The 43,560-nt window shown below is 67.5% G+C and carries 36 protein-coding genes and 2 pseudogenes; 12 read left to right on the top strand and 26 right to left on the bottom strand.

Features of this window, described 5'->3' with window-relative positions; genetic code table 11:
* Positions 1–398: 398 nt before the first annotated feature.
* Positions 399–4,022, bottom strand: a complete 3,624-nt coding sequence (locus tag ACFU8W_RS44500; protein ID WP_384050648.1) for a family 78 glycoside hydrolase catalytic domain — start codon at positions 4,020–4,022, stop codon at positions 399–401.
* A gap of 749 nt (positions 4,023–4,771) precedes the next feature.
* Here ACFU8W_RS44500 and ACFU8W_RS44495 point away from each other — a divergent pair.
* Together ACFU8W_RS44495 and ACFU8W_RS44490 are read left to right on the top strand one after the other, a co-directional pair.
* Positions 4,772–5,233, top strand: a pseudogene (locus ACFU8W_RS44495) (hypothetical protein); the annotation flags it as partial.
* Positions 5,234–6,414: 1,181 nt separating this feature from the next.
* Positions 6,415–6,894, top strand: coding sequence for an HIT family protein (locus ACFU8W_RS44490; RefSeq protein ID WP_384050645.1), 480 nt, complete (start codon positions 6,415–6,417; stop codon positions 6,892–6,894).
* 876 nt (positions 6,895–7,770) lie between these two features.
* Here the strand turns inward: ACFU8W_RS44490 and ACFU8W_RS44485 are convergent.
* From ACFU8W_RS44485 to ACFU8W_RS44425, 13 genes and pseudogenes are all read right to left on the bottom strand, one after another.
* Positions 7,771–8,319 carry a GNAT family N-acetyltransferase gene (locus ACFU8W_RS44485; protein ID WP_384050642.1) on the bottom strand — a complete coding sequence of 183 codons (549 nt, stop codon included), beginning with the start codon at positions 8,317–8,319 and terminating at the stop codon, positions 7,771–7,773.
* A gap of 319 nt (positions 8,320–8,638) precedes the next feature.
* Positions 8,639–8,857, bottom strand: coding sequence for a hypothetical protein (locus tag ACFU8W_RS44480; protein WP_384050639.1), 219 nt, complete (start codon positions 8,855–8,857; stop codon positions 8,639–8,641).
* Between the two features lie 213 nt (positions 8,858–9,070).
* Positions 9,071–9,559 (bottom strand): hypothetical protein, encoded by a 489-nt coding sequence (locus tag ACFU8W_RS44475; protein ID WP_384050636.1) that lies wholly within the window; start codon positions 9,557–9,559, stop codon positions 9,071–9,073.
* Positions 9,560–9,585: 26 nt separating this feature from the next.
* Positions 9,586–9,951: a hypothetical protein gene (locus ACFU8W_RS44470; RefSeq protein WP_384050633.1), complete on the bottom strand. Its 366-nt coding sequence runs from the start codon at positions 9,949–9,951 to the stop codon at positions 9,586–9,588.
* A gap of 69 nt (positions 9,952–10,020) precedes the next feature.
* Positions 10,021–10,704, bottom strand: coding sequence for a maleylpyruvate isomerase family mycothiol-dependent enzyme (locus ACFU8W_RS44465; RefSeq protein WP_384050631.1), 684 nt, complete (start codon positions 10,702–10,704; stop codon positions 10,021–10,023).
* A 176-nt stretch (positions 10,705–10,880) separates the two neighbouring features.
* A complete protein-coding gene (locus ACFU8W_RS44460) occupies positions 10,881–11,414 on the bottom strand; it encodes a GNAT family protein (protein WP_345516207.1) in 534 nt (177 codons plus the stop codon).
* 132 nt (positions 11,415–11,546) lie between these two features.
* Positions 11,547–12,228 (bottom strand): annotated as a pseudogene (locus ACFU8W_RS44455) (M15 family metallopeptidase).
* Between the two features lie 736 nt (positions 12,229–12,964).
* A complete protein-coding gene (locus ACFU8W_RS44450) occupies positions 12,965–13,795 on the bottom strand; it encodes a M55 family metallopeptidase (protein ID WP_384050627.1) in 831 nt (276 codons plus the stop codon).
* A 775-nt stretch (positions 13,796–14,570) separates the two neighbouring features.
* The gene (locus tag ACFU8W_RS44445; protein ID WP_384050654.1) at positions 14,571–14,663 is read right to left on the bottom strand and encodes a hypothetical protein; all 93 of its coding nucleotides are present in this window, start codon (positions 14,661–14,663) and stop codon (positions 14,571–14,573) included.
* A gap of 147 nt (positions 14,664–14,810) precedes the next feature.
* Positions 14,811–15,464, bottom strand: coding sequence for a hypothetical protein (locus tag ACFU8W_RS44440; RefSeq protein WP_384050625.1), 654 nt, complete (start codon positions 15,462–15,464; stop codon positions 14,811–14,813).
* A gap of 499 nt (positions 15,465–15,963) precedes the next feature.
* Entirely contained in the window at positions 15,964–16,362 is a 399-nt protein-coding gene (locus ACFU8W_RS44435; protein ID WP_384050622.1) for a hypothetical protein, read from the bottom strand.
* A gap of 371 nt (positions 16,363–16,733) precedes the next feature.
* Positions 16,734–18,002, bottom strand: coding sequence for an ROK family protein (locus ACFU8W_RS44430; protein ID WP_384050621.1), 1,269 nt, complete (start codon positions 18,000–18,002; stop codon positions 16,734–16,736).
* 69 nt (positions 18,003–18,071) lie between these two features.
* Positions 18,072–18,284 carry a hypothetical protein gene (locus ACFU8W_RS44425; protein WP_384050618.1) on the bottom strand — a complete coding sequence of 71 codons (213 nt, stop codon included), beginning with the start codon at positions 18,282–18,284 and terminating at the stop codon, positions 18,072–18,074.
* A gap of 143 nt (positions 18,285–18,427) precedes the next feature.
* Here ACFU8W_RS44425 and ACFU8W_RS44420 point away from each other — a divergent pair, with 143 nt between their 5' ends.
* Positions 18,428–19,444, top strand: coding sequence for a sugar phosphate isomerase/epimerase family protein (locus tag ACFU8W_RS44420; protein WP_384050616.1), 1,017 nt, complete (start codon positions 18,428–18,430; stop codon positions 19,442–19,444).
* A gap of 595 nt (positions 19,445–20,039) precedes the next feature.
* Here ACFU8W_RS44420 and ACFU8W_RS44415 read toward each other — a convergent pair.
* Positions 20,040–20,483, bottom strand: coding sequence for a hypothetical protein (locus ACFU8W_RS44415; RefSeq protein ID WP_384050613.1), 444 nt, complete (start codon positions 20,481–20,483; stop codon positions 20,040–20,042).
* Between the two features lie 196 nt (positions 20,484–20,679).
* Positions 20,680–20,910 carry a hypothetical protein gene (locus tag ACFU8W_RS44410; RefSeq protein WP_384050610.1) on the bottom strand — a complete coding sequence of 77 codons (231 nt, stop codon included), beginning with the start codon at positions 20,908–20,910 and terminating at the stop codon, positions 20,680–20,682.
* A 125-nt stretch (positions 20,911–21,035) separates the two neighbouring features.
* Between ACFU8W_RS44410 and ACFU8W_RS44405 the strand changes: the two genes are divergently transcribed.
* The gene (locus ACFU8W_RS44405; RefSeq protein WP_384050607.1) at positions 21,036–22,376 is read left to right on the top strand and encodes a hypothetical protein; all 1,341 of its coding nucleotides are present in this window, start codon (positions 21,036–21,038) and stop codon (positions 22,374–22,376) included.
* Here ACFU8W_RS44405 and ACFU8W_RS44400 read toward each other — a convergent pair.
* The 8 genes from ACFU8W_RS44400 to ACFU8W_RS44365 form a co-directional block, all read right to left on the bottom strand.
* Positions 22,354–22,887 carry an NUDIX hydrolase gene (locus ACFU8W_RS44400; RefSeq protein ID WP_384050605.1) on the bottom strand — a complete coding sequence of 178 codons (534 nt, stop codon included), beginning with the start codon at positions 22,885–22,887 and terminating at the stop codon, positions 22,354–22,356. The two genes, ACFU8W_RS44405 and ACFU8W_RS44400, sit on opposite strands and share 23 nt — an antisense overlap.
* 188 nt (positions 22,888–23,075) lie before the next feature.
* Positions 23,076–23,948, bottom strand: coding sequence for an SMP-30/gluconolactonase/LRE family protein (locus tag ACFU8W_RS44395; protein ID WP_384050602.1), 873 nt, complete (start codon positions 23,946–23,948; stop codon positions 23,076–23,078).
* Between the two features lie 24 nt (positions 23,949–23,972).
* Complete coding sequence (locus ACFU8W_RS44390; RefSeq protein WP_384050599.1) at positions 23,973–24,938, bottom strand: sugar kinase; 966 nt, start codon at positions 24,936–24,938, stop codon at positions 23,973–23,975.
* On the bottom strand, positions 24,935–25,561 hold the full coding sequence (locus tag ACFU8W_RS44385) for a bifunctional 4-hydroxy-2-oxoglutarate aldolase/2-dehydro-3-deoxy-phosphogluconate aldolase (protein ID WP_384050597.1): 627 nt from the start codon (positions 25,559–25,561) through the stop codon (positions 24,935–24,937). The genes ACFU8W_RS44390 and ACFU8W_RS44385 overlap by 4 nt, the downstream gene beginning before the upstream one ends.
* Positions 25,561–26,454, bottom strand: a complete 894-nt coding sequence (locus ACFU8W_RS44380; protein WP_384050594.1) for a hypothetical protein — start codon at positions 26,452–26,454, stop codon at positions 25,561–25,563. Before ACFU8W_RS44380 ends, ACFU8W_RS44385 begins: the two co-directional genes overlap by 1 nt.
* Positions 26,448–27,593, bottom strand: a complete 1,146-nt coding sequence (gene dgoD / locus ACFU8W_RS44375) for a galactonate dehydratase (protein WP_384050591.1) — start codon at positions 27,591–27,593, stop codon at positions 26,448–26,450. Before dgoD ends, ACFU8W_RS44380 begins: the two co-directional genes overlap by 7 nt.
* Complete coding sequence (locus ACFU8W_RS44370) at positions 27,590–28,306, bottom strand: FadR/GntR family transcriptional regulator (RefSeq protein WP_384050588.1); 717 nt, start codon at positions 28,304–28,306, stop codon at positions 27,590–27,592. Before ACFU8W_RS44370 ends, dgoD begins: the two co-directional genes overlap by 4 nt.
* A gap of 66 nt (positions 28,307–28,372) precedes the next feature.
* Positions 28,373–29,140: an SDR family NAD(P)-dependent oxidoreductase gene (locus ACFU8W_RS44365; RefSeq protein WP_384050585.1), complete on the bottom strand. Its 768-nt coding sequence runs from the start codon at positions 29,138–29,140 to the stop codon at positions 28,373–28,375.
* 397 nt (positions 29,141–29,537) lie between these two features.
* Between ACFU8W_RS44365 and ACFU8W_RS44360 the strand changes: the two genes are divergently transcribed.
* The 5 genes from ACFU8W_RS44360 to ACFU8W_RS44340 all read left to right on the top strand — a co-directional run bounded on the left by ACFU8W_RS44360 (position 29,538) and on the right by ACFU8W_RS44340 (position 37,216).
* Positions 29,538–30,581 (top strand): substrate-binding domain-containing protein, encoded by a 1,044-nt coding sequence (locus tag ACFU8W_RS44360; protein WP_384050582.1) that lies wholly within the window; start codon positions 29,538–29,540, stop codon positions 30,579–30,581.
* Between the two features lie 104 nt (positions 30,582–30,685).
* Positions 30,686–32,281, top strand: coding sequence for a sugar ABC transporter ATP-binding protein (locus ACFU8W_RS44355; protein ID WP_384050579.1), 1,596 nt, complete (start codon positions 30,686–30,688; stop codon positions 32,279–32,281).
* Complete coding sequence (locus ACFU8W_RS44350; protein WP_384050576.1) at positions 32,278–33,309, top strand: ABC transporter permease; 1,032 nt, start codon at positions 32,278–32,280, stop codon at positions 33,307–33,309. The genes ACFU8W_RS44355 and ACFU8W_RS44350 overlap by 4 nt, the downstream gene beginning before the upstream one ends.
* Before the next feature lie 68 nt (positions 33,310–33,377).
* Complete coding sequence (locus ACFU8W_RS44345; protein ID WP_384050573.1) at positions 33,378–36,206, top strand: DUF1349 domain-containing protein; 2,829 nt, start codon at positions 33,378–33,380, stop codon at positions 36,204–36,206.
* A 488-nt stretch (positions 36,207–36,694) separates the two neighbouring features.
* Positions 36,695–37,216: an integrase core domain-containing protein gene (locus ACFU8W_RS44340; RefSeq protein ID WP_384050570.1), complete on the top strand. Its 522-nt coding sequence runs from the start codon at positions 36,695–36,697 to the stop codon at positions 37,214–37,216.
* A gap of 46 nt (positions 37,217–37,262) precedes the next feature.
* Here ACFU8W_RS44340 and ACFU8W_RS44335 read toward each other — a convergent pair whose 3' ends face one another.
* Together ACFU8W_RS44335 and ACFU8W_RS44330 are read right to left on the bottom strand one after the other, a co-directional pair.
* Positions 37,263–39,416: an alpha-galactosidase gene (locus ACFU8W_RS44335; RefSeq protein ID WP_384050567.1), complete on the bottom strand. Its 2,154-nt coding sequence runs from the start codon at positions 39,414–39,416 to the stop codon at positions 37,263–37,265.
* Between the two features lie 33 nt (positions 39,417–39,449).
* A complete protein-coding gene (locus ACFU8W_RS44330; RefSeq protein ID WP_384050564.1) occupies positions 39,450–40,673 on the bottom strand; it encodes an ROK family protein in 1,224 nt (407 codons plus the stop codon).
* Between the two features lie 228 nt (positions 40,674–40,901).
* Here ACFU8W_RS44330 and ACFU8W_RS44325 point away from each other — a divergent pair, with 228 nt between their 5' ends.
* The 3 genes from ACFU8W_RS44325 to ACFU8W_RS44315 form a co-directional block, all read left to right on the top strand.
* A complete protein-coding gene (locus ACFU8W_RS44325) occupies positions 40,902–42,074 on the top strand; it encodes an ABC transporter substrate-binding protein (protein WP_384050561.1) in 1,173 nt (390 codons plus the stop codon).
* Positions 42,075–42,259: 185 nt separating this feature from the next.
* Positions 42,260–43,069 (top strand): carbohydrate ABC transporter permease, encoded by an 810-nt coding sequence (locus ACFU8W_RS44320; RefSeq protein ID WP_384050651.1) that lies wholly within the window; start codon positions 42,260–42,262, stop codon positions 43,067–43,069.
* Positions 43,066–43,560: carbohydrate ABC transporter permease (locus ACFU8W_RS44315; RefSeq protein ID WP_384050557.1), on the top strand; the 495-nt coding region annotated here is incomplete at its 3' end. The genes ACFU8W_RS44320 and ACFU8W_RS44315, both read left to right, overlap by 4 nt.

Below are 43,560 nucleotides of genomic sequence, written 5' to 3'. Positions count from 1 at the left end.
CCTTCGGCTACCTCACCCCAGCCGAGACCAGGCAGCGGCATCAACACGCCCTCGCGGCATAACCGACGAGTGTCCAAGATCACGGGGAAACTTCAGTCGGGCCGTTCGCCCGCGTTCCCGAACCGGTGAGCGAGACAGTCACACCGACGGGTAGCCCGGCTGGACTCCCCGACCACCACCACGCAACACTTCGACACCAGGGCCTCTTGTCACTCGCTGGAGCAACAACCGCGAGCTACCAAGAGGCCCTTCCATCATGCCTCCCCACCCGACAACTCACCCGATCCAGGGCCCTGTTCGAAGCGGACCGACCACGCGAGCGGATAGAGAACAGCCAGTTAGCCGTAGTCCTACGGGATGAAAACCGGGCGCGTGATGCGGCCCGGGCCCGATGAGACCTAGGCGTTGAACGTGTATGTGCCCGCAGTCGCGGTGTAGACCTGGTAGGAGGCTCCACCAGCGGTCTCGGTGCGAAGGAACTTGACTCTCTGGGGCGCCTCGACGGACTTGCCCTGAGTTGGCACCCACAGCTCGGCATTGGTGTTCGCGGGGATGGTCACCTTCAGCGTGACCCGGCCGTCTGTGCGACGCGACCAATTCGATGTGACCTTACCGCGGACCGTATTGATCGATGCCGCGACGTGATCCAGTGACGCGGGGTTCAGGTCCGTGTCGGAGGTAGAGGTGGGAACCTTGCTGTTGACGGAGACCGACGGGATGTAGGGCCGGATTCGCAGGGTCTCGTAGGCGATGCTCGTCGGCCGGATACCAGCCAGGCTCTGGTAGAACCAGGTAGAGACCAGACTGCGGTAGTGGTGGTTGAGCGAGCCGCTGGACCAGCTCTCCCACAGGGAGGTGGCCCCCTGGGCGATCTGGTTGGCGTACGACGGCGACGTGGCGGCCGTCACCGCCTTGAGCAGGATGTCGGTATAGCCGTAGTCCGACAGGATGTTGAACTCGTAGCGCGACCCGTACATGTCGCTCTGGATGTGGTAATTCGCGTTGACTATGCGGTCCGCGCAGAACTTGGCGAGGGCTGCCTTGTTCTCGGCGACGGTCTTGCCGCCGGCGAGGTACCGGGGGTCGTCGGAGGGCAGGTCGGAGCCGGGAACGAGGTCGAAGGCGACGGCCATGGCATTCTCGCTGGAGAGACTGCCCTGGTCGAAGGAACCGCTGGCGATGTTCCAGTAGTTGATGATGAACGCCTTGCGCAGGGTCTTGGCGAGGCCCTTGTAGTAGGAAGCCCGCTTGTTCCGGCCCAGAAGGGTGCCGACTTCGACCATGTAGTCGCAGAAGTGGATGTAGAAGGCCAAGCTGATGACGGCATTGCTGCCGCCGCTCTCGGCTCCGGAGTACGCGCCCAGCGCCGCGTTGAACTTGTAGCTGTTGTCCGCGGTGAAGAGCTTCTCGTAGGTGGCCAGAAGCGAGTCCTGGTGGTCGTAGAGCTCCTCGAACAGGACGCTGTTGCCGTAGTACTTCTGCAGCTCCCAGGGGATGACGAAGTACGCCGAGTCCCAGGCCGGGACGGCCTTCCAGGTCGCGTTCCAGCCGGGCGTCTGGTCGTAGCCGTAGCCGCCCTTGGCCGCCGGCAGGATCATGGGGAGCTGCCCGGTGGAGATCTGACCGTCGGGGAAGCTGCGCAAATACTTGGTGAAGGCCGCGTTGACGTCCCAGGTGAGCGACTGCGACTCCGAGCTGGCCATGGTGTCGCCGGTCCAGCCGTTCTTCTCCCGTGAGGGGGTGTCGGTCGGCTTCTGGACGAGGTTGTTCTGCTCAGCCCACTCCAGGTTGCTCTGGATCCGGTTGATCAGCGCATTGCCGGTCGTGAACGTGCCGGTGCGGGTGAATCCGGAGCGGGCCACATTGACGGTGAACAGCGCCTTGTCACGCGGGAGGCTCAGGCCGCGACCGAGGACCGCCTCGATGTTGCGGACTTCGAGGTAACGGAATCCGAAGTGCCCGAACTGCGGTTCCCAGCGTTGCTTCGAGGCGCTGCTGAAGGTGTAGTAGTTCGTCTGCAGGTTGGCGTCGTGGAAGTAGTTCTCCTCAGCGACCACGTAGGGCGAGGCCGCGGTGCCGGAGCCGGTGACGCTGTTTGCGCCACGCATGCGGATGGTGATTCCCTCGACGGAGCGGGACAGGGCAGCGAAGTCGGCGACAACGAAGCCGGTCACGATCTGACCGAAGTCCACGACCCACACACCGGAACCAGACGAGGTCTCGTTGATCGCCTTGGCCTGCAGGGTCTGGTTCACAAGGACGGGCTCCGCCTCATGGGCCCGGACGGTGGCCGCCGTGAACCCGTCGGGAACCTTGGTGGCGGGAAGCATGCCGTGGTACTTGGGAGAGGGGCCCGAGCAGCTCCCCGGAGGGATCATCACGGTGGCTGTCTCCCAGCCGTTGCGCTGCCGGTAGCCGACCGAGCGCCAGTCACCGAGTTCGGCCGCCCGCCGAGCGTCATACTTCTCACCGCTGTAGACCGAATCGAACAGCGTTGGGCCGTCTGCCGCTTGCCAGGACGACCCGGTGGTCACGGTCACGGGTGAGCGGTCCTCGTAGGTCACGACCAGCTTGGCCCGCAGCCGAGGCGCGCCGACGTAGGGGGCGAGGTTCCAGAACCACTCGCACGGAGTGGTCACGCCGTACCATCCGCGTCCGAGCTCGGCGGCGAGGACGTTCTCCCTCCCGGCGCGCAGGGCGTTCGTGACGTCGAACGTGTCGTAGAGGACGGTGCGGTCGTAGGTGCTGTGGTCGCTCAACAGGCGGGGGATGTTGCTCCCGTTCTCGGTCGGCTTCTTCCCATCAACTGTCAGGGACTGGTCGTTCACGGTGAAGGTGAAGCACCCCGCGCCGCTGATATAGAGGCGGGCCGAAGAGATACGGCCTCCAGGAAGAACGACCGACTTGCGCAGGAGCGCCGAGGGATTGGCGATCGGCAGCATCGCGTTCTTGCTGACGAACGTCAGGCCATCGACGGTGCCGATGCCGCTCTCGAAGGGGTTGGCTCCCTCCCGCAGATCGGCCGAGAAGTCGCGAGCTCCGCTCCCCTTGACCTTCACGCTGCGCACGGTGGCCGAGGTGTTCGCCCCGAAGCCGATGGTTCCGTGCCGCCGGATTTGGTCGCCCTCAAGGGTCCGGGTGTCGACCTCGACACCATTGATGGTGGTGGTCACGGTCAGGCCGTTGACGGAGATGACCACTGTGTGGTCCTGGGAGTCCCAGGTCGACGAGGTCAGGCCAACGCTGTCGGGCAACGTGACGGTCGCGATGCTCACGCTCCTGGTGCCCGTGGCGGTGGGGTTGGTCTCGCTCTGGGGGTCGTAGTGGTTGACGCCCCAGTCGGGCTCGGTCGTCCCGTCGTCGATCCAGGTGTTGCCGGCGTAGTGCTTGGCGGCCATGACGAGTTCGAAGGCGGTGTCGTTCTTGCGTATGGTCCAAGACAGAGCCTCGCCCCAGGTCTTGCCGATGGGCTCGGCCCGGAAGAGCAGGATCAGGCCCGTTGCCGGGGCGGACCCGCCGCGGAAGACCACCGTCTCGGTGAAGTCCGTCCAGTCATGGTCCTGCTCCGCGCGGCCGCCGATCCACTTGGCTTCGCTCCAGTCCTTCTCGGTGAACAGCCCGGTCTCCCAGAGTGTCGTCTCACTCCAGGGAGACGCCTTCCCGTTCTCGTCCCAGGTGCGTACGCGCCAGTAGTAGTCACTCTGCGATGTCAGTGCCTTGCCGTTGTAGACGACCTCGGTACTGTTGGAGTTCTTGACCTTCCCCGACGACCACAAGTCGCTCCGGCCGGCGCTGGTTCCTACCTGCACCTGGTAGGCCGTCTGCAGGGCTGCGGCAGGCTGCCAACTGAACCGCGGCGATGTCTGGGTGCCCAGCGGCTCGGTCATCGAGTTCACCTGGAGCACCTGCGGCTTCGACGAGGCTACGGAGCCGTCGGCGCCGTCCTTCCCCTGGCCCTTGGCTGAAGCGGGCTGCGGGGTCGCCAGGGGCAGGACCATTCCGGCGGCCAGTGCCCCTCCCACACCCACAATCTGCCTGCGGCTGAGTGGACTTCCAGTCGTCACGTGAAATCCCTTCGTAAGGCGTACGGAAAGCACGAAATGGCGTCAGGGGCGAGGCACGTCAACAGCTGCCCCTCCGCGTGAAAATCTGCACGCAGAAAGGCGCATGAACGTCGTCCACGACCTCACTCGACGAGCACGCGGAGCACGGCTCCTCATCGCCTGAGACGTTTCAATGCAGGCCTGACCGTAACCATGGGAATGCGTTCAATCAAGCGTTCAATCAGAGAAAACCGGGTCGGTTCTGACGGGTGGAGACGCCTCATTTGGCCAGTAGAGTGTGTGCGTGGCGATCCTTGGGTGCCTGGTCCCCGACCGCCTGTGGGGCGCGTTCCAGGCAGTGGTTCCGGGCGCACCCGCGCGGACAGGGGGGCGGGCGTCAGCGTTTCGGGGACCATGAGGTGCTCGAGGCAATCGTGTTCATCGCAACGTCGGGCAGCAGCTGACGCCGGCTTCCCCCATGCTTTGGTCCATCGGCCCCCATAGTGCATCGGCGCTTCACGGAGTGGAGCAGGGCCGTGTGGACTGAGCTGATCCGCCGTCTCGGCAAGGAGCACGTCGGCTCCGGTGAGGCGGACTGGGTTCGGTATGCGAGTGAGACGCTGTTGTCTTTCTGTGTTTGAGGGCCGCGTTTCTGCTGGTCAGGGGTAGGGAGTGCGGTTCCGTGGGAGTGGTGGACTGTCGTGTCACCGCTTCTGTGGGGGTCGTGGATGCCGTCGGTCGTGGGGCTGCTGGAACAGCGTGAACTTGCTGCTCGCCGTCGTGTGGATGAGTTGCGGGAGGAGGCCGACCGTATTCAGGCCGAGTTGATCGTGGCCGAGCAGGAATGGAAGGAGTGGACGGTGGCCCGCTCACGGGTCGGCGAGGTCATGGCTCCCACGGTCGAGACCGGGCAAGGCCATGCTCCGGCCGTGCCGGCGCCTTCCGGAGCAACGGCCGCGAAGGCGAAGTCGCGGGTGCCTATGTGGAGCGAGGGGCTGACCTTCTCGGTGCTGTCGCTGGACTACCAGCGCATCCTCACCGCTCTCGCGGACCGGCACCGTCTCGGCCAAGGCCCCTTGAGCTGCCGGGAGATGGCCGGCTTGTTCGGCATGGACGCAGTGCCGTCGAAGGTGGAGGCACTGCGGTCCACGGCGAAGCGTTTGGTTGTGCGCGGCTGCCCGCCTCGGCCCCGCAGCCAGCCAGCCAGCCACCGGCAGCAGCGGCCGGGCCTGATCCCACTCCGTATCCGTCATGTCCGACGGATACCGCCCAACACGCTCCGGGTGATCGGCCGCGTTTCCGAACCGGTGGGCGACACAATCGCACGACGGGGCAACGCAGTTGAACTCCATCAGTGCGAACGCGTACAACTGCGGCAACAGGGTCTCCTGGGTCTCGTTGGCTTCGCAACCCCGAGCTACCAAGAGGCCCTGTTCTCATGCCCACAGCTGACGGCGATCACCCGATCGAGACGCCCGTTCGACGCACACAACTCAAGATCGGAACGACAGCAGCGTCTGAGGCCATAGTCTGACGCGCTTCTCAACAGGGGAAATGAACCCAACACTGGGACATGCCAAATGAGACACCCGTACAGCTTGGACGAGAACTCGCGCGAGGCGAATGAATCGTTCAATTCCATGTGCGATCCCGGAACACGGATAGCGCTTAAAAATGTTGGGGGCGTCTCCTCGGCGAAGGTAGTGTCACAGATGAAGTGGGGCCGGTTTGTAATGATCTATTGCGACCTGGCGACGTAGGCGATTCGCTGGGGTGAGGCCTGTGCCGAGGTCAGGTTGGTGATCACGTAGACGGTCTCGCGGGTGCACTTCCCGCCAGCGGCATCGGCACGGCGCTGGAGGATGCGGGCGGCCTGCACGACGTGGGGAAAGTCCAGGCCCAAACCGGTGACAGTCAGAACCCGGGCCTTCTTCCGGCCGTGTCCGGTCGCGGTCGTAGCGGCGGGCCGCGTACCTGACCGGCAGCCCGCAGTGTGCCGCACGCTCGCTCACGGCCGCCGCCATCGAGCACGCGTCCAGCCGCGCGAACAATGCGACCGCACTGGTAGCCGACCTCGTCTGACACCCCATCAATCCACGGTCGGAGCAGCCCGGCTGCTCCGACCCCCCGGCGGCGGGGGAGTGGCACCCCCGTTATGTCGAGAACATTCACCCCGAGAGAGGGCCCCGTGATGAGCGTCCGTACCCGTACCGCTGAGAGCGTCAGCCAGTCCGTCAGTGTCCTGATGATGGGGATCTTTGAATTGAAAACGCCGGGGCCGCTCCTCGCCCCACTTGCTTGGCCCTTGAGCTATGTGAGGAGGATGAGGAGCGAAGAGCGGTCCTTGATCACCGGCATGTAGGTTCTGGCCATGACTAGTGATTGGCGGATGGACCGGATCGGGACTGCTCTGCGGGGTGAGAACCCCACCGTCTTGCGGCGGTTGACGTCGGGGTTCGCAGTGATCGGGGACGTTCAGTTCCTGCCGGGGTACTCGGTTCTTCTCGTGGATGAACCGGATGTGCAGCGGCTGTCCGACCTGCCGAAGGCGAAGCGGCTGTCGTTCCTGTCCGACATGGACCAGCTCGGTGAAGCGGTTGAGCGGGCCTGTCGGCGGCTGGACCCGGCTTTCCGACGGGTGAATCTGGAGATCCTGGGGAACACGGACCCGTTCCTGCATGCGCATGTGTGGCCGCGGTTCGAGTGGGAGCCGGCCGATGTGGTGGGTGCTCCGGTGTGGCTCTATCCGCGTGAACGGTGGAGCGACGAGCAGTTCAGGCTCGGTCCGCAGCATGATGTGCTGCGGGAAGCGATCGGCAGCGAACTGGACCAGTTGCGCTCGCTGGCCTGACGGTCGGCGGGCCCGGTCAGCAGAATCTCATTGAAGTCGCCATAGCGGGGCGACCTCGGAGACACGGTTGGTGATGGTGGGGCGGGCGGCTTCCGGCGTCGCGAGCAGGGCGACGATCGTGACGGGCTGATCGCAGTGCGGGCAGTTCCGAACAGCCGTCGGCGCCAGGGGATCGACGGTTCCGGGGGTCGGCTGCGGCCTGTTCGAGACGGAGCACCAACGCTGCAATTTCACGACCTTGCGGTCCCAGGGCCCACCATGCCAGCACCCGGAACCATACTATCTGGCTCCAGGTACGACCCGCGTGATCTTCGTCGTCACCGGCACGAGATTGAAGATCCACAATCCGAAGGGGGTCTCCGCCGTGAACGGCAGGTAGGACGCCCTGAAGCGTAGGGTGCTGCTCGGTGCCACGGCCGCTTACGGCGGCGTAGCGCGACCCCCGGCGACTCCTCCACGACAACCGTATGCCCATCGCGCAGGACGGCAGCGTAATCGACGGCATCGTCCCCGAACCCGCGGCCCGAAGGCCGAGTCAGCTTCCACCCCCAGTCATCGGGTAGCTCAGCAGGAGCGATCCCCAGTGCAGCCCACTGCTCCCATCCCAGACCGTCCATCCCGCCCCCTCCTCAAGCTGCGATGCAGCGCAACCGTGCGGTGGCAGGCTGCGGCTACTGCAGAGCCCGCGGTTATCTTCCACGTCAGTCGCGCGATGTGGGGCTGCGCGTGCGCGAGAGTTTCAACCTCCCGGCGGATGAGTCTGATCGAGGTGGGTCCCAGGGCAGGTCGAGCTCGTCGTTAAGAGGTCGGGCGCACCGCGATGAGGTCGACGAACCGCGACGGGCGTTCTACGCCGCCACCCTGTCGAGCACGAGCTCAACCGGACGACGTGACCGAGGACCACACGCCGAACCACTGCTCGGCGCCGTACTCCTCGAACCGCTCCACCTCGGTGAACCCCAGCTTCGCCGCGAGGCGCATCGCGCGGTCGTTGGCGGTCTGGGTGCTGAGCACCACCGGCTCGCCGGGAAGCGCGTCGGTGAACCAGTCGAGTGCCGCCGCGCATGCCTCGGTGGCGTACCCGCATCCCCACGCCTCCGGCAGGAACATGTAGCCGAGTTCGGCCTCCCCGGCATTCGGACGGACGTGACCCGGACGCTCTGCGTCGCGCCGATCGAGCGTGATCATGCCGATCATCGCTCCGTCGAGATCGATCACGAAAAGGCCGGGGCGCCGCCCTGGCACCTCAGGCACCGCGCGCTCGAGCTCATCACGCGGTCGAGCGCCACCGATGTAGGCGCCCACCTCTGGCGAGGCGAACAGCTCGATGAACGCTGCACGGTCCCGGGCCTCGGACTCGCGGAGCACGAGCCGCTCGGTCCTTATCGGGGCAGGTGGCCAGGCGACGGGTCCAAGCTCAGTCATGGCGGGCAACCTATCGCACGCCCGCCGGGCCGAAGCCTCAGACGACCGACAGCGGCAGCAGCTTCTGACCCGCCGCCCCGATCTGTCCGTGTACAGCACGAAACGCGCACAGCACAACCAGAGTCCCGAAGCGAGCACCAACGCGCGTACGGAGGTGCCGTCCGGGAGCCCTTCCACGTGCCGCCTTCCGACGACGGTCTTTCCCTCCCGCTGGGTGTACTGCTGGAGGGCTGCTACGCCCCGCGTGAAGGCGTCGGAGCCCTTCCCGGCCCCAGTGGGCCTCCAAGTGCAGCCGTCTTCTGGGGCCGTGCAGCCGGTTTCACGCCCACCTCGACCAGCCGCCGCTGTTCTTCCTCTCTTCCTCGTTGGGCTGTGCCCAGTCTCGGATCTGCCGGGTGAGCCAGCGTCCGATGTCGTCTCCGCGCCAGGTGACGCCGGGCATGACCTCGTCCAGGCTCGCCCCGGCGTTCAGGAGTGCACGAAGGCCTGTGTGGTGGCGTTGCCAGTCGACGGTCCAGCCGAGTGTGCAGGGGTTCAAGTCGGGGTCGATGGCGGTGAGCTGTTCGGCCCGCCGTTGCGCCCGTTCCGGGTTTTTGCCGAGCCCGCCGGGCCTCCTGAGGCTGGTCAGCCATTGCCCGACGGGTTTGACGAATAGCTCTGACCGGTGTGGCTGAGCTGGGTTGGAGATCGCTGCCCGTATCGGCGGAGATCATTTCCCGTACAGTGTGCTGAGGGCCGCCGTGTAGTGCAGTTACCCGAGAGACGCGAATGGGTTCGAGAACGAGGTCAGGTCGCTCACGCGGACCAGGCTGAGCTCGCTGGGTTCAATCTCGGAGCCGGACAGGACCACTTCAGTGCCCTCGACGCATCCCCGTGCGACCCAGTAGCGGTTGCTGCTGTTGCGCCAGAGTTCGAACGTCATGGGTTTCCCGTCTGTGGTGATGGTGACGGGTTCGGAGGCCGGCAGGCCGGCCGGGGGTTCCTCGCCGGGGTGGTAGTAGATCTCGAAAGCCCCTTCCAGGGCCTCGCTGGCCTCTGCATTGCCGGAGGAGGCGCTGAAGACCGTGACGTGCTCGACCTGGGGGTCGAAGTACGGAGAGCCGAACCACAGGTACACATGGATGTCGCCGGTGGCTCGGTTGTAGCCGTGACCCGTGACCTGCCGTGATTCCGGCCAGTTGGCGTCGACAGCGAAGACGCTGAAGCCTTCTGCCGAGCCAGGGGTGCCTTGATCGTTCATGGGATCTCCCGCGTGCTCGTCCGTGATCAGGCATTCTGCCACTGCAAGAGAACCGGCTGGCGTTGACGGTGGTGTCGGTTCGGGTGTTGCGGGGGCCGGCGGTGCGGGTGCGTCGCCACTTCGGTGCTCAGCCGGAGCAGTTCTGCCTGGAACCGGCGCACTTGTGCGGCCTGCTCCTGCGTGTAGCCGGGGCTGTCGGCCTTGCCGGAGCGGAAGCTGGTGTACGGCTGCTTCTCGCTGTCCCAGCCGGGCATCGGTTCGGCCGACCAGAGCAGGCCGACGGCGTACTGCTCCGAGCGATCGGGCCTCCGCCCCATCAGCAGACGCCGCTGCCACTCGTCCAGATGCGGAAGGATCGTCCCGAACTTCGCTGCCAGAACGACCCGTTGCACTTCCGGTCTACCCATACCAGACCAACGACCCACCGCACCGGAAGCCACGGGTTAAAGATCTGCACGCCCTCAGCCCAGGGCGAGCCATCGGAGGCCGAGCCGTTCGATCTGCTCGGCCTCCTCCGCGTCCAGCGGCTCCCGGCCGGTGGCCTTGCGCAGGAAGCGCGTCCGGCTCCACCCCAGCTCGTCGGTGGCCGCAGTGTGTTCCGTGCCGAGGAGCAATTCCGTCACGGCGTCGGCGGCGGGCGAGGTCAGCCAGGGCTTGCGACCGAGTGCGTCGGCCAGGTCGAGACCGTGGACGGCGACCTCCACCACGCGGGTGAGGAGGAACTCCGACAGGAGCATGGCGTCGCCATGACGCGTTCGTACGGTCCGGCCGGCCTGCTGGACCCGGCACAACTGGTCGACCCGCTGCCAGGTCGCGGCGAAGTCCCCGGCGAAGGCGGCGCCGTCGGCCGACCGTGCCGCACGGTCCTTGGCCAGTGTGATCCGACTGTCGTTGGTCCGGGGCGAGAAGCGGTCGTCCGGGCGGTAGTACTCCGCTGCCGAGATCTCTGGCTTATCGGGTGCCGGTGCGTTCAGCATGTTCGGTAGCCATTCGATCACGACGCATACGTGCCCGAGCAGGTCGAGCACGCTCCAGGGAGTGCAGCGTGTCGGAAGGTTCCACTCGGCCGGGGACAGTCCTGACACGGCATCGGTCAGGGCCCCGGCTTCCTGGCGGAAGGCTTCGAGCACTCGGTCTTGATTCACGCTGGTGTGGTTCCCAATCATCGTCGGACAAGGTCTTGTCGGTCATGCAATCGCGGCTCGGTGTACGGGTTCTTCACGGAGGGGACCCGTCAGCCCGCATCGGTTGTTCCGCCGCCGCCGGCGCTTCCGTCCTCAGGGGCGGCGCAGGGCCCCGTCGGACGTTCGGCGTTCCGCTCTCAGATCTCCGCATCGCCGGGCCGCTCCGCGCGGAGCATGGAGTAGATCACCGAGTCGTTCCACTGTCCGCCTCGCCATACAGCGGAGCGCAGGACGCCTTCCCTGACGAAGCCGGCCTTCTCAAGGGCCCGCTGCTCCGCGAGGTTGGCCACGTCCGTCCACGCCTGGATCCGATTGGCCCTGGTGTGCTCGAACAGGTAGTCCGTCAGGAGCCGCTGGGCCCGGGTGCCTATGCCCCGGCCGCGGGCGGAGGGCACCAGGCCGATGGCAAGGCTCCAGTTGGTCAGGTCGGCGGGCCCCCAGGTACCGGGAAACCACTTGACCCGGCCCACCGTCACGTCACCCTCGACGACGGAGAACAGCCCGCCGTCGGGGCCGAGGAGGCCGTTCTCCGCGAAGCGGCGGCGCAGGTCGGCCGTCGACTGGTAACCGAACCACTGATGGACGCCCCAGCCCTCCGGCCCGGTGAACTCCTGCTCCCACACGTCGAGGTCGTCGGCGGTGACAGGGCGCAGCGTGATCTTGTCCGACATGGAACGGCTCCTGGTCCTCCCGGGCCGCGCGGTTCGATTTCGCACGGCCACGACGGGCAACGTCTTGTGAACTTCTCCCACTGCCGACGCGCTTCGGCGGGGTGCCGGTTGCGTCAGTTCGAAGAAAGATCGTCAAGACGGCCCTTGGGGCCAACCGTGTGAGCCGATCTCCTTCGGGCCGTAGAGGGCCGCGACTGCTCCCGTGTTCAAGGCCCAGTAGCGGTTCCCGTAGGACCAGTGCCACCATTCCGTGAGGTAGTTCACCAGCCCCGCCGCCGTGAGCACGGAGCCCAGGAGCCCGCGGTTGGCACGGGCCTCCTCGCTGATGCCGGGGGCATCGGTGTAGCAGGCGCCCGCGCTCTCCTCAGGGTCCGCGTTCATCCGCGCGCCCAGGTCCAGCTCGCGCCCGTCGGCGTCGGCCAGCGTGAGGTCGACGGCCACGCCGACGCTGTGCGGGGCGATGTCGGGCGGTGACACGTAGCGGCTCGCCGCCGAGTGGGCCTGCTCGGCGGACCAGTCGGGTTGGGCGGCGCGCAGCTGGCCGGCGTACTCCTCGAAGTACTCCCGCTGGAGGGAGGCAGGCCGGAATCCCTCGACGAACAGCAGCCGCAAACCTTGCGGGAGTAGTTCCTGGGCTTCGACCAGTCGTTCCAGGACGCCTTCCCGCAGGTATGCGAAGGCGTTCGCCGGGTCCTGCTTGCGGGTATCCACCATCAGCGAATCATTGCGACAGACGTCCACGAGGGGGCTCACCGCATTCGGTGACGGGTATGGCGACCACCTGCGGGTCCGACATCAACACGATCTCGGTCATGACCTGATCATGCCGCAGGACCCGTCCCGACCGGACTGCCAGGATCTTGTTCATGAACCGGCGAGCGATCGATACCTATGGGTCCGGGCTGTCGAGTGCAGGCTCAACTGGCAGACGTACCGGGGGACAGCCTGGCCGCAAGCCGCATCGCATCGCGTGGCGGTCGCTGACGGTCCGGGTGCTGATCACCACCGGATCGGCGGGCAGCGTGTCGGCGAGACCAGAGTCGGCGGCAGCCGTAGCTTCTCGGTGAGGGCCACCTCCCGCCGTACTCGGCCCTCGCCGCGGCGTTCCGCAGTGCCAGGCCTTCAAGCCACGGCGGACAACCGTCGCGAGGAGGCATCAAGGGGCCCATCAGCCCTGCTTCCACTCCGCGTTCGCTGCCCCGGCGGCCCAACGTCCCCCGGCCTTCCACGACAAGACGGTCGCCCAGGACAAGCTCCACGCCCAAGTCCTGATCCGCGTCGACGTTGCCAGACGCCGGTCCAGCGTCCTCTCCGCCCTGCTTCGTGGCGGCACCTTCTACGAACCGCAGCCCGCCACGTCAGACTGATCCTCATCGCGCACGCCGCACACAGGGCAGCCCCACTCATCGAGACCGCCGTCCGCCACCGGTCCGACCACCTTGGCTGAAGCCACAGGCCTCTGTGTGTAGACCGAGACGGGCGGCCCTGTCTTTGCCCATGCTGCCACCGTGGGGCGAGACCCGATGACCGCCCAGCCGTTGTCGCGACGGTCAGCAATATGGTGGCTGGTTGGTCAGAGAGGCAGCCACTCGCGTCCACACGCCGAACAGCCGATAAAGGCTGGGTAGGGTGCCCTGCGCCTGGACGGTCCGCGTGTCTGCCAAGGTGACCCCTGGAATGCCCAGGAGCGTCGAGGCGACGGAAGCGGACTGCCAGCGGACTGTGAGGACGGACAGGTCCGCAGGAACTTCTGACGCCTTCGGCACTGTGGAGAGACTGGCAGCGACCGCTTTCTCGATTGCCGCACGTGCTTCTTCCGCTGGTCGTAGATCTGCCGCGAATCGGTCCCGCGCGTACTTCACGGCCACGGTCGTCACCGAGGCGTCCCATTCCGTCATTTCTGCGCATGCGCAGTCGTCACCGGTGAGGACCGCCACCGGAACGCCGATGGCGGCCGCGGTGGCGTGGGCCAGGCCGATTTCGCCCACGGGCCGGCCGTCCAGCCACATGTCTTCGATTTCGTGCCCCATGAAGCTGTGACTCAGTACGCCGAGCGCCCCGGCCCGCGAGTGGTAGCCGACGCAGATCACGGCGTCGTGCTCGGGGGTGAGGCCTTCGAGCATGAGCATCTGCTTGGGTTTGCCGCGGATGAGGCGGGCTGCCGGGTGCAGCGACTCGGGCAGGATGTTGCGCATCGGGCCGTGTGCATCGTTGACGGTGATTTCTGTGGCACCGGCTGCGACGGCGCCACGGACGGCGGCGTTGACGTCCTCCGCCATCATCAGCCGTCCACGCTCGTAGTCCCGGCCGCCGGGCTGGACATCATCGGCGTCCACGAGCCCGGTGATGCCTTCCATATCCACACTGATGTAGATCCGCACTGCACAGTCTCCTCAAGCTTGATCGCTTAGGAGATGTCCGCCGCTCTTCCTATGGTTCCTGCACCAGCTTGCGACCAACTACTTTCGGCCTGGACGATACGGCTCTTGAAGTTCCCGACCTGCACTGAAGTACCAGTCGCTGTGTCATGCAAGGCCATCACCTACGCCCAGGGCGCCAGCAGCATCGGCGACCTCAACTACACCCGCGACGAACGTGGCCTGCAGACCGGCCTGAACGGCTCCCTCGCGAATGTTGCGCTGCCGGCCGCCGAGGACGGTACGGTCTTCGGCAAGGACAACCGCATCACCACCTACAGTGGCCGCTCCTTCACCTACGACGCTGACGGCCAACTTACGACCGACGGCATACGCGACTACACCTGGAACGCACGCGGCCAGCTCACGGGCCTGGCCAAGGCCGGACAGAACAGCAGCTTCGGATACGACCCCCTCGGCACCCGCAGCACCAGAACCGTCGGCGGAGTCCGCACGGTGCACCTACCTGGCCCACTGGACCGCCACGAAGCTCAGGTGGAAGCCGACCGCGGACGACAAGGAGCGGGCCGCCCTGAAGAAGCTGTCCGAGGGCTGCTCGGACACGGTCGTGACGTACGAAGTTGCCCCGTAGCCGCACCTTTTGACAGTGGTCGGTGCGATCCTGCCCGCATGGACGGGCTGATGCGGGCCGGGTACATGGCGCGGATCGCGACGTCCCTGCCCCGGACCTCGGCCCGGCCACGAATACGTCGAGCTGGTCGGCGGCCCCCTCGATGGGCTACGAGAGGTAGAGACCGAGCCGGCCGTTGCAGAAGCTGCTCGCGACGACGACCTCGGCGTCGAGCCCGTCCGGCCCACGCCGACCCAGCACTCTGATCACGACACTGTTCTCATGGTCGGACAGATGAAGCAGCTCCACGGCTTTACCCTCGGCCACGCGCGCTCCTCAAGAAGATCTTCCCAAGCCATCATGCAGGAAGCACAGGTCTGCTCCGACCAGGGCATTTCGTCAGGAGTTCTAAGCTTCGACCTCGGACTGCTTGACGAATTCGCGGCCGTTCCAGCCCCACGTGACGTGACGGAGTATCGACGGGCCGCTGGCGTGGCTATCGCCCGGCCCGTAGAACTTGACATCTGCGAGAAGGTGTCCGTTGCTGAACCTCACGGTATTCGGTTGGTACTTGGGTGACAGCCCGGCAACCTGGAATGTTGGTGTGCGACCGACCTCCCGGCCGTCAGTCGCGCGGTAGATGCGCAGTTCCTCGACATAGAAGTTGCTCGGCTGCGGACTGCACGAGAACAGCACGGCGGCCACATTGCCGAGGCGTGGCAGTGTCCCCTGCGCGATCTGCTGAATCCGCACGTCCCAACGGTCATAGCCCCCGATAGCGCCGCCTCCCGCGGTCCCCCTACCGTTGCGCACCGTCACCGGAACTGCCGTGCTGACGATGTCGTCACAGGTCAGCCGGTAGATGCGGTTGTTCCAGTCGACGTTGGCCCTGTCGGATTGGACAGCGGGGCTGCTCAGCGTCTGCACGGCACCATGTGGCATTGATATTGCCGAGGCCGCACTTGCCGGTAGCAATGCACTGCCTGCGGCCACGGCCGTCGAGGCAGCCGTTAGCACGAGGCAGCGCTGCCATGGATTCACGGAACCCTTCTTTGTATTCATGGAACCCTTCTTTCTACGTGGGGATTCCGCGTTTCCCCAGCGACGGGTGAGTCGGTGGGGAGCCGTAGCGCTACCCACAGCGGTTCTGCCCCGAAAATGCCCACACTGAGATGCGTGTGTCACGCCACGAAATATCATGACTTGACAAGTGATAGTGACCGCAGCAAAGCCGTCCCAATCGTCAACGTCACTTCCTTGATCGTGTCAGGGTGTCTTCGCAAGCAGGGCTCGACACGCCTCCCAGACGTCTGCGCTGGTCAAAGCCCTGCGATTGATCAACGGGCTCGCGAAGTGGGTCGTGATCACCAGGATTCAATTCGCGAGATGCGCACCAGCTAAGGGCTGTCCCGTAATCCCCGGTGGATCAGCGCGCGGCGTCGGATGCGGTGCATCGCAAGGCGGAGGAGCGTCCTCATACTGGGCGTATTCGGGCGTTCCGACAACACAGCGAGGTGCCGTGGCTGTCGTCGTGCGCCCGCCAGGGATTACGGGACAGCCCTTAGGGCGCGATGGTGACGGTGGCCTCGACGACTTTTTTCTGGTTCGAGTAGCAGGCGAAGTAGATGCGCTCTGTGGTTCCGCGCTTGGCATCTTCGGTGATGGTGGCTATGCCGACGAGCGTTCCGGGAGGGTACTCTCCAGTGGCGTCGAGCTCGAGAGGCGTAATCCCGATGGGTGATCTCGCCGTGGTCTCGCCGCCGATGAGCGCGCCCTCGGCAAGCCCGCCCCCGCTAGGGTCCTCGCAGTTACGCAGGGTCAGAATGACGGTTTCGCCGGGCTTTGCGGTCTCGGGGTTGACGGCGGCGATGAGATCGGCGTCGCCGGTGGCCATCGCAGCGGGGGCCGACAATCCCAGCACAACGCACCCTGCGACGGCGACAGTGGGTATTCGGAGCATGATTGCCTCCCTCAGGCGCGGTCTACGGGGGTCTCCCGAACAGATGACCGCACCCCGTCTTTCTGACCGTAGGAACGTATGGCGGGCGCCGCGATGTTCATTAGCCTAAAGGGGTGAATGCCTCGGACGGTGGTCGTTCAACAGACCGGCGGGCATGGGCGAAGCTCGACGCCGATTCAAGGAATCGCCTCGATACGAATCGTATTTCCGAGCGGGACAGGCTGGACAGACCCGCGTCAACGCGGGGGCGGCGAGTTGACGGCTGGTAGGTGTCGACAGGGATCACCGTGGCTTGCGTGGTGCAGGCCTCGCCGTCAACACGACGGGGGTTCGAGCGCTTGAAAGCGCAACTCACAGGTCCCACAGTGGGTTTATCCGCCGACTGTGATCGGAGGCGATGATGCGCTGGCGATTACCTCGTCGACACGATCGGCGGCGAGGGCGTGCTGGATAGCCATCGTTGCCGCGCCGATGACGCCGACTTGGATGCCCGTCGTTGCCGGCACGATCTGCAGGTGGGCGGTGGCGAGAGGGAGCGAGCGGCCGTAGACGACCTCCCGCACCCCGGCGATGAGACTCTCGCCGGCCTGGGCGAGTGAACCGCCGATGACGACGAGCTCGGGGTTGAGCAGGCTCACGCACGTCGCGAGGATTTCGCCGATTGTGCGTCCTGCCTGATGAACCGCTTGTGTGGCAGGGGTGTTGCCGTTGCAGACGAGCGCGACGACATCCCTGTTCGTCATGGCAGGCACCCCGGCTGCGGTGAGGTGTTTGATGATCGCGTGGCCGCTCGCGACGGCCTCGAGGCAGCCAGTGTTGCCGCACGTGCACAGGACGTCGGAGGCGTGGGGGACCGCCACGTGGCCGAGGTCGCCGGCGGCCCCGACCGCGCCTCGGAGCAGGCGACGACCACTGATGATCCCGGCGCCGATCCCGGTGGCGACTTTGACGAACAGGAGGTGATCGACTTCCGGGTGGGCCATCACGTGCTCGCCGAGGGCCATAAGGTTGACGTCGTTGTCGACGTGGACCGGGACGTCCCAGTGGTGCCGCACGTGTCCGGGCACGTCATAGCCGTCCCACCCCGGCATGATGGGCGGGCGCATCGGCCTGCCGCTCGAATGCTCGACCGGGCCCGGCAGGCCGATCCCGATGCCGACGAGGTCCTCGACGTCCTTGTCCGCCTCGTCGAGCAGCCGTCGTATCGTCGCAACGACCCAGTCGAGGACCGTGATCGGCCCTGCCGAGATGTCGACGCGCTCGGCGACCTCGGACAGGGGTTGGCCGGTGAGATCGGTGAGCGCGACATTGGCGTGGGTCGCCCCGAGGTCGGCGCCGACGACGACTCGAGCCTGCGGGTTAAAGACGAACCTGGTCGGAGGGCGGCCGCCAGTTGAGGCCGCCCTGCCTGAGGGCGCAAGCAGACCGCTGGCGAGTAGGGCGTCGACCCGGATGTTGACGGTGGACCGGGCTAGCCCGGTGAGTCTGGCCAGCTCAGCACGGGTCCGCGGCCGCCCGTCGCGAAGTAGTTGGAGTAGTTCCCCGGCGCCGGGAGCCCCGGAGCCTGGTCCAGTGACCCCGCCCGTAGCCGCCGCGCCGCGATGAACGGGCGCACGTGGCGCAGATGCGGACTGGGGCATGGTCGAAGTGAAGCACACGACGACACCAAGAGGCGATTGCGGTGTCTCAGAAGCAACTCTGCTTGAAGGTCAAACAGGAGTGATCGAGGCGCCGGCGGCACCGTCCTCGGCGAAGTCGGCGCCGGCATCCGCGAGGCGTCGGCGGCCCCCGGCCAGGTCATTGGCATCCTGGGGCCTCTGGTTCCGGGCCGAGCCCATCGTCCGGGCGAGCCGTCGGGCCCTCCACTTCAGCTCGACGGCTGGGCCGAACACCGAGATCAGTCTCGCGTCGATGCTGCTCATCTGCCCGCAAGCCGACAACTTGTGCACTCTGATCTGAGACTTCTGTCGGACTCTTGTCATAAGTTCTGGCGTCGCCCTATGGTCGGCACCGCAGCGCTGTAAAGCGCCGACCGTAGGACCGCGCGAATACAGAAGGAGAGCCCGTGGAAAACAAGCTAAGTCGCCGCGCCATGCTCGGCGCCGGCGCCGGCGTTTTGGCCACCGGGGCGCTCGCCGCCAATGCGAGCCCAGCCTCCGCCCTTGCATCCTTGCCGCAGGGTCAGCCCAGCGGCGGACCGAACGTGATTCCGGCCGACCGCATCGGCTTGCAGATCTTCACCGTCCGCCAGTTGATCGGCAGCGACTACAAGAACCTCGAGATCTCTCTGGAGGCGGTTCACGACGCTGGTGTGCGGGAGCTTGAGCTCGCCGGCGATTACTACGCGAAGACGACGGCCCAGCTCAAGTCCATCGTCCAGTCGCACGGGCTTCGCATCGTGAGTAACCACTTCGGCCCGCGCGGACTCAACCTTCCGAACCCGTGGATGACCTACGAAGGCAGGATGCAGATCTTCGAGGACGCCCAGACGCTGGGTAAGTTCCCATATGTCGGGACTGGTAGCTCCCTCGGCTTCCCCGATGGGGGCACCAGTGAGGGCATGAAGGCCATGGCAGAGAAGTTCAACGAGTGTGGCGAGCACGCCGTTTCGCAGGGCTTCGGCGGCTTCTTCTTTCACAACCACGACCGCGAGTTCGCGCTTGAGAACGGCGTCCCGATCTACAACACCTTGCTCGAGCACACTGACCCCCGGTACGTCAAGTTCGAGGTCGACCTGGGTTGGGTCTCGGTCGCCGGTGAGGACCCGTACTGGTGGATCAAGGAGCACGGGGAGCGTTTCATTGGGTTCCACATCAAGGACATCAAGTGGGACCCGAACGGCAACCGCACGGCGGCTGCGGGAACCCGCGCGGGAGGCAAGAAGTTCCGGTTCGCTGACGTCGGGAAGGGCGACATCGACTGGACCCGCGCACTGTCCGCGATCAAGGACCTTCGGGACTATCGGTTCTTCCTGGAGCACGATGACGCCGGTGACGTGACCCTCAACCCGCCCGGACCCGCGAACACGGTCTGGCGAGGCTGCAGCACCCTGGATGGCATCAACACCTCCGGGCGCAAATAGGAGGAGCAGTCATACCGAGCCGGCGTCCCACTCCGTCCTGCCGTGGGACTCGGCTCGTTCCTTGAAATGTGAGCAGTCACCATGACGGGCAACGGCCCATCGGCTGACTGAGCTTGCGACCTGGTCGGATGATCTATCGGCACCCGCAGGGTCGGTCCACGTGCTGGAGCCATGCTCGGGCGCTGGATCGGCCCCGGCCTTCTTGAGGCCACCGGATCGTTCCGGTCGTAGCCGAGGTGATCGGTGATCCCACCTTCCAGCGCGGACTCCGGTAGTCGCTTGGTCAGCTGTTGCAACAGCCCGCCCTCACCGGTCAGCTGAAGGCCCTCACTCTTGGCCCGGCTCACCAGCTCGTCGACCAGCTGCTGATGCGCGGCCTCGGGCTGCTGCGGGTCAGCCACTTCGGTTTCCTTGAGCTCGGTCACGTCGTCGCTCGTCATCGATGCATCTTCCTTGATCAGGAGTTGCATCGTTCGTTTGCACGTCGAGCACCACGATCGGCAGTTCAGCGGGTGAACCAGACAACGTCTCTTCTCCTTCCGGGCGAACGCGGCCGACCCCGAATCGAGGCCGGCCGCGTCGCTGCTGTCGTGTGCTACGCCTGATCGCACGGTCGGCCGCAGTCCGAGTCGCACTGCCCGAGGTTCGTGCCGTCCACAATCCACAGATCGTCGAAGACCATGAACCCGGCCGCCTTCATGGCGCGGGCCGAGGCGGCGACCTTCTCCGGGTCGCGGGCTCCTTCGCCCGGCATCGGGTTGTGGTGCAGGAAGCGGCCCGCGTACCGCTCGCACAGTGCGGCGTACTGATTCGTGTGCAGGATGAGCGCGTGCAGGCCGAGGTCCACGTCGTCCGACGGAACCATGGGGTCGGTGGCGGTGGCTGCGGTGACCACGAAGGCGACCGCCTGGTCTGCGATCTGCCCGGCACGCTCGGGCGACTGGCCGTTGTGGGCGACCATGAAGTGGGCGAGGCTTTCGAACAGATCCTCGCCAGCCACCGCGCGACCGGTCCTTTGATTGTTCACCGTTGCCGTCATACGACTACTCCTTGTGTGTAGCTGTGCGTGGGTTGGATGGCCGGCCCCGAACGGGGACGGGGGAGCCGGGGAACTGGCACCCGTTCGGGGCGGCCCGTCTACTGGCCCATGGCGAGAGCCATGTAGATCACCAGGCCGCACGACAGGCTGATCACGACGATGAACAGGACTCCCGCGAACCGGCCGATGGTGCGCATCACAGCCCATCCCGACTGTTGCCGTTCTTGATGGCCAGGCGTGCGCTCAGTTCCTCCCGCGCACTCAGCGCCACCACGTTGTCCGGCATGGCATCCCACTCCGTGCCGCCACCGATCGGTCTTATCTGCACACGGCCGCCGATCTCACCCATGACGACGCCGATACGTCCCCTGACGCTGTCCTTCGCCAGTTCACCGATGCCTGGTCTGGTCTGCTGGTTGCTCGCCATGCACAGGAGGATCGCGATCCGGGGAGGGTCACCAAAAGGCCAGGGTGATTACCCAACTTGGGTAACATCGCAGCAAGTAGAGACCCAGCAACGTTGCGTAGCCCTCGCAGTGGGGAGCTTGCCCAATGCCCGACGCCGATCGGCCGCAGGAACTGCCTGCCAGGCCGCTCACCAATCCCGAGATGATTGATGCCTGTCGGGTACGGGACTTCGCCAGAGTCTTCCGGCTGGTGAAGACCAAGGCGGGCATCTACCCCTCCGTGATCGCCAGGCGCTGCGAGCTGACCCCCAGCCGTGTCGGCGAAGTAATCGCAGGGCAGCGCCAGTTGCAGCACATGGACGTGATCGAGCGCATCGCTGACGGCTTGCGCATCCCAGGACACATGCTCGGGCTTGCCCGCCGAGCGTGGGAGACGCCTCAGGCCCTCGTGGTTGCCGAGCGAGAGGCACCACAAGTGCCGGAGCCCGAGCAGCAGACGCCTCCGTCTTTACCGGGGCTTGACGTGGACAGCATCTTGGCCCTGGCCACCCGAACGAGCCTGAGCGCAGCGACACTTGAGGCGTTCCGCCCCTCGATCGAGGACTACTGGCGACGGGACGACCAGCACGGCGGCGAGGCGCTGAGGCCGGCCATCGTCGGCCAGCTCCGGTATGTCGTTGGGCTCCTCAAGGAGAATCGGCCATCGTCCATCCAGAACGGTTTGTACGGCATCGCGGCCGAGCTGGCACGTCTCACCGGCTGGACCTACTTCGACGCCCGTCAGTACAACCAGGCCCGCGCCTACTTCACCGAGGCGCTGCAACTGGCCAAGGAAATCGACGACCGGCAGTTCATGGCCAACGTCCTGGCCTGCATGAGCTTGCAGGGCACGTACCAGGACAAGCCTGCGGACTCTCTGGCACTCGTGACCGCCGCCCAGGATCAGGCCCGCTCAGCACTCGGCACCATCCCACGTGTCCTGTCGATGCTGTCCATGCGCGAAGCCTTCGCTCACGCCACTCGCGGCAACCGGGATTCCACTCACCGGGCGATCGGGGAGGCGCACCGCCATTTCGAGCAAATCCGGGCGAGTGACCCGGACCCGTCCTGGGTCACGTACTTCGACGAGACGAAGCTGAACGTGGACACGGGCATTGCACACGGCCAACTGGGCGAGGCTGCCACCGCCGAACCCCTGATTGCGGAAGCACTGCGGCACGAGGCCCGTACCAACCAGCGCGGCCGGGCGTTTCACGCGTTCTGGCTTGCCCGTACGCAGCTTGACCAGAGCAAGCTTGATCAGGCGTGCCACACCGCCACGCAAGCTCTGGAGCCCGCGTCGGGCGTGGCGTCTGAGCGCGTGTCAGGCCACCTCAGGGATTTTTACGACCAGTTGGCCCCTCACAGGCAGCAGCCCGTAGCCCTGGCCTTCGAGGCGCGGCTACGGGAACTCCTCCCACCGGTCAGCGGATCGCTTCGTCCATGAGCAGGTACAGGAGACCGACGAGCGATCCACTGCTCACGATCTCGCGGCGGTCGATCATGCCCCGCACTTCAGAGAGGGGAATCCACTCGATGCGGTCGGACTCGTTCTTCTCAGTGGGCGGTCCGGCATAGGTCGCGCTGTCCACGCGGAAGACGTGGTGCTGCGAGTCGGTGATGCCGTTGGCCGGCTCGGCGTAGATCAGAGGCTTGATGGGGCCAGGACGCCAGCCAGTCTCTTCCAGGACTTCGCGAGCCGCCGCTTCCTCCGGAGTCTCGCCGTCCTCGACCAGCCCCATGGGCAGCTCCCAGGCCCACGAGTCAGTGATGAAGCGGTGCCGCCACATCATCAGGACCTCTTGGCGGTCATTGACCACGGCGGCCACGGCCAGGTGCCGGAGGCGTACGACGTGGTACTCCCACCTGCGCCCGTCAGGCTGCTGGACGTCGACCAGACACAGATTCACCCATTCGTTCGTGTAGATCTGTCGCTCACCGTGGGTCTTCCACTCCATACCTGCGGCCCCTCTCGATCGGTCTCCAGGATCTCAGACCGATCCAAAAGCGGACGCAGGTTCGGACTTTTTCGCGTCAGGCTGACGAGATGGCCCTCCAGGTGACCCGTGTTCTGGTGGTGGTCCGCTCTGGCGCCGGAGCAGCCGACCTCGCAACATCTGGACCTGTGGTGGACCACAGCGGCGTCTCACGGCGCGCCGAAGGCTCGGGCGGCTGGCGCCGTCGCGTCGACCGTGACCGCGAGGACAGCACCGGCGACACCCGTGGCCCCTGTCAGTCCGTGCCGGGCCGTGGTGATGAGCAGGCGGCCGCCTTCCGGGACCAGGCACACCGAGGTGGGTTGTGGGGTGGGCAGCGGGATGGTCGCGTCGAGTGTGCCGTCGGGCCGGTATTGTTGGACGACCCCGTGGCCCCACACCGCCACCCAGAGCCGCCCGGTGTCGTCCACGGTCATGCCGTCGGGGCTGCCACCGGCAGTGACACGGGCGAACTCCTCGCGGCCCGTCGGATTTCCGTCCCTGTCGAGGGTGCAGCGGTGGATGACACCGGCAGCGCTGTCGGCAACGTAGAGCAGGCCGCCGTCGGCGGCGAAGGCGGGGCCGTTGACAATGGTCATGCCGTCGAGGACGCGGTGTACGGAGCCGTCGGGATCGGTGCGGTAGAGGGAGCCGGCGCCCAGTGTGCCGTCGTAAGGCATGCTGCCCGCCCAGAACCGGCCGTGCGGGTCGCACACCCCGTCGTTCATGCGGGTTGGAACGGGGGAGTGCTCCTCGGGGCGGGCCAGCCATTCGGGCTGGCCATCCGGCGTCAGCAGGGCGATGCCGGTGCCGGCGGCGGCTATCCAGTGGCCGGGGCTGCCGTACACCGGGGCGACCGCGCCGAGGGGGACGTCGAGCCGCAGCAGTTCGCGTGGTGTGCGCCTTCCATCCTCCACAACCTCCAACAGTCGTCCGGCGAGGATGTCGACGTAGACCAGACGTCCGTCGACCCAGCGGGCGCCCTCGCCGAGCTCGTGGTCGCCGTCGGCCCAGATGTCGGCTGGTGACTCATGTCGGTTCATTCAGGTGTTTCTCCAGACGGTGGGTCAGCGCAGGGTCGTGCCCGCCGGACTGTCCAGCAGGGCGAGTTCGGAGCGGGTGGGCAACCCTTCCCAGTCGCCGCGGGTGGCGACTGCGAAGGCGCCCGTGGCCGTCGCCCGGTGCAGGCGTTCGACGACGTCCAGGTCGTCGAGCAGTGCGGAGAGATATCCGGCGACGAAGGCGTCGCCCGCTCCGACCACATCGCGGACGGGCACGCTGCGGACGCCGGAGTCGACCGTGCCCTCGGCGGTCGTGACGCAGGCGCCATCGCCGCCGCGAGTGATCACCACCTCACGCCTCCCTTCGGCGATCAGGGCTGCGACGGCCTCCTCCTCGGCGAGCGACGGGTCGCTTCCCACCAGGTGCAGTTCGTCGGCGGAGGCGATGAGGATGTCGGAGCGGCGGGTCAGTGGCAGCAGAGTCCGTCTGGCCTGCTCCGTCGACCACAGCCGGGCACGGTAGTTGACATCCAGACAGACTGTTGCCCCCAGCTCCCGCGCCCGCTCGGCGGCGACCAGGACGGTTTCGGCGGCGGACGCGCCGAGGGCGGGAGTGATCCCGGTCAGGTGCAGGACGCGCAGCCCGGGGTGCAGCGCGGCCAGGACGTCCGGGGGCCGGAGCGCCGCTCCGGCCGAACCTGCGCGGTAGTAGCGGACTCTGGCCAGGTCGCCGATGCCGTCTTCGCGCACCAGCAGCCCGGTCGGGCGCCCCTCGGTGTCGGCACGGGCATGGGACACGTCGACCTGTTCGGCGCGCAGAGTGCGCAGGACGAGAGCCCCGAACTCGTCGTCTCCCACGGCGCCAACCCAGGAGACATCGTGGCCCAGACGGGCCAGGCCGATGGCGACGTTCGACTCCGCGCCGGCGACGGACAGTTCCATGGGGCGGGCGAGCTTGACCGGGCCTGTGGCTCTGAGAGCGGCCATGGTCTCGCCGACGGTGACCACGTCGGACGTTCGGAGCGCGCTCATGCGGTCACCTCTCCGGCCAGTGCGGCGCGCCAGCGTGCCGCACGGGTACGTAGTTTGGCGAGGTCGCCGCCACTGGCCGCGTCACCGATCAGGGGGCTGCCGACACCGACCGCGACGGCGCCCGCGGAAAGGAAGGCGATCGCCTGCTCGGTGTCGATGCCGCCGACGGGGACGAACGATACCTCGGGGAAGGGGGCTCGCAGTGCCTCGAGGTGGGCCGGCCCACCGAGGGACGCGGGGAAGAGCTTCACGGCGAGGACGCCGGAGCGGACCGCCGTGATCACCTCACTGGGTGTCAGTGCGCCCATGATTACGGGGAGTTGAACCGTTCCATCTGTGGCAAGGTCGGGGACGAACCCGGGTGTGACCAGGAAGCTGGCTCCCGCGTCGGCGGCACGGGCGGCGTCGTGCGCCGTCAGGACCGTACCCGCGCCGAGCGCGGCATCGGGGCCCAGTTCACGGCGAGCACGCTCGATCACCCACAGCGCGTCAGCGGTGGTGAGGGACACCTCGGCTGCGGTGATGCCTTCTTCGGCCAGGGTGAGCACGGTGCGCAGCGCGGCCTCGCGGTCGCGGCCGCGCACGATGGCGAGGGTGCGGTGAGGCAGGTCGGTCAGTTTCATCAGGGACTTCCGGGGAGTGTCGGGGGAGGAGTGTGTGGTGTACGGGGGGTGCGGGTGGCCGATATCTCGAGTTCCCAGCACAGCTCACCGCAGGACGGGACCGTGGCTGCGTCGTGCGGTCCGGCCTCGGCGAGGTCGAAGACGGCACCGAGCATGGGTTCAACGCCGATGCTGCGGTAGGGCGCGTGGTCGGGCCAGCCGCCGAGATTGCGCCACAGCGCGACGGACACGGGGATGTCCGCTTCGGTGTGTACGGTGAGCGTGAGAGTGTCCGGGCCGTCGATGACCCGCACGCTCGGGCAGTCGGTGATGATCGCCCCGACGGCGGTGCCGTCATCGGGACCGAGCCGGTCCAGCCGCAGCCCGAACGGGGAGGGCCAAAAGCCCGTGAGGTGGGGGGCGCCGGGGGGCCAGGCACGGTCGAGCAGCGTCGCCGCCTCGGGGAAGAGCCTGGTCGCCGCGCCGCGGGGCGCGTCCAGCCGGGCGTCGAGGCCGACGTTGAGCAGGGCGTGGGCCGCCCACAGCAGACGGTGTCCCGGATCGGCGGTCAGCCGGTAGCTGGCCCGCAGGGCGTCCGGGCCTTGCTGGATCGTCCGGCGCAGGACGAAGTCCGGGCATTCCAGCACGTCGCCGTCGCGGGTGCGCTGCCAGGGGCGGGACCAGGCGGCGCCGTGATCGGGGGTGCCGCGCACCGTTGGGAGGCACTCCTCCAATCCGCCGGCGTCGACGAACGCGTCACCTGGGCGGACGGTGTGGCGCGCGGCATCAGGGCGGTGCCACAGCCACTCCCGGCCGCCCGCGCGCAGGGAGGTCCAGCGGCCGCCGTGGTCGGGGTCGGTCTCGGCCAGTACCGGGAGCCGTGCGGGGCGGGGCAGCGTGGGTCCGGTCACCATTCCGCGAAGGACCCGTCGCTGTGTCGCCAGACCGGGTTGCGCCAGCGGTGCCCGATGGCGTCCGCGCGTCGGACGGCGTTCTCGTCGATCTGGATGCCGAGGCCCGGTCCGGTGGGCCGGGCGGCGTGTCCGTCGGTGAAGTGGAACGGTGTGGGGTCGAGCAGGTAGTCCAGCAGGTCGTGACCGCGGTTGTAGTGGATTCCCAGGCTCTGTTCCTGGATGAGGAAGTTCGGTATCGCGAAACCGAGTTGCATGCTCGCGGCGAGCGCGATCGGGCCGAGCGGGCAGTGGGGGGCCATGGCGACGTCGTGGACCTCGGCGAGTGCGGCGATGCGCCGGACCTCCGAGATGCCGCCGGCGTGCGAGACGTCCGGCTGGGCTACGGCGATTCCGCTGGCCAGCACGTCATGGAAGTCCCAGCGGGAATACAGTCGTTCGCCCAGTGCCAGCGGCACCGAGGTGACGCCGACGAACTGAGGCAGGTTGCGAGAGTGTTCCGGAAGGACGGGCTCCTCGACGAAGAGGGGGTGCAGGGGCTCCAGCAGTGGCAGGATCCGCTTCGCCGTGGCGGTGGACATCCGGCCGTGGAAGTCGATGGCCACGTCGCGGTCGTCGCCGAGTACCTCGCGGACGGCGGTGACCCGGTCCACGACGGCCCGGCTCTGCGCGAGCGTGTCGATGGGCCGTAGCTGTGCGGAACCGTTCATCTTGACCGCGGTGAACCCGGCCTCGACCTGTTCGCGGGCGAGTTCGGCGACGTGTTCGGGGCTGTCGCCGCCGATCCAGGCGTACACCCGCAGCCGGTCGCGGACTGCGCCGCCGAGGAGTTCGTGCACGGGTACGTCGTGTGCCTTGCCGGCGATGTCCCACAGGGCCTGGTCGATGCCGGCGACGGCGCTGGAGAGGACGGGGCCGCCGCGGTAGAAGCCGCTCTTGGTGAGCACCTGCCAGTGGTGCTCGATGCGCAGCGGGTCCTCGCCGACGAGCAGGTCGGCGAGTTCGTGCACGGCGGCGCGGACTGTCTCGGCTCGGCCCTCGATCACCGGTTCGCCCCATCCGGTGATGCCCTCGTCGGTGGCGATGCGCAGGAACAGCCAGCGTGGGGCGACAAGGAACGTCTCCAGTGCTGTGATCTTCATCCGGTCTCCTCCGGGGGGCGGTTCTCTATCACGTTGCGCAGGTCGGCGCCGGCCTGGTCGAGCAGCGCGTGAACGGCGCGTTCGGCCAGGTCGGGGTCCTGCGACCGCACGGCCGTGAGGACCGCGTCGTGGGCGGGGATCGAGTCGGTCCAGTGGTCCGCGCCGTGCACGAGGTGGTTGCGCACCCGGAGGCCGGCCTCGAGGACGACCTCCATGCGGGTGAGCAGTTCGTTGTGGGTAGCGGCCAGCAGCGACCGGTGGAACGCGAGATCGGCCTCGACCATGGCGTCGGTGTCCTTGCCGGCGGTGGCCATGCGCTCCAGCGCCTCGGCCAGGGCGGCGAGGTCGTCGTCGTTGCGGCGCAGGGCCGCGAGACGGGCCCCTGCCGGTTCGACGATGCCACGGACCTCGGCGAGATTGTCCAGGAAGCCGGCGGCCGGGATGCCCTGGCCCTGCCAGCGCAGCAGGTCGCCGTCGAGCAGGTTCCAGTCGGAGCGGGGCCGGACGAAGGTGCCGCGTTTCTGCCGGGAGTCGATCAGGCCCTTGGAGGCCAGGACTCGCAGGGCCTCGCGCAGCACGGTCTTGCTGACCTGGAGCTCCTGCTCGATCCGGTCGGGGTACAGAGACGACCCGGGTGCGTGGAAGCCGCGGACGATGCGCTCGCCGAGGATGTCGACGATCTGCTGGTGCAGACCGCGTGTGGGCTGGTTCATGTGGGATCTCCCCAACGAGCGCGGGGTCGTCCCTCGGGACGTCCGGTGCGCGGATCTTGGTTCATGTCACGAGGAAGTTTTGACGACGGACCAGCCGCCGTCCACCACGAGGGACGTGCCGGTGACGTACGAGGCGTCGGCCGACGCCAGGAAGGCGACCGCGGACGCGACCTCCTCGGGCCTGCCGAAGCGTTTGGCCACCGTCTCGGCCACGCTGTCGGCCCGCCCGGCCTCATCCACGCGGTCCCAGGCTGCGGTCATGATCGGGCCCGGCAGGACGGTGTTGACCCGTACCTGAGGCCCGTACTCGACGGCCAGTTGCCGCCCCAGAGCCACCAGCGCTCCCTTGGCGGCGGCGTAGGCGGGATGCCCCGGCAGACCGATCAGCGCGTGGACGGAGGAGGTGAGGACCACCGAGCCGTGGCTGTCGCGCAGCGCGGGGGCGAAGGCGCGCACGCCGAGCCAGGCGGCCTTGAGCGTGACCGCCAGCTGGCCGTCCCACTCCGGCTCGGTCAGCTCGTGGGCGGCCTTGACGACCACGGAGTAGGCGTTGCTGTGCAGCACGTCCAGCCGGTTGTAGCGGTCCGCCACATGCGCGGCGAGGTTGTCCCACATCCCCGCCGACGTCACGTCGCCGTGCCGGTACTCGGCCCGGCCGCCCTGTTCGGTGATCGCCGCTACCGTCTCCTGGCCCGCGGCGTCGTTGATGTCCACGACGACCACCGCCGCACCCTCTGCCGCCAGCCGTTGTGCCGTCGCGGCGCCGATCCCGGCGGCCCCGCCGGTGATCACCGCCACCCGGTCCTGGAATCGGAGGCGCGTCTGCTCTGTCATGCGGCACACCGTACCTCTGGACATTAATTATGCAAATACCTTGACAGGGGGTCAGGCCGAGCCCAGGATTCGGCAGGACGACGCGGGAGAAGGTGGCGCGGCGCACGGCCCCCGCGGACCCGTGCCGCCGACTCGGGCTTCCGGTGGGGGTGTTGCGGTGCGCACGATGCGCAGGACTGCACCGACACCGTGAGCACACGACCGAGCTCCGGACGCGGTCGACGAGGCCGCCATGGGCTCCGACGCGTCGAGTCACATGACCAGCCCGGGCCGCGCGCCTCGACCGTGCCACCGCACCACTCTCACCCACGGCACGGACCGTGGCCAACGCCCCGGCCGGAGCCCAGTGCCCCGGTCCGCTTACCTGAGTTCCGAACTCTCCCTCAATGGAGCCGACATGTTCACCACACACCAAAGCCGGAACATCGCCGCCGCTACCGGCCTGCTGCTCACCCTCGGCCTGAGCACCGCTTGTTCCTCCGGCAAGGAGGCGGGAGGAGAGGACTCGACGGCCAGGGCAGGGGGCAAGATCTCTCTCACCTACCTGCAGAAGCAGGGCGACCAGGAGTACTTCGTCGGCGAGGCGGCGGGAGCCAAGGCGAAGGCGAAGGTGCTGGGCATCGACCTGAAGGTCGTCAACCTGGGCAACGACGCCAACAAGACGGTGAGCGAGGTGCAGTCAGCCGTCGCGCAGAAGGCCAACGGCGTGATCATCGTCGTGCCGGACCCGGCCGTCGGTCCCCAGGTGGTGCAGACCGCGCGGGACGGCAAGGTCGCCCTGCTGACCTCGGACGACCAGATCTGCACCACCGGTCCCGACCCGGTCGCCTGCGGCAAGGGCGACCTTGTTCCGCGCATCGGTTTCAGCGGTCAGCAGATGGGTGAACAGGTCGGTAAGCGGGCGGCGGAGGAGTTCGACAAGGCGGGCTGGAAGGCCGCCGATACCCGTGTCGTCTCGGCGTGGAAGCAGGACGTGACGGTCTGCGGCGACCGGGTCGCCGCCGCCAAGAAGACCTTCGGCGCGGCCGTGCCGGGTGTGAAGGCCCTCGACGTGCCCACCGACAACACCCCGACCGGCGCCCAGGACAAGATCGCGGCGACGATCACCGCCAACGCGGGCGTGAAGAACTGGGTCGTGTGGGGCTGCAACGACGAGAACGTCATGGGCGGGGTCACCGCACTGCAGAACGCAGGCATCGGCCCGGACCACGTCATCGGTGTCGGTCTGGGCGCGTACCTGGCCTGCAAGGAGTGGCAGGCGGACAAGCCCAGCGGAATGAAGGCCGCGCTGTTCATCAACGGCAAGGACGTCGGTGCGCTGGCCGTGCAGACGATGTACGACAAGCTCAAGAACGGCAAAGACTTCCCGCAGGAGGCCTTCGCCCCCACGACCATGGTCGACGCCTCCAACTGGCAGAAGTCCGGCGTCAACTGCGGCTGACGCCGCGTCTGGCCGGCTACCGCGGGACAAAGGCCGCAGACGGCCCGCTGCATCCCGCCGCTCCGAACACCGACCTGCACGACACCTTTGAGGTGAACCGATACATGACCAGTCCTCGCAAGAACACGGCTCGAACAGGCCCGGCGGGCGAGGAACCCGAGCTGGGGACCCCGAACGGTTCCGTCGGCGTCGCGGCGCTCACGAAGCGCTTCGGCGCTGTGCAGGCGCTCGGCGGTGTGACGCTCGAATTCCCCTGCGGTCAGGTGACCGCGCTGATGGGTGAGAACGGGGCGGGAAAGTCCACTCTCCTGAAGATCCTCACCGGCGACCATCAGCCCACCGAGGGGCACGTGCTGATCGATGGCGAACGCGTGCTGCTGGGCTCACCGGCCGACGCACGTGCTGCAGGGATCCGCATCATCCCGCAGGAGCCGGAGATCATCCCGCACATCTCCGTCGCGGAGAACGTCTACGCGGGCGCCCTGCCCCGCAAGGCCGGGCGGCTTCTGGACCGCGCGGAGCTGCACCGCCGGATCGAGAGCGACCTTCAGCGACTCGGCTTCGCCGACGTGCTCGACCCGGACCTCCTGGGTACGCAACTCACGCCAGCACAGCGTCAGTTGGTGGAGATCATGCGGGCCCTGACGGGCACCGTCCCGGCGCGGGTTATCGCCTTCGACGAGCCCACCTCATCCCTGTCGGAACACGAGGTGGAGGCGCTGTTCGCACTCATCCGGCGGCTGCGCGGGCAGGGCATCGCCATCGTCTACGTCTCGCACCGCATGCAAGAGATCTTCCGGCTCGCCGACCGGATCGCCGTACTGCGCGACGGCAACCTGGTCGGCGTTCAGCAGGCGAGCACCACCAATGAGGGCGAACTGGTGCGCCTCATGGTCGGCCGGGACCTGTCGAGCATGTTCGTCCGGCAGAAGGTCGCCACCGACCGTCTCGTGCTCGACGTCAACAACCTCACGACCGACGACGTCACAGACATCTCGTTGCGGGTCCATGCGGGGGAGGTGGTGGGGCTGGCCGGGCTGATCGGCGCGGGCCGCTCGGAGCTGGCCCTGGCGCTCGCCGGCGACCTGCCCATCCACAGCGGCACCGCCACCCTCGACGGCAAGGCGCTGCGCGCCGGCGACCCCGGCGCCGTCATCCGCGCCGGTCTCGGGCTCGCGCCCGAGGAACGCAAGGCGCAGGCACTGTTCCTGCAGCAGTCGATCCGGGAGAACACCTCCCTGGTGGTCCTGGACCGGTTGCGGCGCCTGAGGTTCGTCAGGCGGTCCGCGGAGCGGGAACTCGCCCAGCAGTACACCGACCGGTTGCGCGTACGTACCCCTTCCATCAACCACGAGGTCCGCAAGCTGTCCGGCGGCAACCAGCAGAAGGTCGTCCTGGCCCGCTGGCTGGCCCGCAAGCCCAAGGTGCTGATCCTCGACGAGCCGACGCGTGGCATCGACGTTGGTGCCAAGGCCGAGATCTACCAGATCATCGCCGACCTCGCCGCCGAGGGCGTCGCCCTCCTCGTGATCTCCTCCGAACTCCCCGAACTCCTCGGTCTCGCGGACCGGGTCATCGTGATGCAGGGCGGCCGGATCACCGGGGAACTCGACCATCACGACGCTACCGAAGAATCCATCCTCGCCCTCGCCATGGCCGACGACATCGTCGACGCCGGCGCCTCTGGAGCAACCTCATGACGACCACGACGACTTCCACGGTACTGAAGGGAAGCCCTGAGAACCCGCGGCCCGCTGGGCCGAAGCGGTTCGCCGGCCTCGGCGGGCAGAACATCAGCCTCATCGGTGCTCTGGCCTTCGTGCTGATCCTGTTCGGAATCCTCAACAGCAACTACCTCAGCTGGTCGAACATGCAGGTGATCGCCGAGGCCGCCACCATCACCGGCCTGCTGGCGATTGTGCAGACCGTCGTGATCATCTGTGGCGGGCTGGACATCTCCGTCGGTTCCCAGGCAGGCGTGGCGTCCGTGGTCAGTGCCATGGTCTTCACCTCGGCCGGTTCCAACGCCTTCGTCGGCATGCTTGCCGCGGTCGGCGTCGGTCTCCTCATTGGGGTCCTGAACGGTCTGGTCATCGTCTACGGCAGGGTCAACCCCACCATCGCCACACTCGCCGGGCTCGCGGCCTACAAGGGTCTCGCCCAGCTTCTGTCCGACGGCCGGGCCCAGGGGTACGTGTTCAACAACGACGTCTTCATCTTCCTCGGCCGCGGCAAGATCGCCGGCCTGCCCGTCATGGTCTGGATCCTCGTCGTCGTCGCGGCGGCCGTGCACCTCCTGCTCAAGTACACCGACATCGGGCGCAACGTCTACGCCATCGGCGGCAACGACACCGCGGCCCGCCTTGCCGGCATCAACATCAACAAGTACCTGATCGCCGTCTACGCCCTCATCGGCATCGTCGCCGCCATCGCGGGCATCCTCCTGACCGCCCGCACGGGGTCCGGTCAGCCCACCTCCGGCAGCGAGGGCCTGGAACTGAAGGCGATCACCGCCGCCGCGCTCGGTGGCGCCGCGCTGAAGGGCGGCAAGGGCGGCATCGGCGGCACCCTCCTGGCCGTGGCTCTCCTCGGCTGCCTCGAGAACGGACTCACCGTCCAGGGCATCAACAGCTTCTGGCAGAACGTCGCCCAGGGCGCGCTCCTGGTCATCGCCGTCGTCATTCAGCAACGCCGCAGCGGCGAGCGCCCCGTCGGACTGCCGCACTGACCACCGCATCACCGGATTCCACGACTGACCCCGCACGTCAGTCGCCCCTACCCAGAGATGAGGTCTCGATGACAGACACCACCACGGCCGCGGCGGGCAGAGTACCGCGCGGTGCGCACCGTCGCCCACGCACTGCCGTACTGGCAGCGGCCTTCCTGCTCTTGCTCTGCGCACCTGTCCCGATCGCGGCGGCCGCGTCGGACGGCGCCGCCGAGACGGTCGTCGACGTCACCGACTTCGGCGCCGATCCGACCGGCAAGCAGGACAGCGCCGCGGCCGTCGCCCAAGCGATGCGGCACGCCAAGACCCTGAGTGGCCCGACGCGGATCCTGTTCCCGCACGGCACTTACCAGCTGTATCCGGAGCAGGCCGAGACCCGGGAGCTCTATCTCTCCAACACCGTGGGCGCGAACCAGACCTACCGTGACAAACGGATCGGCATTCTGATCGAGGACATGCATGACGTCACCATCGACGGCGACGGCTCGCACCTGCAGTTCCACGGGCTGATGAGCACGTTCGTGGCGATCCGTTCGCGGAATGTGGCCGTCACCGACTTCAGCTTCGATGTCACCGCGCCCAAGGTGGTCGATGCCAAGGTCACCGAGGCCGGCGTGTCGAACGGGCACGCGTACCGCGTGCTGTCCGTCCCGCCAACCAACGGCTTCTCGGTGGCCAACAACCATGTCACCTGGCTCGGCGAGACGAGCCCGGCCACCGGCCTGCCGTACTGGTCGGGCGTCGACAAGATGCGCTACAGCCAGACTTATGACCCGGCGGCCCAGCGCACCTGGCGCGGCGCCAATCCGTTGTTCAACAACGTGTCCGCGATGAGCGACCTCGGCGGGCAGAAGCTGCGCATCGAGTACTCCACCGCCACCGCACCGGGCGATCGCGGGCTCGTTTACCAGATGCGTGAAGACACCCGGGACACGGCATCGGCCGTGTTCTGGGAGTCGAAGAACATCACCGTGCGCGGTCTCAAGGCCCGTTACCTGCACGGCTTCGGCTTCCTCGGGCAGCTCAGCAAGAACATCACCCTCGACGGCAACGAGTTCCGCACCGATCCGGCCTCCGGGCGCAGCACGGCCGGATTCGCGGACTTCGTACAGATGTCCGGAATCTCGGGCCAGGTGAAGGTCACCGGGAACGTCTTCGACGGCGCGCACGACGACGCGATCAACATCCACGGCACCTACGTCGAGGTCACCTCGCGGCCCGCCGACAAGAAGGTGCTCACCCTCGCCTACAAGCACCCGCAGACAGCCGGTTTCCCCCAGTTCCACCCCCGTGACTCGGTCGAGATCGTGGACAAGCGCACCATGGCGCCGGTGCCGGGTGTGACCGCGAAAGTCGTGTCGGTGGACGGCCCTTCCGGCACTGACCACGACAAATCCCTGACCAGCATGACGGTCACGTTCGACAAGGCGATACCCGACACGGTGACGGCCGGGAACTTTGTCGTCGAGAACACCACGTACACCCCCACGGTCGACATCAGCGGCAACATCTTCCGCAACATCCCCACCCGAGGTGTCCTGGTCACCAGCCGCAAGCCGGTCGTGATCAAGGACAACCTCTTCGACGGCATGCAGATGTCCAGCATCTTCATCTCCTCCGACGCTTACCAGTGGTACGAATCCGGACCCGTCAATGACGTCCTGATCAGCCACAACACCTTCAGGAGGCCCGTCGGCCCGGTGATCCTCGTCGAGCCCACCAACCAGGTCGTCGATGCCGCCACGCCGGTGCACCACAACATCCGCGTGGAGGACAACACCTTCCAGACCGGCGACGTGAAGCTGCTCGACGCCAAGAGCGTCAGCGGCATCACCTTCGCGCGCAACGACGTCTCCCGACTCGACCGGGAGTCCACCTTCACCGCCCAGGCGAAGAACCCCTGCCCGGCGCCCGGCACCACCACGGAGGTGCGTGCCACCGCCACCACCTCGACGTACTCCACCCCGCTGTTCAGCTACCGGGGCTCGTCCGGCGCCTCGATCAACGGCAACAACTTCGACAACGGCCTCAACCTGCGCGCCGATCTGAACGCCACCGACACTGCGCAGGTCACGAGCGACGAGGTGGTCCAGGGCGCCGACCACATCCTCCCGCTGCTCCCGTCGACGACCTGGGCCAGCAGCGACACCGAGGTCGCCACTGTCGACGGGAGCGGGAAGGTCACCGCGAAGGCGGCCGGCGCAGTCACCCTCACCCCGAGCGCGCCCAGCCAGCTCGGGAGCGTCACCGGCGTTCCGGTCACCCTGCACATCGGAGGGGACCCCTCCTCGTCCGACTGCGCCAAGCCCCTGACCCTGAACACCGACGACTGGTCGGTCGTGCGGGACCAGCCCGACCACCGCGCCGTGCGACCGACGGACACCTTGGCGCTGACGCCCACCGGCCACGGATTCCTGTGGGCCGGACAGAACAGCGCCCGCAATGTCCTCCTCACCGGTGCCGGTAACGGCACGGGCACCACGACGGTGAAGATGACCGGACGTACCACCCGCGGTTACATGGAGGCCGGGCTCATCCTCTACCGCGGCGACAACGACTACATCGCCCTCCAGCGCAAGCACAACCAGGGCGCACCGACCCTCACCATCTCGACCGAACACAGCGGGTCCCCGGCGGAGCCGGTCCGTATCCCCGATCCCGCTCAGGAGGACGTCTGGCTCCGACTGCAGCGCACCGGCCCGAGCGTGACCGCTTCGTACTCCCTCGACGGCACGACCTTCACCGCTGTCGGCGGGCCGCTCGACGCGTCCTGGCTCGGCGATGCCCGCTTCGGTGTACTGGCCGAGGCCGAGAACAGCTCTGCCGCGGACACGCCGTTCCTCTTCAGCGGATTCACCGCCGGGGACGTCAAGGTCCGGTTCGCTTCGGAATGGTGACCCGTCGCCTTCCCGCGCGCGACGCCGAACGATGAAGCACCGGCGGCCTTCGGATCCGAAGGCCGCCGGTGTCCGTGCCGGGTCAGTGCGACGGTGCCCTGTGGAAGTCGAACAGGTCCCGGTCCGTGTGGTCCTGTGGAGCGTCACGTAATTCCCCACCAGTAGCGTCAAACTTGCCCGCCCAAGCGTTCGAGCCTGAGGCGTTGACCGCGCTTCACAGAGAGCCCGAGGTCGGCAGGCCCTGGCTGCATCGACGGCGGTGTCGCTGTGCCTGTGCTCTCGCCGTTCGCTCCGGTCGGGCAGGGGCGTCCGCGCGGTCGACCAGACAGACAGAGGGACCCCTAGTGAACCAGTCGCGGTGCCAGGTGGCCGGGGCGTCGGTCCCGGCCAACAGCAGGGCGTTGCTATGGTGCAGCGACTCAAGGACGGTTGGTATCGGTGCCGTTGGTGTCCTGCGGGCGGAATCCCGGTGCGGGAGAAGTCACGCAGTGAGGCGAGAACAGTACTGGCTGGACAGGGACCCCGTCAGCCGCCGGATCGGCAACCTGGGCACCACCGCGCACCCCACTGCGGGCTGGGTGACCCAGGCGGTCAAGAGCCTCGTCATGGATCTTGAGGACGTGGGCGCGCACGCCGCCCGCCTGATCCGCGACCGCGACGCGAAGCACCCCGCTCTGATTGACAAGATCCTCGCCTACGCCCACATCCAGAGCGTGTTCACCGGCGTCCGCATGCCAAGGACGAACTCGATCACGGAGAGATGGGTGCTCAGCCTCCGCCGCGAGCTCCTCGACCGCACACTCATCTGGAACGCTCACCACCTGCGTCATGCCCTGAGCGAGTACGAGCAGTTCTACAACGAGCACCGCACCCACCGCTCCCTGCAGGCAGCCGCGCCGCTGCGCGCACTCCCCGAAACCATCACCGACCCCAGGCAGATCGCTCGCCTCGATATACGCCGACACGATCGCCTCGGCGGAATGATCCACGAGTGCCAGCACGCCGCTTGACCTGCACGGACGTAATTCTCGGCACGCACACGTGTGCTCCGCCGGATCAGACGGCGCGCAGGTGGACAAGCGCCGCACTCTGGGGTGCCCGCGCAGGGCCCGGCAGCCCCAGTGCTCCCAGCGCGGCGCCGGAGGCCTGGATGCCCGTGACATCCCAGGTCACCGACGGGTCGGTTGGAGTGACGAGCGAGGCGCGGTAGGTCTGGTCCGGGTCGAGTCCCGGGATGCGGAGCCGTGGTGGCACGGGCACCATCTCGTCGAGCTGGGCGTAGGAGAAGAGCGCCTCTGAGCGGTCCCGGGCGACCACTCCATGCGCAAGCAGACCGTCGGGCAGTTCGACGCGCGTCAGCCGCCCCGTGTGCAGGAGCGTGCGGTGCCGCTTGTAGAGGCCGATCCAGCACGCGAGGCGGTCCAGTTCGGGGGCCGCCACTTTCGTGAGGTCCCACTGTACGCCGAACTGGCCGAAGAAGGCCGTGGCCGCGCGGAGGTCCAGAGTGCTGGTCCGGCCGGTCTGGTGGGAGACCGGCGCGGCGACATGAGCGCCCAGGTACTCCAGCGGAGCGAGCTGGGCGGTCCAGTGCTGGATCGGCTGGCGCGACAGCGGATCGGTGACGTCCGAGGTCCAAGTGCTCTGGACCCGCTGGAGCACGTCCAGGTCGATCCTGCCGCCTCCCGAGGCACAGCTCTCCCACGAGATGCCGGGATGGCGGCGAGCCAGCTCGTCGAGGAGCTCGCGGAAGGCAAGGGTCTGCAGCCGTGACGCGGGCCGGCCGGAGCCTCGCGAGTCACCGCCGTCGATATGGTCGCGGTTGTGGTCCCACTTGACGAAGTCGATCCGGTGCGCCGCCGCAAGGCGGCCGAATGCGTCGACCAGGTGTGCCCGCACCTCCTCCCGGCTGAGGTCGAGCAGGTAGCAGTTGCGTTCCAGCACGGGCGACCGGTCGCCCGTGCGCAGGATCCAGTCAGGGTGGTCGCGGTAGACCGCGGAGTTCGGGTTGACCGCCTCCGGCTCCCACCAGAGCCCGAACTCCATCCCCTTTTCGTGTACCCGGTCCACAAGCGGTGCCAGCCCGTCCGGCCACACCGCCGGGTCCGGGGTCCAGTCGCCCAGGCCGTCGTCGAGGGAGGTGCGGCCCGCGAACCACCCGTCGTCGAGCACGAAACGCTCGGCGCCCAGCCTGGCCGAGATGTCGGCCAGCGCGATCAGTGTGTCGAGGTCTTGGTCGAGGTAGACCGCCTCCCACGGGTTGAACATGACGGGTGCGGGCTGGGGCGGATGGGCCGCGAGTGTTCGGACGTACTGATGGGTCGCGTCGGCCAGGCCGTCGAGCCCGCGCGCGGACGCGGTCACGTGCACCCAGGGCGTCGCGTACGTTTCGCCCTCAGCGAGCACCAACTCGCCCGGGTGCAGCAACTCGCCGGCCCTGACGACGGCGGTGCCGGAGCTGAGTTGCTCGACGGCATACCGGTGGTTGCCGCTCCAGGCGAGGTGGACACCGAGCACCTCACCGTAGCCGTAGCCGAAGCCAGGGGTACCGACCACGATCAGACCGGTGCCGTCGAGGCTGCGCATGCCGCGGCGGTGCTCCCGGACCCATTGCCCGTCCGCGAGAGCACGGCGCTGGGGCTGCCGCTCGCGGGCCCATCGCCCGGTGAAGTCGAGGATCTCGCCCGCGCCGGTCGGAACGGGGATGACCACGTCGAGCGCGTCGACCACGTAGGGACCGGTGCCGGCGTTGGTCAGCAGGTGCCTGAGGCGGAGCCCTCCCCCCGGGACGGCTTCGGCCTCGAAGCACAGTCCGAGTCCCGCTGCCTCGTCGGTGGCCTGGACCACGAGCGAGCCGCCGGCACACCCCACCGAGCCGGGACCGAACGCGGTGGACCAGTCGCTCCCGGGGCCTTCGGGACCCACCCGGTGGCCGAGCAGCGCAGGCCGTCCCAGGTAGCCGCGCGCGTGCTCCGGGAACACGCTGACCGGTGAGCCGGTCAGCCAGGAGTTCCAGGCCGTGGTCTCGACCGAGGCGGGGATCGTCAGGGACCGGACGTCCGTCGCTGCCAGGGAAAGTCCCATCCACCCGATGTCGGGCAGGCCGTCCGCTCGTGGCAGCAGGACCATCGTCGTGGTCTCGGTCCCGCTGAGGCCGGAGAGGGACACGGGGGCGATGGGCGCGGGCACGGCGACGCGTCCGGGCTCAATCATTCGGTGACTCCTGGTTCGGTGAGAGGGGGCGGATCAGGCCTGCACGGTGAGCAGGCGCGCCTTGAGATCGTCGAGGGCCAGCCGGGCGGCGCCGAGGGCGACGGACTCGTCGCCGAGCAGAGACACGCGGAACTCGGGCGAGTCGAGTGAGGTTGCGGCCAGGTGCCGCTCGAACGGACCGGCGAGCACGTCCCCCGCGCGGGACAGACCGCCGCCGAGCACGACGAGGTCGGGGTCGACGGCGTGGACCAGGATGGAGGCGCCCAGCGCGAGGGCCTCGGCGACGCGGTCGACGGTGCGCACCGCAGTGCGGTCCCCGTTCGCGGCGGCTTCGAAGAGCGCCCGGACGTCGTCGCTGGTGGACTCCTCGGCGGTCGAGCCCGCGAGCTTGCGGCTCTCGCGGTCGAGCTGCGCCATCGCGTCGGCCCACCCCAGGATCTTCATGGAACCGACGGACGCCGCCAGACCGCGGCGTCCGTTGTGGATCTGCCCGTTGATGACGATCGCGGCCCCGAGTCGGCGGCCGGCGTGCATGTAGACGAGGTCGCGTGCCTCGGCGGCGGCGCCCCGCCACTGCTCGGCCGCCGCCGCGAGGTGGATGTCGTTCGAGATCAGCACGTCGCGCTTGAAGCGCCCCGATACCTCCGCGACCACGTCGATCTTGTCGAATCCCGGGAGGGAATAGACGTCGAGGTCCCGGCCCGCAGGAAGAGTGCGGATGTCATTGGCCTCCGAGCCGTTGGCGGTCACGCCGGTGATACCGCAGGCCACCGAACGGATCTGTTCCCAGCTCGTCCCGATCTGCCGGACGGTCGTCTCCGCCAGCCGTGCCGCGGCCCCGATGCGCCCGGCCGGTCCGAGGCCGGAGTCGACGCTGCGTCTGCGCATCGCCACGACGTTCCCGCGCAGGTCGCAGATGGCCACGGCCACCTTGTGGGCGCCGATGTCCACTCCGGCGACGGCGTAGTTCTCGGCCACGACCTCGTAGCGCCGGGCCGGCCGTCCCGCGGAGCGCTCGCCTTCCGGACGACCGAGCACCTCGCGGACGAAGCCCTCGGTCAGCAGCGTCGCCACCAGTTCCTCGGCGGTAGGGCGGGAGACTCCGACGGTCGAACGCACGTCGCTGACCGTCAGCGACGCCGTATCGACGAACGCCCGCATCGTGGCTGCGAGGTTGAGCTTGCGCAACAGGTGCGCATCGCCCGCACGGCCGGAGGGGGCCGCACTGTGCTGGGTTTGACGTGTGTCTTGACTCACAGCCTCACGCTATCTACATTGGCGCCCCGACAGCAATATTGACAAGAAACTTACTTATATAAATTCTGGTCGAGCGACTTCCCCCCAGGTGGTTTTGACCGGCAAGGAAGGCGGGTCTCGATGGGTAAACGGACGAACTGTGTCGTGATTGCCACGGCGCTGGGCCTCGTCGCGCTGACAGGCTGTGCCGTCGGGGGTGGGAGCGGGGGTGGGAAAGAGGGCGGTGGCGTGACGTTGAGCCTGCTCACCTTCGAGACCCCCAACCTCACCGCCGCGTACTGGGACGACATCATCGCCAGGACCAGCGCCAAGGTGCCGGGGGTGAAGATCAAGAAACTCGTGGCGCCGAGCGCCGAGCAGCGCAATGAGTACGCGCGTCAGCTCGACTCGACCGGTGCACTTCCCGACATCATGGTCGCGATCGACCCTGCCGGACTGGCGGAGGGCGGCAAGCTCGCTCAGTTCGGCAAAGAGGAGCTGGCGGACTGGGCCAACCCGACCGCGAACAGCTTCAACGGCAAGATCTACCAGCTGCCCACCAACTCGCAGACCTGGCAGATCTACTACCGGAAGGCGGCCTTCGAGAAGGCGGGCATCGCCACTGCTCCGAAGAAGTGGGACGACCTGCTTGCCGCGGTCGGCAAGCTGAAGGCTGCGGGGATCAAGCCGTTCGTCATCGGCGGCGGTGCACCGGACGGCCTCGGCCCGCGATGGACCTTCGCCCAGCTGGTGGCCGACGAGGTCTACGCCAAGGATCCGAAGTGGCTCGACAAGCTGGTCGCGGGGAAGACCGACTTCAGCGACCCGCTGTTCGTCAACGCGGCGACCAAGATGAAGGCACTGGCGGGCAAGGAGAACGTCGACAACCTGTCGGCCACCTACGCACAGGCGCAGGAGGCGTTCCTCGCGGGCAAGGGCGCGATGTACCCGATGGGCTCGTGGTTCCCGGCGGCCCCGGACAAGGCGCAGCAGAAGCAGATCGGCGTCTTCCCCATGCCCACGCAGGACGGCTCGCTCGTCGTGCCCACGTACACCGGCGGCGGGCTGTCGGTGAGTGCCAAGGCCGCCGACGTCGCCAAGGCCAAGAAGTGGGCCATCGAGTTCTCCAAGCTGAACGCCGACGGCGGGGCGAGGTACGACGGCTTGTTCGTCGCTCTCAAGGGCTACAAGCCGCCGGCCGGCCTGCCGCCGCTGTACAACACGACCCTCGGCCTCTACAACACGGCCCAGTCCAGCGGAACCGTGACTCCGAGCTTCGGTAACGAGGGCGGCGTCCCGGCTCTGCCGTCGGGCTTCATACCCAAGGTCGACGCGGCACTGAACGATCTCCTCAACGGCCGCGCGGACGTGGGCAAGTTCGTCGCGACGCTGAACAAGCAGTTCAAGGAGTTCTCGAAGTGACGCATCCCCCGCGCCTCCGGACGGGGACAGTTGCCGCTGGAGGAGTCCCGCGGCCCGGTCGTCCGGAGCCCACCACGGCCTCGGCCGGGCGCACGGGTGGGCCGAGCAGGCGCCGCATCTGGACGTGGCCGTCGGTGGGAGCCTTCGCCGTCTTCGTCCTGCCGACCCTCACGGTCTTCACCGCGATGGTCCTGGCACCCATCCTCTGGACCCTCTACAGCGGGATGACCGATGAGCGCGCCACCCGCCCGAACACCTCGTTCGTCGGCCTGGACAACTACGGTTACCTCCTCGGGGACGAGGAATTCCGGCACTCCCTGTGGAACACCGTGGTGATCACGGTGATCGTGGTGCTGCTGACGAACCTGCTCGGTCTCGCGATCGCCCTGCTGCTCCGCCGGCAGGGTCGCCTCTACAGCCTGCTGCGCGGCGTCTACTTCACACCGGTGATCCTTTCCGCCGTGGTGGTGTCGGTGATCGGGCGCTCGATCCTGGCGGACGACGGCCTGCTGAACAGCACCCTCGTCTCGCTGGGAGTCAAGAGCCCGCCGGGCTGGCTCACGGATCCGTCGTACGCTATCTACTCCGTCTCCGGGATCATGGTCTGGCAGTTGCTCGGGTTTGCCGTCGTGGTCTACCTCGCCGGGCTCGCGGGGATCCCCGCCGAGCTCGAGGAGGCGGCGAGCCTCGACGGCGCCGGACCCTGGCAGCAGTTCCGCGTGATCACCTGGCCGATGCTCGCGCCCGCGTTGACGATCAACACCGTGATGCTGATGATCAGCGCGTTCAAGGTCTACGACCAGATCGCCGTGCTCACCAACGGCGGCCCCGGCACCGACGGAACGGCCACCGTCGCTTTCGAGGTGATCCGCACCGCCTTCTCCGAGCAACGCCCGGGAGTGGCGTCCGCGATGGCCGGGATCATGCTCGTCGTGGTGTCGATCGCGAGCGTGACCGCGCTCAAGCTCCTGCAACGACGAGAGGCGAACCTGTGAACTCCCGAGTGCCGTGGGTCCGCCCGCTGTTGGCCACTGGCGTGGCGGCTATCTTCTGTCTGCCGCTCTACGTGGCGCTGGTCAACGCCTTCAAAACCAGTGCCAAGGTCGTCGCATCGCCGCTCGCGCTCCCGGTTCCGCCGACCCTCGACAACATCGTGCAGGTGCTCCAGCGGCCTGACGGGCTGTTCTGGTACGGCCTCGTCAACTCCGTCATACTGACCGCCTTCTCGATCCTGATCACCACCGTGCTGGCCGCGATGTCGGCCTACCACCTCGTCCGGTCCGGCCGCTGGTGGAGCCGTGCCGTCCTCGGCGTCATGCTGACCGGCCTGATGATCCCGCCCGCAGTGATCATGCTTCCGATCACACGGATCCTCAACGCCATCGGCTTGTTGCACACGATGCCGGGCGCGGTGCTGGTCAACGTCGGGTACTACCTGCCGTTCGCGGTGCTCGTCTTCATGGGCTTCATCCGCTCGATCCCCCGC

This window comes from Streptomyces sp. NPDC057565 (assembly GCF_042801455.1).
GTDB lineage: Bacteria > Actinomycetota > Actinomycetes > Streptomycetales > Streptomycetaceae > Streptomyces > Streptomyces yanii.
Note: the sequence above shows the minus strand (reverse complement) of the source record. Positions and strands in the feature narration are given on the sequence as shown.

Excerpts from the sequence above, each read along its gene's own strand:
- ACFU8W_RS44485 (WP_384050642.1), bottom strand. The coding sequence starts at position 8,319 with ATGACTGAGCTTGGACCCGTCGCCTGGCCACCTGCCCCGATAAGGACC.
- ACFU8W_RS44460 (WP_345516207.1), bottom strand. The coding sequence starts at position 11,414 with ATGTCGGACAAGATCACGCTGCGCCCTGTCACCGCCGACGACCTCGAC.
- ACFU8W_RS44425 (WP_384050618.1), bottom strand. The coding sequence starts at position 18,284 with ATGAGCAGCATCGACGCGAGACTGATCTCGGTGTTCGGCCCAGCCGTC.
- ACFU8W_RS44440 (WP_384050625.1), bottom strand. The coding sequence starts at position 15,464 with ATGAATACAAAGAAGGGTTCCGTGAATCCATGGCAGCGCTGCCTCGTG.
- ACFU8W_RS44430 (WP_384050621.1), bottom strand. The coding sequence starts at position 18,002 with ATGCCCCAGTCCGCATCTGCGCCACGTGCGCCCGTTCATCGCGGCGCG.
- ACFU8W_RS44395 (WP_384050602.1), bottom strand. The coding sequence starts at position 23,948 with ATGAACCGACATGAGTCACCAGCCGACATCTGGGCCGACGGCGACCAC.
- ACFU8W_RS44335 (WP_384050567.1), bottom strand. The coding sequence starts at position 39,416 with ATGATTGAGCCCGGACGCGTCGCCGTGCCCGCGCCCATCGCCCCCGTG.
- ACFU8W_RS44380 (WP_384050594.1), bottom strand. The coding sequence starts at position 26,454 with ATGGTGACCGGACCCACGCTGCCCCGCCCCGCACGGCTCCCGGTACTG.
- ACFU8W_RS44365 (WP_384050585.1), bottom strand. The coding sequence starts at position 29,140 with ATGACAGAGCAGACGCGCCTCCGATTCCAGGACCGGGTGGCGGTGATC.
- ACFU8W_RS44345 (WP_384050573.1), top strand. The coding sequence starts at position 33,378 with ATGACAGACACCACCACGGCCGCGGCGGGCAGAGTACCGCGCGGTGCG.
- ACFU8W_RS44410 (WP_384050610.1), bottom strand. The coding sequence starts at position 20,910 with ATGGCGAGCAACCAGCAGACCAGACCAGGCATCGGTGAACTGGCGAAG.
- ACFU8W_RS44405 (WP_384050607.1), top strand. The coding sequence starts at position 21,036 with ATGCCCGACGCCGATCGGCCGCAGGAACTGCCTGCCAGGCCGCTCACC.
- ACFU8W_RS44435 (WP_384050622.1), bottom strand. The coding sequence starts at position 16,362 with ATGCTCCGAATACCCACTGTCGCCGTCGCAGGGTGCGTTGTGCTGGGA.
- ACFU8W_RS44400 (WP_384050605.1), bottom strand. The coding sequence starts at position 22,887 with ATGGAGTGGAAGACCCACGGTGAGCGACAGATCTACACGAACGAATGG.
- ACFU8W_RS44415 (WP_384050613.1), bottom strand. The coding sequence starts at position 20,483 with ATGACGGCAACGGTGAACAATCAAAGGACCGGTCGCGCGGTGGCTGGC.
- ACFU8W_RS44360 (WP_384050582.1), top strand. The coding sequence starts at position 29,538 with ATGTTCACCACACACCAAAGCCGGAACATCGCCGCCGCTACCGGCCTG.
- ACFU8W_RS44490 (WP_384050645.1), top strand. The coding sequence starts at position 6,415 with ATGACTAGTGATTGGCGGATGGACCGGATCGGGACTGCTCTGCGGGGT.
- ACFU8W_RS44355 (WP_384050579.1), top strand. The coding sequence starts at position 30,686 with ATGACCAGTCCTCGCAAGAACACGGCTCGAACAGGCCCGGCGGGCGAG.
- ACFU8W_RS44370 (WP_384050588.1), bottom strand. The coding sequence starts at position 28,306 with ATGAACCAGCCCACACGCGGTCTGCACCAGCAGATCGTCGACATCCTC.
- dgoD (WP_384050591.1), bottom strand. The coding sequence starts at position 27,593 with ATGAAGATCACAGCACTGGAGACGTTCCTTGTCGCCCCACGCTGGCTG.
- ACFU8W_RS44350 (WP_384050576.1), top strand. The coding sequence starts at position 32,278 with ATGACGACCACGACGACTTCCACGGTACTGAAGGGAAGCCCTGAGAAC.
- ACFU8W_RS44390 (WP_384050599.1), bottom strand. The coding sequence starts at position 24,938 with ATGAGCGCGCTCCGAACGTCCGACGTGGTCACCGTCGGCGAGACCATG.
- ACFU8W_RS44475 (WP_384050636.1), bottom strand. The coding sequence starts at position 9,559 with ATGAACGATCAAGGCACCCCTGGCTCGGCAGAAGGCTTCAGCGTCTTC.
- ACFU8W_RS44385 (WP_384050597.1), bottom strand. The coding sequence starts at position 25,561 with ATGAAACTGACCGACCTGCCTCACCGCACCCTCGCCATCGTGCGCGGC.
- ACFU8W_RS44320 (WP_384050651.1), top strand. The coding sequence starts at position 42,260 with ATGGTCCTGGCACCCATCCTCTGGACCCTCTACAGCGGGATGACCGAT.